Source organism: Nostoc sp., from assembly GCF_036917675.1.
GTDB lineage: Bacteria > Cyanobacteriota > Cyanobacteriia > Cyanobacteriales > Nostocaceae > Nostoc.
The window spans coordinates 1-57,671 of record NZ_JBALCT010000059.1 but is presented as its reverse complement, the minus strand read 5'-3'; the positions used below and the strand labels follow the sequence as shown (position 1 = coordinate 57,671).

At 43.1% G+C, this 57,671-nt stretch carries 52 protein-coding genes and 2 pseudogenes; 28 read left to right on the top strand and 26 right to left on the bottom strand.

The genetic code is table 11. The features are described from left to right. Positions 1–115: 115 nt before the first annotated feature. Positions 116–2,551, bottom strand: coding sequence for an NACHT domain-containing protein (locus V7K31_RS22355; protein ID WP_335096907.1), 2,436 nt, complete (start codon positions 2,549–2,551; stop codon positions 116–118). 181 nt (positions 2,552–2,732) lie between these two features. Then, the gene (locus V7K31_RS22350) at positions 2,733–2,891 is read right to left on the bottom strand and encodes a hypothetical protein (RefSeq protein ID WP_335029242.1); all 159 of its coding nucleotides are present in this window, start codon (positions 2,889–2,891) and stop codon (positions 2,733–2,735) included. A 140-nt stretch (positions 2,892–3,031) separates the two neighbouring features. Here V7K31_RS22350 and V7K31_RS22345 point away from each other — a divergent pair, with 140 nt between their 5' ends. Next, the gene (locus tag V7K31_RS22345; RefSeq protein WP_335096906.1) at positions 3,032–3,796 is read left to right on the top strand and encodes a thioesterase II family protein; all 765 of its coding nucleotides are present in this window, start codon (positions 3,032–3,034) and stop codon (positions 3,794–3,796) included. Positions 3,797–3,884: 88 nt separating this feature from the next. On the opposite strand, the gene V7K31_RS22340 is transcribed toward V7K31_RS22345, so the two are convergent. Continuing rightward, positions 3,885–4,289, bottom strand: a complete 405-nt coding sequence (locus V7K31_RS22340; RefSeq protein ID WP_335096905.1) for an ExbD/TolR family protein — start codon at positions 4,287–4,289, stop codon at positions 3,885–3,887. Then, positions 4,276–4,944, bottom strand: coding sequence for a MotA/TolQ/ExbB proton channel family protein (locus V7K31_RS22335; protein ID WP_335096903.1), 669 nt, complete (start codon positions 4,942–4,944; stop codon positions 4,276–4,278). The genes V7K31_RS22340 and V7K31_RS22335 overlap by 14 nt, the downstream gene beginning before the upstream one ends. A 350-nt stretch (positions 4,945–5,294) precedes the next feature. Between V7K31_RS22335 and V7K31_RS22330 the strand changes: the two genes are divergently transcribed. Next, entirely contained in the window at positions 5,295–6,719 is a 1,425-nt protein-coding gene (locus V7K31_RS22330; RefSeq protein ID WP_335096902.1) for an energy transducer TonB, read from the top strand. 193 nt (positions 6,720–6,912) lie between these two features. Here the strand turns inward: V7K31_RS22330 and V7K31_RS22325 are convergent, their stop codons facing one another. Then, on the bottom strand, positions 6,913–7,122 hold the full coding sequence (locus V7K31_RS22325) for a hypothetical protein (protein ID WP_335096900.1): 210 nt from the start codon (positions 7,120–7,122) through the stop codon (positions 6,913–6,915). Positions 7,123–7,308: 186 nt separating this feature from the next. Between V7K31_RS22325 and V7K31_RS22320 the strand changes: the two genes are divergently transcribed. Together V7K31_RS22320 and V7K31_RS22315 are read left to right on the top strand one after the other, a co-directional pair. Further along, complete coding sequence (locus tag V7K31_RS22320; RefSeq protein ID WP_335096899.1) at positions 7,309–7,554, top strand: hypothetical protein; 246 nt, start codon at positions 7,309–7,311, stop codon at positions 7,552–7,554. A 10-nt stretch (positions 7,555–7,564) separates the two neighbouring features. Then, positions 7,565–8,596 carry a hypothetical protein gene (locus V7K31_RS22315; protein WP_335096898.1) on the top strand — a complete coding sequence of 344 codons (1,032 nt, stop codon included), beginning with the start codon at positions 7,565–7,567 and terminating at the stop codon, positions 8,594–8,596. Positions 8,597–8,713: 117 nt separating this feature from the next. Here the strand turns inward: V7K31_RS22315 and ilvA are convergent, their stop codons facing one another. Then, entirely contained in the window at positions 8,714–10,225 is a 1,512-nt protein-coding gene (gene ilvA, locus V7K31_RS22310; protein WP_335096954.1) for a threonine ammonia-lyase, biosynthetic, read from the bottom strand. A gap of 396 nt (positions 10,226–10,621) precedes the next feature. On the opposite strand from ilvA, the gene V7K31_RS22305 reads away from it, so the two are divergent. The 3 genes and pseudogenes from V7K31_RS22305 (at position 10,622) to V7K31_RS22295 (ending at position 11,668) form a co-directional block, all read left to right on the top strand. After that, positions 10,622–10,939: an RNA recognition motif domain-containing protein gene (locus V7K31_RS22305; protein WP_335096897.1), complete on the top strand. Its 318-nt coding sequence runs from the start codon at positions 10,622–10,624 to the stop codon at positions 10,937–10,939. 41 nt (positions 10,940–10,980) lie between these two features. Beyond that, positions 10,981–11,088: pseudogene (locus V7K31_RS22300) on the top strand (30S ribosomal protein S21); the annotation flags it as partial. Positions 11,089–11,164: 76 nt separating this feature from the next. Next, positions 11,165–11,668, top strand: a complete 504-nt coding sequence (locus V7K31_RS22295; protein WP_335096896.1) for a hypothetical protein — start codon at positions 11,165–11,167, stop codon at positions 11,666–11,668. A gap of 543 nt (positions 11,669–12,211) precedes the next feature. On the opposite strand, the gene V7K31_RS22290 is transcribed toward V7K31_RS22295, so the two are convergent. The 3 genes from V7K31_RS22290 to V7K31_RS22280 all read right to left on the bottom strand — a co-directional run bounded on the left by V7K31_RS22290 (position 12,212) and on the right by V7K31_RS22280 (position 14,505). Beyond that, positions 12,212–12,907, bottom strand: coding sequence for a pentapeptide repeat-containing protein (locus V7K31_RS22290; protein ID WP_335096895.1), 696 nt, complete (start codon positions 12,905–12,907; stop codon positions 12,212–12,214). A 448-nt stretch (positions 12,908–13,355) separates the two neighbouring features. Continuing rightward, positions 13,356–13,538 carry a hypothetical protein gene (locus V7K31_RS22285; RefSeq protein WP_335096894.1) on the bottom strand — a complete coding sequence of 61 codons (183 nt, stop codon included), beginning with the start codon at positions 13,536–13,538 and terminating at the stop codon, positions 13,356–13,358. Positions 13,539–14,238: 700 nt separating this feature from the next. After that, positions 14,239–14,505, bottom strand: coding sequence for a Precorrin-3B methylase (locus tag V7K31_RS22280; protein WP_335096892.1), 267 nt, complete (start codon positions 14,503–14,505; stop codon positions 14,239–14,241). A 260-nt stretch (positions 14,506–14,765) separates the two neighbouring features. Between V7K31_RS22280 and hisD the strand changes: the two genes are divergently transcribed. Continuing rightward, positions 14,766–16,046, top strand: coding sequence for a histidinol dehydrogenase (gene hisD / locus V7K31_RS22275; RefSeq protein ID WP_335096891.1), 1,281 nt, complete (start codon positions 14,766–14,768; stop codon positions 16,044–16,046). 461 nt (positions 16,047–16,507) lie between these two features. Here the strand turns inward: hisD and V7K31_RS22270 are convergent. Continuing rightward, positions 16,508–16,798 (bottom strand): annotated as a pseudogene (locus V7K31_RS22270) (magnesium-protoporphyrin IX monomethyl ester (oxidative) cyclase); the annotation flags it as partial. Here V7K31_RS22270 and V7K31_RS22265 point away from each other — a divergent pair. Both V7K31_RS22265 and V7K31_RS22260 read left to right on the top strand, forming a co-directional pair. After that, on the top strand, positions 16,770–16,931 hold the full coding sequence (locus tag V7K31_RS22265) for a hypothetical protein (RefSeq protein WP_335096890.1): 162 nt from the start codon (positions 16,770–16,772) through the stop codon (positions 16,929–16,931). The pseudogene V7K31_RS22270 and the gene V7K31_RS22265 sit on opposite strands and share 29 nt — an antisense overlap. A gap of 208 nt (positions 16,932–17,139) precedes the next feature. Then, complete coding sequence (locus V7K31_RS22260; protein WP_335096889.1) at positions 17,140–18,351, top strand: type I restriction endonuclease; 1,212 nt, start codon at positions 17,140–17,142, stop codon at positions 18,349–18,351. Between the two features lie 101 nt (positions 18,352–18,452). On the opposite strand, the gene acsF is transcribed toward V7K31_RS22260, so the two are convergent. Next, positions 18,453–19,529, bottom strand: a complete 1,077-nt coding sequence (gene acsF / locus V7K31_RS22255) for a magnesium-protoporphyrin IX monomethyl ester (oxidative) cyclase (RefSeq protein WP_335096887.1) — start codon at positions 19,527–19,529, stop codon at positions 18,453–18,455. Between the two features lie 651 nt (positions 19,530–20,180). On the opposite strand from acsF, the gene V7K31_RS22250 reads away from it, so the two are divergent. The 3 genes from V7K31_RS22250 to V7K31_RS22240 all read left to right on the top strand — a co-directional run bounded on the left by V7K31_RS22250 (position 20,181) and on the right by V7K31_RS22240 (position 23,367). Beyond that, positions 20,181–21,884 (top strand): C2 family cysteine protease, encoded by a 1,704-nt coding sequence (locus V7K31_RS22250; RefSeq protein ID WP_335096886.1) that lies wholly within the window; start codon positions 20,181–20,183, stop codon positions 21,882–21,884. A gap of 93 nt (positions 21,885–21,977) precedes the next feature. Continuing rightward, on the top strand, positions 21,978–22,487 hold the full coding sequence (locus V7K31_RS22245) for a hypothetical protein (RefSeq protein WP_335096884.1): 510 nt from the start codon (positions 21,978–21,980) through the stop codon (positions 22,485–22,487). Between the two features lie 382 nt (positions 22,488–22,869). Next, positions 22,870–23,367, top strand: a complete 498-nt coding sequence (locus tag V7K31_RS22240; protein ID WP_335096882.1) for a TM2 domain-containing protein — start codon at positions 22,870–22,872, stop codon at positions 23,365–23,367. Between the two features lie 42 nt (positions 23,368–23,409). Here the strand turns inward: V7K31_RS22240 and V7K31_RS22235 are convergent, their stop codons facing one another. Beyond that, a complete protein-coding gene (locus V7K31_RS22235; RefSeq protein WP_335096881.1) occupies positions 23,410–24,102 on the bottom strand; it encodes a DUF2996 domain-containing protein in 693 nt (230 codons plus the stop codon). 242 nt (positions 24,103–24,344) lie between these two features. Next, complete coding sequence (locus V7K31_RS22230) at positions 24,345–25,487, bottom strand: BMP family ABC transporter substrate-binding protein (RefSeq protein WP_335096880.1); 1,143 nt, start codon at positions 25,485–25,487, stop codon at positions 24,345–24,347. Between the two features lie 252 nt (positions 25,488–25,739). On the opposite strand from V7K31_RS22230, the gene V7K31_RS22225 reads away from it, so the two are divergent. Then, positions 25,740–27,242, top strand: a complete 1,503-nt coding sequence (locus V7K31_RS22225) for an acyl--CoA ligase (protein WP_335096879.1) — start codon at positions 25,740–25,742, stop codon at positions 27,240–27,242. 49 nt (positions 27,243–27,291) lie between these two features. Here the strand turns inward: V7K31_RS22225 and V7K31_RS22220 are convergent, their stop codons facing one another. Both V7K31_RS22220 and V7K31_RS22215 read right to left on the bottom strand, forming a co-directional pair. After that, a complete protein-coding gene (locus V7K31_RS22220; RefSeq protein WP_335096878.1) occupies positions 27,292–28,083 on the bottom strand; it encodes a DUF3598 family protein in 792 nt (263 codons plus the stop codon). An 83-nt stretch (positions 28,084–28,166) separates the two neighbouring features. Then, complete coding sequence (locus tag V7K31_RS22215) at positions 28,167–28,304, bottom strand: hypothetical protein (protein ID WP_335096877.1); 138 nt, start codon at positions 28,302–28,304, stop codon at positions 28,167–28,169. Positions 28,305–28,554: 250 nt separating this feature from the next. On the opposite strand from V7K31_RS22215, the gene V7K31_RS22210 reads away from it, so the two are divergent. The 6 genes from V7K31_RS22210 (at position 28,555) to V7K31_RS22185 (ending at position 33,038) form a co-directional block, all read left to right on the top strand. Continuing rightward, the gene (locus V7K31_RS22210) at positions 28,555–28,890 is read left to right on the top strand and encodes a hypothetical protein (RefSeq protein WP_442941354.1); all 336 of its coding nucleotides are present in this window, start codon (positions 28,555–28,557) and stop codon (positions 28,888–28,890) included. A 130-nt stretch (positions 28,891–29,020) separates the two neighbouring features. Further along, positions 29,021–29,242 (top strand): type II toxin-antitoxin system HicB family antitoxin, encoded by a 222-nt coding sequence (locus tag V7K31_RS22205; RefSeq protein ID WP_335096875.1) that lies wholly within the window; start codon positions 29,021–29,023, stop codon positions 29,240–29,242. Further along, a complete protein-coding gene (locus V7K31_RS22200) occupies positions 29,232–29,336 on the top strand; it encodes a type II toxin-antitoxin system HicA family toxin (RefSeq protein ID WP_335096873.1) in 105 nt (34 codons plus the stop codon). Before V7K31_RS22205 ends, V7K31_RS22200 begins: the two co-directional genes overlap by 11 nt. Positions 29,337–29,526: 190 nt before the next feature. Continuing rightward, positions 29,527–30,819, top strand: coding sequence for a DNA methyltransferase (locus tag V7K31_RS22195; protein ID WP_335096871.1), 1,293 nt, complete (start codon positions 29,527–29,529; stop codon positions 30,817–30,819). A gap of 190 nt (positions 30,820–31,009) precedes the next feature. Next, entirely contained in the window at positions 31,010–32,749 is a 1,740-nt protein-coding gene (gene cobJ / locus V7K31_RS22190) for a precorrin-3B C(17)-methyltransferase (protein WP_335096870.1), read from the top strand. Positions 32,750–32,759: 10 nt separating this feature from the next. Beyond that, positions 32,760–33,038, top strand: a complete 279-nt coding sequence (locus V7K31_RS22185; protein WP_335096869.1) for a hypothetical protein — start codon at positions 32,760–32,762, stop codon at positions 33,036–33,038. A gap of 5 nt (positions 33,039–33,043) precedes the next feature. Here the strand turns inward: V7K31_RS22185 and V7K31_RS22180 are convergent, their stop codons facing one another. The 5 genes from V7K31_RS22180 to V7K31_RS22160 all read right to left on the bottom strand — a co-directional run bounded on the left by V7K31_RS22180 (position 33,044) and on the right by V7K31_RS22160 (position 39,606). Further along, positions 33,044–34,993 carry a beta strand repeat-containing protein gene (locus tag V7K31_RS22180; protein ID WP_335096868.1) on the bottom strand — a complete coding sequence of 650 codons (1,950 nt, stop codon included), beginning with the start codon at positions 34,991–34,993 and terminating at the stop codon, positions 33,044–33,046. A gap of 50 nt (positions 34,994–35,043) precedes the next feature. After that, positions 35,044–35,508, bottom strand: coding sequence for an integrin alpha (locus V7K31_RS22175; protein WP_335096866.1), 465 nt, complete (start codon positions 35,506–35,508; stop codon positions 35,044–35,046). 476 nt (positions 35,509–35,984) lie between these two features. Continuing rightward, positions 35,985–36,137, bottom strand: a complete 153-nt coding sequence (locus V7K31_RS22170; RefSeq protein ID WP_335096865.1) for a DUF565 domain-containing protein — start codon at positions 36,135–36,137, stop codon at positions 35,985–35,987. A 110-nt stretch (positions 36,138–36,247) separates the two neighbouring features. Then, positions 36,248–39,253, bottom strand: a complete 3,006-nt coding sequence (locus tag V7K31_RS22165; RefSeq protein ID WP_335096864.1) for a zinc-dependent metalloprotease — start codon at positions 39,251–39,253, stop codon at positions 36,248–36,250. 215 nt (positions 39,254–39,468) lie between these two features. Further along, positions 39,469–39,606, bottom strand: a complete 138-nt coding sequence (locus tag V7K31_RS22160) for a hypothetical protein (RefSeq protein ID WP_335096863.1) — start codon at positions 39,604–39,606, stop codon at positions 39,469–39,471. 591 nt (positions 39,607–40,197) lie between these two features. Between V7K31_RS22160 and V7K31_RS22155 the strand changes: the two genes are divergently transcribed. From V7K31_RS22155 to V7K31_RS22145, 3 genes are all read left to right on the top strand, one after another. After that, on the top strand, positions 40,198–41,967 hold the full coding sequence (locus V7K31_RS22155; RefSeq protein WP_335096862.1) for a pentapeptide repeat-containing protein: 1,770 nt from the start codon (positions 40,198–40,200) through the stop codon (positions 41,965–41,967). Positions 41,968–42,076: 109 nt separating this feature from the next. Further along, positions 42,077–43,147: an LOG family protein gene (locus tag V7K31_RS22150; protein ID WP_335096861.1), complete on the top strand. Its 1,071-nt coding sequence runs from the start codon at positions 42,077–42,079 to the stop codon at positions 43,145–43,147. A gap of 697 nt (positions 43,148–43,844) precedes the next feature. Further along, positions 43,845–44,816 (top strand): YegS/Rv2252/BmrU family lipid kinase, encoded by a 972-nt coding sequence (locus V7K31_RS22145; protein WP_335096860.1) that lies wholly within the window; start codon positions 43,845–43,847, stop codon positions 44,814–44,816. Here the strand turns inward: V7K31_RS22145 and V7K31_RS22140 are convergent. After that, on the bottom strand, positions 44,763–44,903 hold the full coding sequence (locus V7K31_RS22140) for a histidine kinase (protein WP_335096859.1): 141 nt from the start codon (positions 44,901–44,903) through the stop codon (positions 44,763–44,765). The two genes, V7K31_RS22145 and V7K31_RS22140, sit on opposite strands and share 54 nt — an antisense overlap. Positions 44,904–44,965: 62 nt before the next feature. On the opposite strand from V7K31_RS22140, the gene V7K31_RS22135 reads away from it, so the two are divergent. Continuing rightward, a complete protein-coding gene (locus tag V7K31_RS22135; protein WP_335096858.1) occupies positions 44,966–46,528 on the top strand; it encodes a metallophosphoesterase family protein in 1,563 nt (520 codons plus the stop codon). 58 nt (positions 46,529–46,586) lie between these two features. Further along, positions 46,587–47,642 (top strand): M28 family peptidase, encoded by a 1,056-nt coding sequence (locus V7K31_RS22130; protein ID WP_335096857.1) that lies wholly within the window; start codon positions 46,587–46,589, stop codon positions 47,640–47,642. A gap of 174 nt (positions 47,643–47,816) precedes the next feature. On the opposite strand, the gene V7K31_RS22125 is transcribed toward V7K31_RS22130, so the two are convergent. Continuing rightward, complete coding sequence (locus tag V7K31_RS22125; RefSeq protein WP_335096856.1) at positions 47,817–48,260, bottom strand: hypothetical protein; 444 nt, start codon at positions 48,258–48,260, stop codon at positions 47,817–47,819. Between the two features lie 510 nt (positions 48,261–48,770). Here V7K31_RS22125 and V7K31_RS22120 point away from each other — a divergent pair. The 3 genes from V7K31_RS22120 to V7K31_RS22110 all read left to right on the top strand — a co-directional run bounded on the left by V7K31_RS22120 (position 48,771) and on the right by V7K31_RS22110 (position 52,700). Continuing rightward, positions 48,771–50,417 carry an alpha/beta hydrolase gene (locus V7K31_RS22120; protein WP_335096855.1) on the top strand — a complete coding sequence of 549 codons (1,647 nt, stop codon included), beginning with the start codon at positions 48,771–48,773 and terminating at the stop codon, positions 50,415–50,417. Between the two features lie 619 nt (positions 50,418–51,036). Then, complete coding sequence (thrC, locus tag V7K31_RS22115; RefSeq protein ID WP_334943213.1) at positions 51,037–52,341, top strand: threonine synthase; 1,305 nt, start codon at positions 51,037–51,039, stop codon at positions 52,339–52,341. 83 nt (positions 52,342–52,424) lie between these two features. After that, positions 52,425–52,700, top strand: a complete 276-nt coding sequence (locus V7K31_RS22110) for a ubiquitin-like small modifier protein 1 (RefSeq protein WP_334943211.1) — start codon at positions 52,425–52,427, stop codon at positions 52,698–52,700. 629 nt (positions 52,701–53,329) lie between these two features. Here V7K31_RS22110 and V7K31_RS22105 read toward each other — a convergent pair. The 4 genes from V7K31_RS22105 to V7K31_RS22090 all read right to left on the bottom strand — a co-directional run. Next, positions 53,330–55,408 (bottom strand): glycoside hydrolase family 10 protein, encoded by a 2,079-nt coding sequence (locus V7K31_RS22105; protein ID WP_335096854.1) that lies wholly within the window; start codon positions 55,406–55,408, stop codon positions 53,330–53,332. A 317-nt stretch (positions 55,409–55,725) separates the two neighbouring features. Then, positions 55,726–56,289 carry an HdeD family acid-resistance protein gene (locus V7K31_RS22100; RefSeq protein ID WP_335096853.1) on the bottom strand — a complete coding sequence of 188 codons (564 nt, stop codon included), beginning with the start codon at positions 56,287–56,289 and terminating at the stop codon, positions 55,726–55,728. Positions 56,290–56,474: 185 nt separating this feature from the next. Beyond that, positions 56,475–57,026 carry an alpha/beta hydrolase gene (locus V7K31_RS22095; RefSeq protein WP_335096852.1) on the bottom strand — a complete coding sequence of 184 codons (552 nt, stop codon included), beginning with the start codon at positions 57,024–57,026 and terminating at the stop codon, positions 56,475–56,477. Between the two features lie 330 nt (positions 57,027–57,356). Continuing rightward, positions 57,357–57,671, bottom strand: a 315-nt coding sequence (locus V7K31_RS22090) for a hypothetical protein (RefSeq protein WP_335096851.1), incomplete at its 5' end; no start/stop codon positions are given.

The window sequence follows — 57,671 nt, the reverse complement described above, 5'->3', positions numbered from 1 at the left end:
GAGGTTTGGAGAGGGGTTTCTAGTATACTTTACGACTTTTCAAACATCCTCTTAGCCTGTTGTAATGAACTGATGGAGCGTTTATCTGGCTATCTTTTCATTTTCCTATTGTTGCTTAACTACCTGGAACCAACAACATCCGCGCCTCAATTGCTTCCCAGGTTTGGGGCGACACCCGCACTGCTGTTTGTTTGCACTGGATGATCAGGTGATTGGCGTAGAGATAATTTTCTAGTGCTTTTATTTCTTCCTCAGATAAATCGATCATTTCTAGGGTGAGATGGAAAGCTTTGAGTAAGGTTTGTTGCAGGTGTTTAGCAAATGCCAGACGTACTTCCCTTGGCTGTTTATCATCAGGAATTGTAGCTTTAAGTGCTTCTAGTTGGGCTATCAGCACAGTAAAGTTGAGGTTATTGAAGATTTCTGATTTTTTTAGTTGATCAGTATATTTGATGGCGATGGCGATGGCGATGGCGTTGGCGTAGGCGTAGGCGTTGGCGTTGGCGTTGGCGATGGCGTTGGCGATGGCGTTGGCGTTGGCGATGGCGTAGGCGTTGGCGATGGCGTTGGCGTAGGCGTTGGCGTTGGCGTAGGCGTTGGCGTTGGCGTTGGCGTAGGCGATGGCGATGGCGTTGGCGTTGGCGATGGCGTTGGCGATGGCGTTGGCGATGGCGTTGGCGTAGGCGTTGGCGTAGGCGTTGGCGATCGCAACTGCGCGTTTACCCACAGGCTTAAAATCCCCTGGCGATCCAACTGTTACCTGTTCTGCCCAGTTTAATAAAGCTTGTAACTTCGGGGTGTTAATATACTTTTGCGTTTCCTTTTCCATTAGCAACAGCAAATCATCTGCACCACCACGCATTAACCCAGCTACTAACAAAAACACCTCTTTCCAGCGTTTATCTGTCAGATGTTCAGTAACTAACTTATCAACTTGGCGATGATCATCAATATATTCTGCTGTTAAATATTCCTGTAGCGTTAAATGAGAGAACGAAAAGACATCCTCGGCGCGTTCTACTAAAATTCCTTGTTGAACAGCGATCGCATTCAGCACTGCTTCCCCATCGAAATGCTGAGGTGCATTCAGATTACTCGCTAAAAAAGTTTTAATTTGCTGAACAATATCGCGCTCTTGAAAGAATAGCCTGTCAGACTCAAAACCTGTATGAGCAATCTTTGATAGTAATATCTCTTCTAATTCTGTATGCAGTCCTTGATAAATCTCATCTCTGTGAATTCGCTTTTCTGATGCCCACTCTTCTAGCAATATCCGCAGTGCCTTCCGGTAAAGAACACTGCGATTATCTGGAAAACTTTGGGAACGATCATAAACTAAACACAGAAATGTCAGCAATAAAGGTGTGTGCGCCAACTCTTTTGCAGCTTCATGTTCTGGTTTTTGCAGTAATTCCCAGCATTTCTCGCCTGTCTTCGCCTGCTTGTCTACGTCTGAATGAAACCAGTTAGAAATAAATTGCTGAATTTGAGCATCGTCGAAATCTGCCATTGAGACATCGCTAAAGCGGCGAAAACCACTGCGATAAGCCGCCGTGCGACAGGACGCAATGAAACGATTTTGATCATACTTATCAACAAAATTTTGAATTTGACTAATTGCCTCAGTCAAGTTTTTTGTTGGTACTTCATCCAAACCATCCAGCAAAATTAGTAACTTACCTTTTTCTAAGGCTTTGGCTGTAAATTGATCTGGTGATGGAAAGCCGCAAGTACGAAACTCCTCAGCAATAAAGGTTTCAATATTGATGTTGCTGGATGCAAACCTTTTCAATTCAATAAAAACTGGAATGCAAGCGTGTTTAAACCCTCCTTTTTTACCTTTGAGCGCTTCTAGTCCCATCTTCCGCACAAATGTAGACTTTCCTGCACCCGGCCCACCAAGCACCATCAGATATTGTTTATCATTAGCAACTTTAATTCCTGCTTGTTTTTTACTATCGTGAGATTGAAAACTTCGATTTTTAGGTTGGCGATAGACTTCTTCTAAATTCTCAATAGATTCAAAACTACGGATAGCATCATCACCTAAAAACTGAACTGCTGTATAGATCGATTCCAGCTTGACAGGTTCACGCATTCCTAATACTTTGAGAATGCCATGCCGTTCTTCGTAGTTCTTTTCATATTGATTTGATGCAGCAAAAATTATTTCCTTGGTTTTTTCATCTAGGGTTGTACCAAATATTCCAAGAATCTTATCCCCACTTCCCCAAAGGGACTGGAACACTGGAACGGCTATACCACTGACACTTACTGTAGCTAAGAAAGGTTCTAGACCAGTCCCTTTTATTTCCCGTTTGACTCCTTCAAACGCCACAATCTCTTCCCAGTTGTCCAGCCCTACAGCCTTACAAATGGCTATAAAGGTGTCTTTGTTAACTGGTAGGCCGCGCCTAAATCTCTTTAAGGTCGCTTCTGAAGTGTCAGCAGCTTGGCACCAAGCTGCATTTGTCGCTGTCCAGCCCTTCTTAATTCGGGCTTCATTTACTCTTTCTAGCCCCTTTTCAGATGCTTTAAAAGAAACTGCCATATAAATTCTCTGCCAGGCTTACTTTTAATTAAGATCACTTTTAGCTCATCTTTCACTTGCTATTAGCTTATAAGTGAGCTATAAATATTCTAAGCGCAATTAGATCACTTCTGGATCAGTAACAATCAGTTGTTTCCCAGAGATGAGCCAAAACTGAGCTAGAATGTAAAACCTCTAAAAATTAAGGTTCAGAGGCGATTATGAGCTTATCCCATAACGATTCTTCTAAGCTACCTGCTGCTCCAGAAACAATCCAGCCCTTGAGCAATTCGACTAAAGCGCAGACAGTTAGGTGGAATTCTTTCAAAAGCAGAGTTGTGATATTATTAATGATTTTCACTTGCTTTTGTGCTGTAGTAGTTAACAGCCCCCACTTTCAAGGGACTGTCGATTTAAAAATTCAGCCAAGTGGCATTGAATTCCATATAGATAGGCGTTAAAACGTGCAATGGCTAATATGACTCAAATCTAAGCTCTATTATGACAACTACACCAAGCTTCAATTCCTGGGTTATCTGTCCCCAACCAAATCCTCAAGCCAACTTGCGTTTATTCTGCTTTCCCTACGCTGGTGGTAGCGCGGCAATTTTTCGCACATGGCCTAATAATCTACCTAGTAATGTCGAAGTCTGTGCTGTGGAATATCCGGGACGGGGAAGACAGATTCAATCAGCACCATTGACGCGATTAGAACCTCTTGTTGAAGCGATCGCTCCAGTTCTAATACCATATTTAGACAAACCATTCGCCTTTTTCGGTCACAGCATGGGCGGATTAGTTAGCTTCGAGTTAACCCGTTTACTTCGCTCTAAGTATAGTCTTGCTCCCTTTCACCTCTTCATCTCTGCTCGTCGCGCCCCGCAAATCCCGTTGACAAAAGCACCCCTCCACGTCTTATCAGACCCGGATTTACAAGACGAGCTACACAGTCTTAACGGTACACCCAAAGCAGTACTAGAAAACCCGGAACTGATGCAGATGTTCCTCCCGATTTTGCGGGCAGATTTTGCCGTTCTGGAAACTTATATTTACACTCAAAAACAGCCACTGAAGTGTCCTATTACTGTTTTTGGTGGTTTGCAAGACCAAGAAGTTAGTCATGAGGTTCTGCAAGCATGGCGAGAACAGACAATCGCTAGTTTCTCATTACATGAGTTCAACGGCGACCACTTTTTTATCCATTCACACCAAGAATTATTATTTAAACTTATATCTCAAGAATTACAAATGCGTAAGTGTAGCTGATAGTAGTGATTAGATAAGAAGGAGTTAGGAGTCAGAATATAGAATTTTCCTGACTCTCTGAACTTCTGATGCACAATATATCTACTTATTATCTTTGAGTTGCGATCGCTAACCTTGCCCCTTTTACCTGACGTACTTGATCCATGATCGCCACTACCTCACCGTGCAAGACTTTTTGATCAGCATTAATAATCACCAAGGCATCTGGGTTAGAACCAACTAAAGTTCGCACTTGCGGTGCTAAATCATTAATTGCTATTGGATTGCGGTTTAAGCTTACCTCACCTTTTTCATCTACCGTGATGGTAACTTTAGTGGGAATTTGCTGCTCTTTCGCCGTGGCTGCCTTCGGTAGATTTACAGGCAATCCTTCTGATCGTGTTAAAAACAGTGTTGACATGATGAAAAATGTCAAAAGGGCAAACATTACATCAATCAGAGGTACCACATTTATAAATGGTGCTAAATCTGGTTCATTATCATCTAGATCCATAGGTCTTCTCCTGTTTTCCGTAGTGCTCAAGTTGTTCATAGCGATCGAGGAACAGTATTTCTAGCTGTCCGCCGTACTCTTGAATCATTGCTATCTGCCTCTGGTATAGTCCCCGGAAGATGCTGGCTCCTAAAAGTACAAAGATAGCCACAACCAATCCGGAGGCGGTAGCAACTAAAGCTTCACTAATACCAGCAGTGACTACACCAGTTTTAGTACCTCCGACATCACCAATATTCAGTCCAGCAAATGAGCGAATTAATCCTAAAATTGTGCCGAGAAGTCCCAACAGAGGCGCTAAACCGATAATGGTGTCAAATACAGGTTGAAACCGCTTGAGCGTAGGGATTTCTGCTTGCGCCTCGCTTTTCAAAGCCAAACGAAATTTTTCTGGAGTCGGTCTTTCTAGCTGTAGTCCAGCCAGAAAAATGCGTGCTATGGGTAAATCTACATTTTTTTGCAGCTTATCCACAGCAGCAACGACATTATCAGCTCGATAAAGATTTAAAACCTCTCGCACTACCCGGTTTTGACGCTTACCAATCTGTAGCCAAAACTTCGCCCGCTCAATCATTAGTGCCCCTGCTAACACCGAAAACGCCAGCAGGGGCAACATGACCACACCACCTGCTTCAAACAAATTCTGAATTCCCATGTAGTGCCTCTAAACGTCATTAACAATACAAAATCAGACTACCAGAATCAACCTAAAAAATGAAACTTTTTCTCAATAGAGTTTAAGGTATAATGATAATTTTTTCAAATATCAACATCATTATTTTTATTTAATGTTTTTTGAGATTACATAAATTAATTTAATTAATAGATAACACAAAAATTCATTTTATCTAGAAATCGTCATAATCAACAGTATCTTTCAAAGATATTTTGATTATTAAGTCTGCTGTTCCGTAACGCTGCTCGAAATAATTTTAATTTTTTACTTGATATTTGCAACTATGCATTCTAAGATAACTAGGTTAGTGAGAATAGGTAGCAATAGCTATGAGCTTTTCCGGCACTACTGTCGAGCAACGTTCCAAAGAAGTTGAGGCTCTCAAGTCTTTTCTGACTTACAGTCTAATCGGTTCACTGGCGCTGCATATCGGCGTACTGTCCTCAGGCATAGGTAATTATTTGACGAGAGTGCCCACACCAGAGGAAGAACCAATAGAGGTGGCGATCGTTGATTCTCCGACTGCCGAACCAGAAAAACCACTTGAGAAAATTCCAGAAGAACCCAAAAAATCACCAGAAATTGTTCAAAAACAGTCTAGAGAAACTCCACCAGTACAAAAACCAGTACAAGAATTTATTGAAAGACCAAAAATTCAGCCAGTTGAACAACAACCAAAACAAACTACTCAAATTCAGCCAGTTGAACAACAACCAAAACAAACTACTCTAAACCCACAACCAACAAATAGGGAAATTGCTCCCAAGCCAGAAGCCTCTGTGAAAACTGTTGCACCTGTGAGCGGTGGTGGCGGTGGTGGCGGTAGTTCAGTCCTGACAGGTAACTCTGGTAGCTCTGGCTCTGGCGTTGCTTTAAGTACAGGTAGAGGTACAGGTATAGGCTCAGGAATTGGTTCTGGCTCAGGCAGTGGTACAGGTTCAGGAATTGGTTCTGGCTCAGGCAGTGGTATAGGCAATGGAGTAGGAAACCGCCCGACAGTAGCGACAGCGCCAATAGTGCCAACACCTCCAAAAATTAACAGTTCAGGTAATGGTAATGCTAATGGTCGTGCAGCCTGCCGCGAATGTAATGCCAAGTATCCAGAGGCAGCAAGACGGCGAGGAGTTGAAGGCAGAGTTGAAGTAGCTGTCGATACTGATGCACAAGGCAATGTGACAAATGTGCGGATTGCTCACTCCAGTGGAAACCGCGACTTGGATGAAGAAACCGCCAGACAAGCGCGTGACTGGAAATTAAAACCCGTAGAAGGAGGCAGACAAGGGGTATCGATCGCCACTGAATTTGCCATAAAAGGTTCACGGCGATCGCGCCAAGTTCAAGAACGGCAAGCACAAAGACAAGCAGAAGAGAAAACCCAGCAGGCAGCTGCTGCTAACTCCACACAAGAACATCCAGGACGTAGACGCAGAGATTTGACACCCTCATCTAATGAAGCTACAGCCACAAAACCAGCAATATCTGGATTGAGTAGACGGTTGGAACCTCAAAGACAGGAAAGTACTGCTACAAGCTCATCATCTGGAGCTAGGACAACTCCCACTCAAGGAAGTGCAAGAGAGTCCCTACCCCGCATCCAGCGTCAGCCAACGGTTACCGATTCATCACCAAAGCCACAAGTAACCACAAATCGGCGGCGGCGAGGAGAAAACACCAGCCAGGACAAGTTGCGGGAGTCTTTGCGCCGTTTACGCCCACAACCTCAATCACAACCTGCTGCTCCCAGTCAGCAGTGAGTCTGTCAAATTGAAATTGATGGGTTCGTAGTGAATGATTTATCGCTCAATTTTAAAGGCTAGAGCGGCTACGAATTTTCACAACCCATCAAAATTAATCACATGAACCACTAGTAGAGCGACAAAACTTACTGAAATCATATTTTGATTAGCGATCGCATACCGCCTCCTGAAAACAGAAGGCGGTTGTTCTTTATACAGAAATAGCGACCTTAAGCATCACCCCTCTACCATGAGGGGTTAGGAGTGCAGTAATTTTATGATCGGCAATTAGACACACTAGCGATCGCGCCCTTTGCCAATCAGTACAAGTGAATAATTCCCTACTTACCCATCTCCAATTTCTCTGATCGGGGCGATGAAAATCGCCTGCGGCTAAGAAATGGTAGTAGTGTTTGCTCATCACTAATTATATGCTGAGAGGATAATCAATAGCTAACTCTCAAGTCGCTCATCTGCACTTTATGCTAGGCGTCAAATTCACTGATTTGAATAAAACTTCTACATAAACACACACTGATGCAGTTTGATTTGCTTGAATAGCTATATTGATAGGACATTGATCCGACGGCAATTCATAATTCTGATTATGGCAAGTAAATCCATTGATGTTAGAGAATATACTGTCAGGGCGCACAAAAGACAGATTCATAGTCGTATTTTCCAGTTTGTCTGTAAAGAGTGTAACAATCTGACAAAGCGCGAGACTTTCGGACCTCGACCCTTATATTGTGAGACATGTCGCCCTCCCCAACCGCCTAAGAAATCCCAAACAACAACTCACAAAGCAAAACCCAGAGCAATGTCTTACAAAAGTGACGTCGATTTAAATTGATTGAACCCTTATGACTCAAAATGAACAATTAGAACCACCTCCGGGCATTTTTGTCTCACCACTGTTGGAATTACGAGACTATTATGCTTGCCTTACAGAAGAGTATGAACGCCTCTTTGTGCAGGCGCGAAAGCAGCTGGATCATGTAGAAGCGTTGTTGTCTAACTGGTCTTTTTCTGATGCCAACAAGCAGATATCAAGACTGACGGTGGCTGATGAAACCTCAAATCTTTCCCAAGAAGGCTTTCTGCGGTTTTTATCACCCCTTGATGACATTGACGAAATCAACTTGATGAAGTCTGTACAGTCAGAACGAAAAGACTTAGATCAGGTTGAGATAGATAATTCTTTTTCTGCTGCTGTTGATACAAAAGAGAGTCAACTTCTAACGACATCGCCAGATCCAAAGGTACCCACGGATAACAACGATAATTCAACTAAGGTGGCGGAAATCCCCATGCTACCTCAATATCAGCACGCCCTCTCGCGCATGGAAGCCATAAAACAGCTATTGCAAGAGCAAAGAGGCACTGTCTGTCATATTGATTTTATCGTGCGATCGCTTTATGGAGACTTAGATTCCAATCTATTCAAAGTAGTTAAAGGTAGGGTTCAATCTTCCCTCACCCAAGGCAAAGAAAGGAATTACTGGGTAACTATTCCCGATGAACCAGGTTGTTATACTCTGGATTTAAGTTTGGTAGTCCCAAGTAATGGCAATAATGCTTATCACAGCATCAAAAACAAAAAGAAGAAACCTTTCGTACCCCTGACAAAAACAGTACCAATGCTCAAAGACTTTGAGGGTCTATTCTTAATTGATGCCCTGACCTCTCTGTTAGAACAAAATCCAAGTAAAGTTTTCAGCGTCGCTGAAGTCATCGCCGGAATCTATGGAGAAATAGATTCTCAGCAAGTTAGAGAGATCAAAAATAAGGTACTGAATGAATTATCTAGAGGCTATCGGACAGGCAGATTCTCTAGGGTTCCTAACCAAATCGGCTTCTATACTTGGGACTCGAATCTGATATTGAAGCGCTAAATTGGCATTGGGCAATTCAATTTTGGATTTTGGATTTTAAATTTTCGATTAAATTTCAATCTAAAATCCAAAATCTAAAATCTAAAATTCTTGCTCCCCCCACTCCCCACTCCCCGCCTATCCCAAAAACAACTTGTATGCCGGATTCTTGTTTTCATCCCAATAGCGATAGCCCAGGTGATCGAGAAAAGCTTGCCACTCTTTCATCTCATGGGGAGGAACCTGGATACCGACAACGATTCGTCCGTAGTCTGCGCCGTTATTGCGGTAATGAAAAAGACTAATATTCCAGGCAGGATTCATGGAAGTAACAAATTTCATCAAAGCGCCGGGACGTTCGGGAAACTCAAAACGGTAGAGCAATTCATTGTGAGCCAGGGGAGAGTGCCCACCCACCATGTGTCGCAGATGTAATTTAGTTAGTTCGTCGTCTGTTAAATCAAGGGTTTCAAATCCTTGAGCTTGAAAGGTTTCTACCATCTTTGCAGCATCGGCACGGTTTTGAATTTGCACTCCTACAAAAATATGGGCTGTTTTTTCATCGGCAATGCGATAATTAAACTCAGTAAGATTACGGTTGCCAATACATTCACAAAACTGGCGAATACTTCCCCGTTGCTCAGGAATTGTAACTGCAAAAATCGCTTCGCGGCGTTCGCCGAACTCTGCCCGTTCTGCCACAAAGCGGAGGCGATCAAAATTCATGTTTGCACCGCAGGCGATCGCAATTAAGGTTTGTCCCTCGATTTGTTCCCGTTCTACGTAGGCTTTGGCAGCTGCGATCGCTAATGCACCGGCTGGTTCTAGAATGGATCGCGTATCTTCAAACACGTCTTTAATCGCAGCACAAGTAGCGTCTGTATCCACCAGAATGATTTCATCTACATACTGCTGACATAAACGGAAGGTTTCTTCACCTACTTCCCGCACTGCTACACCATCAGCAAATAACCCCACTTGGGACAAGCGCACCCGATGTCCGGCTTTCAGGGATTGAGACATCGCATCAGCATCTACTGGTTCAACGCCAATAATCTTGATTTCGGGACGCAACCGTTTCACATAAGCTCCAATTCCAGAAATTAATCCGCCCCCTCCAATTGCCACAAAAATCGCATGGATGGGTTGTTGATATTGCCGTAAAATTTCCATCCCGATGGTTCCCTGTCCAGCAATCACATGAGGATCATCAAAGGGATGAATAAAAGTCAATCCTTTTTCTACTTCTAATTCACGGGCATAGCTATAAGCATCATCATAGGTGTTTCCATGTAACACGACTGCTCCGCCTCTCATTCTCACCGCGTCTACCTTGACTTGGGGTGTAGTTATTGGCATGACGATAATCGCTTTAGTTCCCAAGCGTTGGGCTGCAAGGGCGACTCCCTGAGCATGGTTCCCCGCAGACGCTGCGATTACACCCTTTGCCAATATCTCTGCTGGCAGTTGCACCATCTTGTTATAAGCACCCCGCAGTTTAAAGGAAAATACTGACTGCATATCCTCACGTTTCAGCAGGAGTTGATTATTCAGCCGCGCAGATAAATTTGGGGCATACTCCAATGGTGTTTCCTGGGCAACATCATACACACGGGCAGTCAGGATTTGGATCAGGTAGTCGCAAAACATGGGCGTCAAGGTGTTAGCAAATGCTGGATGGAAATTAATTTTACGTTACAAGCGATCGCACTGGTTTTATTTAATTGCACTCTCTCAAAATTTGGAGTGAATAAAAATTAAAAATTACTAATACTATCTGAAGAGAAAATATCCAGTGATTGAATTTTTTGGTGACTTCAAATTTAATGCGATCGCTCGTAGATTGATTTTAAACGAGTTTTGCTAACTGTTCGAGTATTTCGATCAACAGATAAGTATAGTGTTGCTGATAAATATAACTTCTAAATTTATGTTAAGGTAGGTATGAAAGATTGAATTCGGCTGTGTAGTTTGTTTTTATATATACTTGTATTACAGACCTCTCCGGATGTAAATCTCTACACCCCCTGATTCTGGAGACATTCTATGTCAATTTACGTTGGTAATCTATCTTATGAGGTTAAAGAAGATGACCTCCGGCACGTCTTTGCAGAATACGGAACTGTCAAAAATGTTCAATTGCCTATCGACCGAGAAACAGATCGGTTGAGAGGTTTCGGCTTTGTAGAAATGGAATCAGATGCTCAAGAAGCAGCAGCAATTGAAGCCCTTAATAATGCTGACTGGATGGGTCGAAGCTTAAAAGTTAATAAAGCAAAGCCGAAGATAGGCGAAAGTTCCTCTGGTGGTAGACGAGGAAACTATAGTGGTAGTGGTGGTGGTGACTCCTCTCGCCGCTATTAACTTTAAGGTCTTGAGGGCAGACAAGGAGTCTGCCTTTTTTTGTTTTTCTAGATATCAGAAAGTATCGTCACTTTGAAACGCCCCTGCAAAAGTGCAAACGCAAAGCAATTGCCAAGCACAAACAGCGTCAGAGAAGTTTCCGCAATTGATTATAAGTCTCTCTTATGAAGTCATAGGTTAGCGTAGCTTACCGTAGGTATCGTTTTTATAATAGGTGTAGCAACCATGAACCCAGAAGTAAAACATATTGTTAGCGAACTAAGACATCAGTTCTACTCTAACTTTGCTGCTGCTATGAATATGCCGGTGATCATAACTGGTACATCTTATAGTAGTAATTCACCGATCGCATCTTGGATGGATCATAGGCAAAGACTAAACTATGTAAATGTATACGCTTATACAGCACCTGATGAATTTGTCCCATTTCGCCCGTTCATTCTTCGACTGGCTATTAACAAAAGTGCTGGTAGAGTCACAATGTTAAGAAAAGGACAAGTCTGCCGAGGTCTTAATTTGCTGTGGGATTTTGAGTTAACTGTACTACCAAAAGAAATCTTAGACTTTCTTCCCTGGATAGTTAACTTAGTTGAGGCTCATGACAAAGGTTCGCCTTTATTGCTACAATCACCACCTCATTCATTTGAATTAAAAGCGCCAGAGGTTGGGTTCTTTAATAACGCCTGGACTCAGAAAGCTTGGCTCCTTGCAAATCCGACAATATTCTAATCGTTGCTGCTGAAGCTGGTTTTAGCAACCGACTAAAAATCAATTTTGGATTTTAGATTTTAGATTTTAGATTGACTCATAGCAATCAAGTCACGGGCAAATCATTTAATTTTATATTTTGGATAATAGAATTATTCTCGCGTTTAAATTCGGGGGCTTCATATCATTTCACGAAAACCTTGATACACATAGATTTCTCGTAGGGGCATGGCATTGCCCATAGGTGTCAACTTAACGTGAAGGCCAGTCTATAACTAGCTTTTAGAGACTCTCTCGTTAAGAGTCTCCGACTGGGAATGCCTATGTGAGGCTCCGCCTCAAGACTTGCGGCAGAGCCGCAATTGATTTGTATTTCCAGCCTTCTTGCTGGAAACGAGGTTTTAAAAGGGTTTGCGCTTAAGTTGACACCAATGGTCATTGCCATGCCCTTACCAACGTATTTGTATCATTATTAAAATGAAATGGTATTAGACATATATTAAATTTACGATGTTTGAATCTTCAATTCCATTTTCCAAAATTTAAACATCGTAAATTCAGTGCTCATTGGAGAGCAAAAGCCAAGTCACTTTCAATTATCTTGGCACCTGTTAGATTAGCCCCACTCAAATTGCACAAGTGAAAATTTGCCCCTCTGAGGTCTGCTAGTGCTAAATTAGCTCCTGTTAAATCTGCATCAGTAAGGTTAACTTCACTTAAATTAGCACTACTTAGGTTAGCCGCCCTCATATCAGCTAGTTGCAGGTCTGCCTTGGTTAAGTTTGCCCTCATTAGGTATGCCTTACTCAGGTTAGTTCCACTTAAATTAGCTTCACTTAGGTCTGCTGCTGTTAAATCAGCTTTACTTAGATTGGCTTGACTTAAGTCTGCCCAACTCAACTTTGCATAACTTAGGTTAATTTCACTGAGTTTCGCTGATGCAAGTACTGCACACCTCAAATTAGCATTAATAAAATTTCTTTCTCCCATTGCATAACGGCGTAAAATTTCATCAGTTGCTACTCTGTCTAAAACCGCTTTTGATGCACCTTGATAACACCATGCAGCTTCTAATAGTTTGGTAGCAGTGTCAACAGCTACCTCATCACATTTAGCCATTATCACACCATTGCAGCCATCCCACTGACCGTTAAGCATAATAGCAATCTCACTAGCGGCAGCAATTGAGTCAAATAATAAAATAGATTCTTTACGCCGTTTTAACCAGCTATTCCAACCAGTCGAGATAATATTTTTCATTTCTATAAATTTTGGCGCGTTAAGTAATAATTACGGCTCTAACTTCAAGATATTAATAAACTCTGCTTACTCTACCTCTGCCTTCAATTATTTATTCAAGTAGGACTTAGGCAATAAGTCTCTGAAACTCTTATCTCTTATTCCTTTTTCAAGACTACCTCTTTTGTACGCCAGTTAATAATAACAGAGCGCTGCACAAACACCTAGAACACTGATGCAGCCGATTTACAGCGCGCATTGAAGAAGGCAGAAGGCAGTATTCAGACGGGGATTCAGACCCCACCTGAATACACGCCACTGAACAGGAGTTCAGTAGGGGCTTGATACCCTTACTCCCTTTAGTCGTGAGCAGAGGGAGAAGCCATTCCTTCTGCCTCCTGCCCTCTGCCTTTCTTGGTTACAAAGGAGTTACAATCGGGTTAAGTACAAAGTTTGCAAGAAGTAATTTCTAAGCAGCTGAGTCTGAGCGTTCTATTTGCTGCCGAATGGTATCAATAGAAGCATTAATGCCAGCAAGCTTGGACTCTAAATCATCTCGCATCCAAATCAAGAATTTTAATTTCCGCTCTAAGCTAGCTTTGTGCGAAATGGGTTCGCTTCCATAACAGGCATTACCCCAAAAAGGAAACATAGTTTACCTCTGTATTTAGCTTTTGTAACAGCGCAATATATTGCACTACTACACTACATTATGACTAATCACAATCAGATTGGTGTGTGTGACAACCGACCTAAATTGTACGTGCTTAACGAACTTTGCTCAAAGTTATCTATTGAACTGGCAGAGTTTCCCATACTGCCATCAACTCTTTCCATTTCTCTTTTAAGAAAAAGTTGAATTAAAGACAGAAAGATTCTGCCAATTTGGCATTACAAGTCTGTGAATTGCCGTTTAAATAAGATATCAAGAGAACGGGACAGCCCAAAGGTTATACGAGGAATGGTTTACCCTATGCCTCAGTAAATCCACAAATCGCCAGTTGTTGACACAACGCTGTAGAACATCTTCTCAGGCAACTTACAGCGCTCGGTCATCGCTTCGCTACAACTGGCTAGTAATGTACTAGAAAACACATAGCAATTGATAAACCAATCTACTGGTTCGATTAGGTAGACATTCCTGCTGGCATATTTCCTCTCTTCGAGACGCTACGCGAACGCTTGAATCAAGAGGATGAAGTGCGATGCCTACGGCGGTAAACTACGCACCTGATCAAATGGGAAACCTATTATATAATTGTGTTCCTCACCGCGATGAAATTATTGAATTTCCTCAAATCTAAAGCAGCTATTACAGCCTTAGCTATTGCAGTAAACATCACTGTGAAGGACTATTTTGATTTTCGTGCCGATTTGGGTGGTGTTCGGTGTACGCCAAAATACTTCTCACTGCGATAGCGCAGCCATACCCGCAACACTTGCGGAATTTGCTCTTTTTGTTCTTTGCTTAGTGTATTGTAAAGAGTTGATGCGCGATCGCGCTCGCCCCGACAGGCAGCGTTGTTGTGAGCATCCCAATAGCTGCGGGCTACCCGAATCCGCCGACAGACTTCTTTAATCAACGCTTCTGTTGTGAGTGGAGCGTCCTGGTTTCCCATACTCAGATGCGATAAATCTCTAATGCCATCCTAGCGAGTCAAACTCATTCTCACAATCGCAACCTAAACAAGTCAAACCCGCAAATCGCAGTCTCAGCCTTTTTTTCTAATTTTAGGACTTACGCACAAATGAAGGCAAAATCAAACCGACAAGGAAGAATGAGAGTTTGAGAAATATTTTGCCTAAGTTCTGAATTTTTTCAAGCTGTCGAACTCATGTTAAACTAATTAGCGATCTCATCGCTTGCAAGATACTGTCTATGCAGCTACTTCAAACTACCGACAAAGATTTTTCTAGTAGATTCAAAACCCTTGTCAGCGATCGCCGGGAAGCTACAGTTGATGTTAGTGGGACAGTACGTGAGATTCTAGCTGATGTCAAAGTGCGTGGTGATGCCGCAGTCAAGGACTATACTAGCCGCTTTGATCGCCACAATCCCCAGTCTTTGCATCTAAGCGAAACCTTTATTGCCGAACACGCTGCACAATGTCCTGCTGATGTCAAGGCGGCGCTGGAATTTGCTGCTGAGAGAATTGTGGCTTTCCATGAAAAACAACTACCACAAGATATTGGCTACACCGATGCAGCCGGGGTAAAACTGGGATTAAATTGGATATCGCTGTCTCAAGTGGGAATTTATGTACCTGGAGGACGTGCCAGCTATCCTAGTTCTTTACTGATGAACGCCCTACCTGCCAAAATTGTCGGCGTGGAACGAATCGTTATGACAGTACCGATGCCTGGCGGTGAGATTAATTCCGCCGTACTCGCAGCTGCTCAAGTTGCTGGTGTCACGGAAATTTATGGCATTGGTGGGGCGCAAGCGATCGCAGCATTAGCCTATGGTACACAAAGCATTGCCCCCGTAGATAAAATTGTCGGACCTGGTAATGCTTATGTTGCTGAGGCTAAACGTCAAGTATTTGGCACGGTTGGCATTGACAGCATCGCCGGGCCTTCAGAAATTCTGGTGGTAGCTGACAGCCAAAATAACCCAGATTGGATTGCCTGGGATTTGCTATCACAAGCAGAACACGATCCTAGCGCCCAGTCAATTTTGATTACTGATTCGGCAATTTTTGCTCATCAAGTGATAGCGGCGGTTGAGCAAATTCTCGCTAATCTGCCCACCAAAGAAGTCGCCAATGCCAGTTGGCAAAATTATGCAGCCGTGATTATTGTCAGCGATTTGACAGAAAGTATACCACTGCTAAATCAACTAGCTCCAGAACATGTGGAATTGTGCGTAGACAACCCACAATTGTTTGCCAATCAAATTAAGTGCGCTGGTAGCGTGTTTCTCGGACGTTATACCCCAGAAGCAGTTGGCGATTACGTAGGAGGCCCCAACCATGTACTACCTACTGCACGTTCTGCCCGATTTGCCTCTGGCTTGAGTGTCTACGACTTTCTCAAACGGATTACTTATTTGGAATGCAATCAACAAGCATTACAGACAATAGGCAAAGCAGCCGTGACGTTAGCAGAAGCAGAAGGTTTACCTGCCCATGCAGGTAGTATATCTGTGCGCCTGCAATAATAAGCTGAGATAATTTTGCAGTTCCTCGTTCCCAGTCAGCAATTCTAAATTTAAGAATGTGGCGGCACTAATAATTCGTGAATCTATTTCACTATTTTCATAAAGTTTATCCATAGCTTGAGTCAATGTTCTAATTTTTACTTTATCAGAATTAAGGCTGCCTCTTGGTGGTACATGATCATTAGTTAATCTCTCATGTTTACCACAGATATTACATTTTCCCGATTTAGAACCTCTTGTGCGAGCTTTATTCATATCAATAAATATTTAGTATTAATGGCACGGAGACTGGTATTCATCCTTTATAGTTCACTGGGGATTCCTTTTAGAGAGCTAAATTTAGAGTTGCTGCTAACCGCCTAGACCTATTGACGAGTAGTACCCCTTGTGGTAATTTTATGACAAAAAAAGTGGCTCTGCAATCAGCAGAACCACTAAAGCTTTCGCAAACCTGTTATAACTTAACGAACTGCCCCTTGAGCAGAAACAATATCAATCGGCTTCATCAGATACAGCCGCAATAACTGCCAGCCATTGGAGATGTAAAGCGGCAGTTTTTGGAAGAATTGCCGGAATTTGGGAGTGTTGGAATTAGCGATCGCACTCAGCTTCTCATTATTGCTTATACAAGTATCCAAGCGCTGATAAAACTCTGGATTCTCCACATCCAGCATGAGCGGGAACACCCTATCGGCGTTTTCGTTAGTCTTCTGAATAACATGGATGTCGTATTCTCGCGCATCCAGTCCAAGTCAAACCCAACAAAGTCTCAAAAATGTTGGGTTTCGTTCCTCAAACGCCACTTGCTTCTCCCAAGGGGAGACGCTGCGCGAACAAGTCGGGAAACCCGCGCAACACAGTGGCTCCCCAACCTACGCAGATTAACGCTTTTGGGGCTAACTGAACTGTATTGACTTATGAACAGGTCATGAGTGTTACAGACTGGTACTTATTTGGGAATACTTTTATAGGAGTGATAACGAAGGCGATCGCGGTAATACTTTCAATTTAAATCTACTATATCACCTTGCAATCACTTATATTTTACAAAAAATATGTATCAAAAATCATTAATTTACCAGGAGTAAGCAAGATGGGATTCACTGAAGATATTATCAAGCTGTCTGAACAAGTGCGTAAGCGATTTGACCAAGTTGTTGGCGAAGAAGCTACTAAGATGGCACTGATTGTTCCTTTTTTGACTGCTCTTGGCTATGATGTCCATGATCCTAGTGAAGTCATGCCGGAATATGTAGCAGACTTTGCTACTAGAAGAGCAGGACAGTTTGAAAAGGTAGATTACGCTTTAGCTATTAACGGTAGTAAAGTTATGCTCGTAGAGGCAAAAGCCCGTGGTCAAAAAGCTGAAGCACATGATGGGCAACTAAGCCGCTATTTTAATGGGCTTTTGACAACAAAAGTAGCTATCGTCACTAATGGCGTTGAGTACCGTTTCTTTACAGACTTGCGTGATAAAAATATCATGGACAAGGAGCCATTTTTTACTTTTAACATCCTCGAATATGATACTAAAGATATTGATAACCTCAAATTTTTTCACCGTGATAATTTTGAGGTTACAGCTATTACCAACCATGCTGAGGAAATGGTTTATGTAAAAGGCATGACTCAGCTTCTAGGAAATCTTTTACGTTCTCCTTCTGAAGAATTTGTTCGCTTCTTAGTGGCTGAACTCGGTACAGTTGCCCCAAGTTATGAAATTCAAGGTCGAATTACTGGTAAAGTTATTGATAAATTCAAACCAATTGTTAAAAAGTCGATTCAGGGAAGTTTAGTAGAGTTAATGACTCGCTCACTTAGCCAAGAAATAACTCAGCCTGTTGAACTTGAAGTAGAACAAGAGATTGAAGAAGAGGAAAAACAACAAGATTCTGAAGAATCAAAAGTAGTAACAACTGCTGAAGAAATCGCAGCTTTTGAAAAAATTAAAGCAATTACGCAAACTTCAATGAGTTTCAATTTTGAACTGCAATATAAAGATACTGCTTCATACTTTGGGATCAATCTTGGCAAAAGTACTTGGTGGTTTCTGCGGCTGTATCTATCTTCGCAGAAAAAAAGTTTTATTACTCGGCTAAGTGTAGATGAAGTAAAGTCTCTAGCTTCAAATTTTGAAGTGCATGAAGTAACAGCTTCTCTGGGGGATACCGCATCAAAAGTAATTATTTCTTCTGTCAGTGATTTTGATAAGCTTACATCACTGATTCTCAGATGTTACGAAGCAGAAGCATCCAAGCATCAAACATTCACCCCAGATGTAATCAGAATGGAAAAATCAGCTTAACTCAAGGTATCTACTGCAAAACTCTACGCCTACCAACTTTGACAAAAAAAGTGGCTCTGCAATCAGCAGAGCCACTAAAGCTTTCGCAAACCTGTTATAACTTAACGAACTGCCCCTTGAGCAGAGACAGTATCAATCGGCTTCATCAGGTACAGCCGCAATAACTGCCAGCCATTGGAGATGTAAAGCGGCAGTTTTTGGAAGAATTGCAGGAATTTGGGAGTGTTGGAGTTAGCAATCGCACTCAGCTTCTCATTATTGCTTATACAAGTATCCAAGCGCTGATAAAACTCTGGATTCTCCACATCCAGCATGAGCGGGAACACCCTACCGGCGTTTTCGTTAGTCTTCTGAATAACATGGATGTCGTATTCTCGCGCATCCAGTCCAAGGGTGGCATAAAAGTCCTTCCGTTGGATGTCATTAAGATACATTGTCGCAAACACAGATAACAAGAAGAACCGACTCCACAGCCGTGCTTTCCAATCATTCAATATTTGCGGCTGAGATTTCATGATCGCATCAAAGAAATCGCCGTGACGGTTTTCATCTTGACACCAGTTTTCAAAGAATCGGAAGATTGGATAAATCCGGTCTTCGGGATGTGCTTCTAAATGGCGATAAATGGTGATATAGCGCCAATAACCAATTTTCTCAGAAATATAAGTGGCGTAAAAGATGAATTTCGGTTTAAAGAAGGTATAATCGCGGCTCTTAGTTAAAAACCCTAAATCTAAGGAGAGGTTAAAGTCTGACATAGCTTTGTTCAAAAAGCCAGCGTGACGCGCTTCATCCCGTGACATCAGGTTAAAGCACTCTGCCAAGACGGGGCTTTTGCCTTTCAAGCGACGACCAAGTTCTTTATACAGCAAAAAGCCAGAAAACTCTGCCGTACATGAACGTTCTAGAAACTCAACGAACAATCGGCGAGTTTCTCCATCAATATGATCCCAGGATTGTTCAAACTCGGCATCCCGAACAAAGTGATGGCGGTTGTAGTCAGTGCGGAACTCTTCGAGAATGGCTCTTAACTCATCTTCGTTGACGGAGATATCCATCCGCGCCATTTCATCAAAATCGGTAGTATAAAACCGAGGTGTTAACAAGGTTTCTTTTGCCGGGACTTTAATCCCTGGCCGGATTTCTTCAAAGCCTGGTTTTTTGAGGGAATCTACCATGTCTTGATTGCTCTTTCGTCTTTATTTTGAATACACCCTTCGCGTTCGGCAGTTCTTCATGGGGGAAAACCCCTTTAAGCGACTGCCTCACCAAAAACCCAAGGGTAATGCTCTGGCAAGGCGCAACAGCCGACAATAATCCATTTGTATAAAGTTTAGTCTACCAAGGTGTGGGTTACAAATTATAAGCAAAACATTAAGAGTTGCAACATTGATTCAATGTTTGCGGAATCAAAAATCAGACAGGACTTATGCAACTGGCACAATGCGATCGCTCTTTGATAGTACATAAGTATTATTTAACTAGTGCGTAAGTCCTGCCAGAGGAAAATTCCAGTAGTGAAGAAGAATAGTTTCTGTACCTAAAGGGGCGCATGTCGCCCCTTTAGAATTTTTTCTTTAACTTACACAGAGTTACGAGGATCATCATGTATTACTTTAAGAATTAATTACGTACGTATATCTTTACAATATAAAGTTACGATATATACTAGCTTTACAGTATTTTCATCAAGGATTAAGTAGTATATAGGCATAAGTATTTGCGAGCTTAATTTTTCCGAGTCACAAATATTTGACTTTCAACCTTTGAAATTGCAAAGGCTGTCTGATTCGTTTTGCCAAAATACCTAGCTTTAAATGGAGTAATCTATGTTTTCTAGCCAAAATAATCTCATCAATACAGATAGTGTTCTCGGAAATAATTCAAATATCAATTTATCTAGCACCGAGAATAGCTATGGGTTGAATGTAAATCACAATAGCAATCATTCTTCAGGTTTAGGAACTTCCTCCCTGTACCAAGATGACATCAATGGCATCCGAGATATTTCCGGCACAAGTATTAGTTTAGTAATCACACTTTCTTCTGGTGATAGTCAACCAGACTTAATAGTTCAAAATGTCTCTGCACCAAGTACGACAACAGTTGATAGCACCATCCAACTTAACTATCAAGTCAAGAACCAAGGTAATGCTAGTGCAGATTCTAGCGACAGCAAGTTCTATCTCTCCAAAGATGCCACTCTCAGCAGTGATGATCTGTTTTTTAAATCTGATTCTGTTACCAAAATTGGTGCTGGTGGTGTTAGTTCTGAATCAGTCGCACTCACCATTGCTAATGGCACTGCTCCTGGGAAATATTATCTGCTTTCTCAAGCCGATGGTTATGGTTACGTAGCTGAAAGCAATGAAATCAATAATGTTTTTGCTAATGCTATTACAGTGCAAGGGACTAATGCTAATACAGTGCAAGGGACTAATGCTAATACAGTGCAAGGGACTAATAATGACTGGTATAGTCAAAATCTGAAAGACGCAGGATTGATTAGTTTAACTCGCTCTCTGGCAGCAGACGGGAATTTAAGTAGAAATGATATGATTTCTCTGTTCCATAAAGCTGAAGATCGTAGCGTAATTGATGCGACTGAATTGGTTGATCTTCGCACCATTGTTAGTAATTCCAGCCGCTTTACCATGCTAGATAATGTTCGTGTTCTCTCAGACGATGTAGTGAATGGGAATACAGCGAACCAATCGTGGACGGGAGGTAGCACAAGTAAGACAACACTAGGAAACCTTTTTGCTGGTAGTAGTACTGCACAAATGGAAAAATTGATTGGCAAGTGGTTCTTAGGAAGCGATCGCCCCACAGCATTCGACAATACCCCATATCAAGCAATCAGTGGGTCTTTATTCCAAAATGGTATTAGTGCAAATGATATTAAGCAAGGTGCTTTGGGAGATTGTTATTATCTGGCTACCCTATCTGCCATAGCTCAGAAAAAGCCTAACGACATCAAAAATATGTTTATTGACAATGGTGATAATACTTTCACCGTTCGTTTCTTTAATAGTGGTGTAGCCAACTACGTCACAGTTGATCGATATTTACCCACTAATGCTGGACAGTTAGTCTACGCTAGTCCAGGTAGTTCCTACAATAATTCTAACAATGAATTATGGGTAGCCTTGGCAGAAAAAGCCTATGCTCAATTGGGTGAGTTAGGTTGGAGTCGTCCTGGTTCTACCACGAATGCTTACCCTTCTATTGAGGGTGGCTGGATGGATTATGCAACTCGTCAAGTAACTGGCTTGGATGCCACTAGCCAACAAGTTAATAACATGACTAAAACTCAGCTAATTGATTTAGTCCGTTCCAACAAAGTATTAACTGCTGGGTTTATTAATGGTGCAAATTACGGCGTAGTTAACGATCATTCCTATAGCGTTACTAGTTACAATGCAGAAAATGGAACATTTAAACTCAGAAATCCTTGGGGACATCAAGACGCTAACGTAACATGGAATCAATTGCTCAATCTCAACGCATATTTTGCCTGGTCAAAGACTTAACTCTGATTAAGGGATGATATTTTCTCTAATTTTCGGTGGGGATGACTAGCTTCATCCTTCTCGGATTTTACTCAAGACCATTTTCTAGTAATTATGATGAAAATATCTTTGATAAGTTTTATTGCTTTACTGGTTGTAGCGGGGTCAACTAACGCTTGTGCTATTCCTGCCACCCATGCTCAAAGTCAAACTCATTCTGCATCTAAACATAGAACAGCTATGAAAAATAACAATAGTTTGATTAAAAAAGTAACCCTGATTGCTAGACAAGAAAATTTACCGCCTTTGGGTATTCCTCATAATCCAGAACGGAATATTGGTTTTGCTTCTGTCTTTATCCGCTTAGAGAATCCTGAAACTAACAGTGTCACTGTCAAAATTTCTCAAGTTGAAATCCATAATCTCTTAGATGGCAAATTACAAAATTTTCAGTCTCAGTATAAAGAAATTGAGTTAAAACCTCTAGAAAATTCTGAGGTTGTTGTGGAATTGACTAATAAAAGCGGCTATACAGGACATGATCGAGTCAAAGCAGTAGTTACCTATCATATAGAAAATCAAAGTAAGACTATAGAATCAGAAGCTATTGCAGTTAATCTTTAAAATGATTGATTTGGCTAAAACCAGTCAAAAATTCCCCTCCGCCCTCTGATAACGATTTGCATTTATAGCAATTTTCGCTTAAGTGAAATACAAAGAAAATTTGCCTACCTTTACAAGGAACTGAGAGCAGCTTATCTGGTCAGTTGAGATGGTAGCTGGATTTATGCCATGCTGTACTAGGATCTCAGTGATTTTCTGTAGTTGTTGCTACAATACATTCAGAGGTCTGATCATCAGTTGCTCATCTTTAAATTAACAATCTATGACTGGCACGATTACTTAAAACTTCTAATTACTCTCGCTATCCATGCTGATATCAAAGAAAACAGTATGGAAAAAATATCTTAGACAACAAGAGTAAATCCAAAGAGTTGAAAATAAGATGAATCTTGAAAACAATCAGCAGCAGAAAGACCGACTTCTTATTTCTTACATCTTGTGTGCAGTCGGATTTTTCGGGGTGGGAGGGCTGCACCGCTTGTATAATGGCAAGATCGGGACGGGTTTGTTGTGGCTGTGTACTTTTGGTTTGTTTTATGTAGGGCAGATCGTGGATCTGCTTCTCATCCCCAACATAGTTGACGAATACGAACGCAACCTGAGACTAAAAGCAGGTGTATCTCCCCTCGGTGTGCCTTTAAATCAAGCAGTGATTGCCTCTCAAGTCCACCGCCCAACTGGTAACGATCTCATGATTAAACTGATCGAAGCCGCGGAAAGCAAGGGTGGTATTTTAACTGTCACTCAAGGAGTGAAGTTCAGCGGAGCTAGCTTTGCTGAAGTCGAAGGTACTCTCAAGGAGATGTACAAATCAGGTTATGTGAAAATAGATAACGACCCCAATACTGGAGCCGTTACCTATCATTTCCACGAACTTTAAACAACTGTCATTAGTCATTTGTGAAAAACTAATGACTAATGACTAATTTATCCCTAGCCATTTTTGACCGTCTAAGCGCTGAACTAAGCCAAATACCAACAAATCGAGTGTAATTCTGCGCTCATCAATTAAGAATGACTCAAGAGTACTAGGTTTTTTGCCTTCATTACAGGAAAACCCCTTTTTCCCTTGAATATCTTCTTCGGGGAAATACAGGTTAAACTGACGCAAACCTATTTCTGACCAACTGCCGATAATTTGCCAGCATTCTTCGGCGGATTCAAAGCCAGTGATTGGCACCTTCTGCTTGGCAAAAGACACCTGTAAATCTTTCACGCCTTGTTGAGCGATCGCTTTTTGTAAAGCTGGTAAGTAGTCTTGCTCAATGAACTGTACAAATGGCTTATCTTCAACAGCTGGGGCTTTTTCCTTTTTGGCGGCTTTAGCTGCGGCTGCGGGTTTTTCTTCTGTTGCGGCGGCGGGTTTTTCGCCTACTGCGGATTTAGCTGCGGCGGCGGGTTTTTCTCGCTTGGGTGGTACAGCAGCTGGTTTAGCAGCATTGGGGTTATCTTCGGGGTTTGCGGCTTTCGGATCTGGCGCGTTGGCAGTAGGAATGTCTGTGGCTTCGGGTGAGTCTGTACTAGGAGCGTGTTCTTGGGCGACACTGGGAGCTTGTTTGTCAACAGTGCTGGGAGCTACTTCTCCCGCTTGATTGTGATTGGTTTGGTCTGCCATTGCTCAGGTCAATCCTTTAATCTAGCAATGTGAGCGATCGCTCACCTTGAAATATCGGGTATTTTTATTTTGACATACTAATGCAGCAGGGCAAAAATAACTGTCCAGTTAGAAATAACCCAAAAAAAGATAAATTATACTACTGCTTAACAATAAGCTGTTACGCTTTGAGTCTGCACGCCATCACCAGTCAGAAAGCTGACTGTAATTTTGTTTCTTAATTTTTAATTTTGAATTCCTTACTATGATTTCCCTTTGGGAATTGACCCTTCAATTCCCTCAACATACCAATCCATCGCCAGTTGTCCCCGATCATCTAACAGCTTACCCGTTGGCACTCGCACCACCCCTTTTTGGTCTTTCACCGGGCCATCAAAAGGATGTGCAGTACCCTGAATAAACTGATCACGCTTCGCATTCACCAGCTCTTGCACATCAGCCGGAATCGCCTGATTCATCGGGGAAATATCCACCATTCCTTGACCAATGCCATCCCAAACCTCTTGAGACTTCCAGGTATTACTCATCACAGCCAAAGCTGTATCTGTATAGAATTTGCCCCATTTGTTAATAGCTGATGTCAGGTGAGCTTTTTGACCAAACTTACTCATATCACTGTTGTAGCCAAAAGCATAAATCCCTTTTTCCTCAGCCAATTGAACCACAGCACCAGAGTTGGTATGCTGCGTTAGTATATCCGCACCTAAATTGACCAAAGCTTGAGCCGCTTCTCTTTCTTTAGCTGGATCGTACCAACTTTGTACCCAAAGTACCTTAACTTTTGCTTGGGGATTTGTTAGCCGCACTCCTTGAGTGAATGCACTGATTCCCCGAATTACTTCTGGAATTGGATATGCGCCAATAAAACCAACTACATTTGATTTTGTCATCTTGCCAGCAATCATGCCGGTTAAGTAACGCGGTTCTTCAAAGCGTCCTAGATAAGTGCCGACATTGGCAGTACGTTTGTATCCTGTACAGTGTTCAAAGACAACATCACCAAACTCCTTGGCAACTTTAATTGTTGGGTTCATGTACCCGCAGGAAGTTGTAAAAATCAACTTGTTACCATCTAATGCGAGTTGGCGAATTACCTTTTGGGCGTCAGCACCTTCGTTGACATTTTCGACAAATGTAGTTTTTACCTGATCTTGAAGATTGGCTTCCATATCTCTGCGGCCTAAATCATGGGCATAAGTCCAGCCAAAATCACCCACAAGACCGACATAAACAAATCCCACCTTGAGAGGTTCATTTACCGCCACAGGTGACGCTGAGGGAGACACCTCACCCGGCGATTTGGAATTTTTACCTTGAACACAACTAGTTAAAGCAAAACTAGATCCTGCTAAAGTGACATACTTTAGAAAATTCCGACGATCCATATTTTCTCGATGGGGTTTAGTTGCTGAAAAAGATTTTTCTGATTTCCAGTAGCGATAAACACACTATTGACTTAATTTTAGCTTTAGTTTTTTGCCGTCAACTTACTTACGAAAGGAAGCGAATAATGGTTGGATTGGGCATTGGGCATTGGGCATGGAGACAAGGAGGACAAGGAAAGAGTTTCTTTACCAATGCCCAATCCCTTTTACTAACAACTCCCACAAGGAGATGCGGTTTACTGGAGGTTTTTAATGAACTTATTTGAGCTTTTAGCAGGGGAAGACAATCATCTAGCCCTAGTTACACCTGGGGGGCGATCGCTAACCTATAAGCAATTGCGCGAGAATGTTGTGGGACTGGTATCGCAACTCAACAGCTTTGGATTGAAACCGGGCGATCGCATTGCCATTGCCATGACTAACGGTTCACCAATGGCTATTACCTTTTTGGCTGCCTCCCTATGTGGCACTGCTGCACCCTTGAATCCCAAATACAAACAAGAAGAATTTGCCTTCTACTACGAAGATACCCAAGCAAAAGCACTGATTACGTTGTCCGAGGGGACAGAAGCAGCGATCGCCGCCGTCACACCCGACATGATGCTGATTAATGCCAAGGTAAACACTGACGGTACATTAAGCTTTGAATTAGTCAAAACAGGCTCAGAACCAGCAGAATCCTCGAATCCTGCAACCCCCAACGCCGATGATCTGGCGATGATTCTTCACACTAGCGGCACCACCAGCCGTCCGAAACGTGTACCGATTCGTCATCGTAACTTAATCGCCTCAGCCAACAACATCATTGGTGCTTACTCACTCACCGCAGATGACACTACACTTTGCCTAATGCCTCTGTTCCACGTTCACGGATTGGTAGGCTGTTTGCTGGCAACTCTGGCATCGGGCGGCACACTAATTTGTCCCAATGGTTTTAATGCCTTGGAGTTTTGGAAACTGGTAGATACCTATAAACCCACCTGGTATTCCGCAGCGCCAACCATCCACCAGACAATTTTGGCACGCGCTAGCCGCAATACAGAAATTGTCAAAGCTAATCGCTTTCGTTTTATTCGCTCTAGTAGCGCTTCCTTGCCCCCGATTATCATTGAACAGCTAGAGGCAACTCTCAATGCTCCTGTGGTGGAATCTTACAGCATGACTGAAGCTTCTCACTTAATGACCACCAACCCCCTACCGCCAAAAGTCCGGAAACCAGGTACTGTAGGTTATGGCTTCGGTGTGGAAGTGGGCATTATGGACTCCGAAGGCAACCTATTATCTCTCTTAAGCTTGGGCGAGGTGGTGGTAAAAGCACCCAATGTCATCGATGGCTACGAAAACAACCCCCAAGCTAATGCCACAGCTTTTGTAAATGGTTGGTTCCGCACAGGAGATCAGGGCACACTGGATGCAGACGGCTACCTCCGCTTAACTGGACGCATTAAAGAATTGATTAACCGGGGTGGGGAAAAAATTTCTCCCTTAGAAGTGGATGATGTTTTGCTGCGCCATCCCGCCGTCGCTGAAGCCTTGGCGTTTGCCGTCCCCCACAAATCTTTAGGAGAAGATATCCACGCGGCTGTTGTCCTCAAGGCAGAAGCTGGTGAAAAAGAACTTTTAGCCCACTGTTCAACCATGCTCGCAGACTTCAAAGTTCCTAAGCAAATTCACATTTTGGATCAACTACCTCGTGGTGCTACCGGCAAACTTCAACGGTTGGCTATGGCGAAATTGCTGAATATAGGGCAGTAGGGAAATGAGCCTTTGAGATTGAAAGTTGAGTCTTGACCCTTGTTTGGTTTTATTGTTCTTGTAGCCTAAAAACTTCGGAAATCAACATGGCGAATGCTCCCAAATTATCATATTTAGCTGTCAGCCTTTTATACTCGTTTTTCGTAACCAGCTTACCAGATACTATCTCAAATTCTTCTCCAATCTTCACCTTTTGAGGTACATTGACAGCAATATCATCTGGCAAAGATATCGTCTTATTTTTTGGTTGTGTTGGCTCTAACACAAGCTCTTGATTTTCTGCTGAAGCGGATATTTGTAAATCACTATTCATATACTCTTTTTGTCCGCTCCACTTTCCAGACAACTTTTGTATTTCGGCTTTGGCTGGCCTATTGGCAAAGCTATTTAGATGCTCGCTAACGGTCGTAATTCTCTCTAAATCGCCACTCTCAGCATAGATAATAGCTACACTAGTTCGCCAATCTTGATATCGGAAAAATAACTCTGTAGCAAATTTTTTTCCAGCTTCCAGTTTTTTTGATACCCAGGCAGTTTTACCCTCACCAAAGGACACTGCGCTCATAGACAAAAATGTTGGGTAAATGACTCCATCAGGTTGACTACAAATTTGCTTTTCAATCTGCCAGTTTTTTTCTAATTCCGTTCCATCAGAGTAGCTGTATTTATTAGTTTGGGTAATCAATGTTTTCTCTTGATTAGCTTGAAATTTTCTGACAGCTTTAAATGAATTCAGAACTTCTTTATCTAGAGAATACACCGTCCATATTCCGTGCCAAGCACTACCTTCTGTCGTGATATATCCAAATAAATTTTCCCAGTTTTTATCTTGTGGATTCATCGTTTTTCTGATTGAGAAGTTGACAAAAGCTTTTTAGTATTCCTATTATACGATGGCTACAGGTGTTAGATATTCCTTCGCTCTCATTGGGGGTGTGGTGGACTGCGATCGCCCCTAATGTCGCCCCTAATGCTCTCCACACTGCTACCCCTGCCAAAATCGCCTAGAATGCCCGTCACTCCACCAATGGCTACCTTTTCCTTGACATCTATTTTGGGCATTGGTGCGATCGCAATGTTATAAGATAAGTAATTTTGCCAAAAGTAAGCGATACACTAAGATAAATTCCTTGAGGAAGCTTTGATGGCACGGCAAAACGCGGTTAAAAATGAAACGTCTGCACAGGAATTGCCGACAATTTCAGAGAAAGATACAGTGAAAATTGAAGATTCGCCTGCACAGGAATTGTCTACAAATTCAGAGAAAGATACAGTGAAAATTGAAGATTCGCCTGCACAGGAATTGCCGACAATTTCAGAGAAAGATACAGTTAAAATTGAAGATTCTCCCGAACCAGTGGAGGATGTCCAGGATATTGACGACATCTTGAACTCACTCAAAAGCTTACTGAGTAACCTAGAAAAGCTCCAAAAAGTCCGGCTGGAGGTGGGGGACATCAAACCGTTGATTGGGCGGATGCTTGATGGAGAACTGGTTGCTGGTGAAGAACTTGAGCAACTTAAGGCAGGTGTGAGCAGTCTTTCTCGTCTGGTTCGGGCTTATAATGACCATCAAGTAGCGTTGGCTAAAGCACAACCTGCGAGAAATTTGCTAGATCAAGTCCTCAAAGAGCGTAAAGCTAATTGAAACAAGAAGCGATCGCCTTTTTTGAGAAAATGCGATCGCACCCCTAATTACTCAAATGCTTAAACACACATCGGCTGATCGTGATATATCGCTGTAAACTGAAGGTGTAACTCAAACTTCAGTCCATCCAATGAAGTCTTTACAAGACTACACCACTGTTATCCGTCCCGATAACAATGGTACATTTGTCGCTTATGTACCAGCAATTTCCGGTTGTCACGCTTGGGGACAAACGCCAGATGAGGCGCGGGCTGAACTTGTCTATGTTTTTGAAATGATTCAGGAAGAATACGAAGAACAAGGACGTTCTCTATCCGAAGACGTTGAACTGGTAATTGCAAATGCCAGCTAAAGCCAGTGAATTAGAACGGGTGGCGGGGAAACTCGGTTTTGAGAAAGTGCGACACAAAGGTAGTCATGCTCGTTGGCAACATCCAGATGGATGAGCAATTACAATTCCTATTCATGGTAATGCTGAAATTGGTAAGTGGTTATTTTATGAAATTCTCAAGCAGTTGAGTATTACAGAAGAATATTTTAACCAGCTGCGATAAATACTGTGTACCAGTATTGCAAATCCGCATTTTACATATTTACTATCAAGCGATCGCTTAATAAACAATAATAAATATCTACATGAATCAACAATTAGAACTGCCATTTAATGAATTGTCTTCTTGCACTTCTAAATCCTTGGACAGTTCATCTACATTCATTAATAACATGAAATTGCCAGTTCATCGCTGGTTTAGATTTAGTGCAGGTTTCTCTGCACAATGGGTAGAAACTATAATTTCTCAAGCTAAAGAACGAGGAGAAATTACTGTATTAGATCCCTTCTCTGGTTCTGGTACAACCTTACTTGCATCTGAAAAGCTTGGAGTTGAATGCTTGGGAATTGAGGCTCATCCCTTTGCTGTGCGTATAGCAAGAGCTAAACTTTTATATCAAACTGACGCGGATGCCTATCTTGAACATATAGAAAAAGTTATAAAAATTGCCGAAAATGTTAAGCCCTGTTTAGAAACATACCCAAAACTGATTCATCAATGCTTTAGTATATCTTCACTTGAATCTCTAGATAGATTACGCCAATCTTGGGAAAAACTTGCTGATGATTCATCTGAATCTCAGTTAGTTGGGTTAACACTTGTATCAATTCTTCGTCATGTTTCTCATGCTGGAACTGCACCTTGGCAATACATTTTACCAAATAAAAAGAAACAATATTATTTAGATACAATGTCTGCTTTTAGACTAATGGCAGAGAGTATAGCTACAGATATGAGAATTGCCGGAAAAATGGCGGTTTCTGTTGCTACACTTATTCAATCTGATGCTCGGACTTGCCAGGGTGTACCTGATAATTTTGCCAACTTGGTAATCACATCACCACCGTATGCTAACAACTATGACTATGCGGATGCTACACGTCTAGAAATGTGTTTTATGAAAGAAATTTCCGGTTGGGGTGATTTACAAAGTGCGGTGAGGCAATACTTAATTCGCTCATGTTCGCAGCACGTAACCAATAAGAATGTAAATATCGATGAAGTTCTAGCATCTCATGAACTATATCCAATCAAAGCTAATATTATCGAAACCTGCCATAAATTGTCCCAAGAACGACATTTACATGGAGGTAAAAAGAATTATCATTTGATGATTGCCTGCTATTTTTTGGATATGGCTAAAGTTTGGATAGCACTTCGCAGAGTATGCAAAAGTCCTGGAAGAGTTTGCTTTATGATTGGTGATTCTGCTCCCTATGGTGTTTATATTCCGGTGATTGAATGGATGGGTTTATTAGCACAAGCAGCAGGGTTTGAATCTTTTAATTTTGAAAAAATTCGTGACCGAAATGTGAAGTGGAAAAATCGCAAGCATAGAGTTCCTCTTTGCGAAGGTTGTTTGTGGGTTTACGGATAGGGTAATCACAACACAAATTATTTTTTGATAAAGGTCAATGGATTTATACATAATAATTTGGAGCAAGAGAGTGGTTTGCTAGGTTGCTTTATGTTGAGAAAATAAATTGGCAGGATAGGGAACAACTCAAGAAGCGATCGCCTTTTTCCAAAAAGTCTAAAAAATCTCAAATTTTGCAAGATATCTACTTATGATCATGAACGTTGCACCCGCCATTGTAGTACTAGGTCAAAATAGCGTCACAGTAGCACGCAAAATAATCAGCGTCCTACCAGGGGCGACGCTATACGGTCTAGCGGGACGCACATCTGGAGTTGATGTCAGCTTTACTAATTTTGGCGAGACGTTGCGCGAGTTATTTGTCCAGAAAACGCCGCTAATTGGCATTTGTGCCGCCGGAATTTTAATTAGGACGCTAGCTCCCCTACTCTCAGACAAACAACAGGAACCACCAGTGCTAGCTGTCGCTGAAGATGGTAGTGCTGTTGTCCCCCTCTTGGGCGGACTTGGTGGGGTAAACGATTTGGCACGCCGCATTGCCGAAGCCCTTGATGTCAAACCGGCAATTACGACCACAGGCGACTTACGTTTAGGCACAACGTTGTTGTCTCCTCCCCCCGGATACCATTTAGCAAACCCAGACGATGCGAAGAAATTTATCTCAGATTTGCTAGCCGGGGCAGAAGTCAAACTTGAAGGCATAGCACCTTGGTTGAGCGATAGTAAACTGCCTATAAATCCAAAAGGAGATTTGACCATCCAAGTTACGGAACGTTTGGTGACTCCTACAGCCAACTGCCTTGTCTACCACCCCGCAACGATCGCGATCGCAATTAGTGACATCATTGATGATCCAGTAACTTTAGTACAGCAGCTACTAGCTGATGCCAAACTAGAAAGAACATCAGTCGCCGGGATATTTGCACCCATTACCGCCGCAGCCAATCCAGCAATCCATGCCGTAGCTAGCGCCTTGGGAGTGCCTACCCGCTTTTTTACCCCAAATCAGCTAGAAAGTCTGTTATCAAAAGGTTATAGCCCCGCCCAAGCCGCAGCGATAGCCGCTACAGGCACATTCCCCATTACTCCCGCATCTGCCCAGATTGCGATCGCCATTGCCCCTCAACCAATTGACCTCAACATCACAGGTCAGCCACGCGGACGGTTAGCGATTATTGGCACAGGCCCAGGTGGATTACAATGGATGTCAAAAGAAGTGAAGGAGATACTCAGGTCGGCAACTGACCTAGTGGGTTACAAAACTTATTTAGATTTAGTTGGTTCTCTGGCTGATGGCAAACAACGGCATGAGTCCGACAACCGCGAAGAAGAAGCACGGGCAAAAGTGGCTCTTGATTTGGCAGCATCTGGGCGATATGTAGCTGTAGTTTCATCTGGCGACCCCGGTATATATGCAATGGCAACAGCAGTTTTTGAAGTATGCGATCGCTATGCCAAACCTGAATGGGATAGTATCGACATTCATGTGGCACCAGGCATCTCAGCCATGCAAGCAGCCGCCGCCGCCATTGGTGCGCCCCTTGGACATGACTTCTGTGCTATTTCCCTCTCTGACATCTTGAAACCTTGGTCTGCGATCGCACAACGAATTACTGCTGCTGCTGAGGCTGATTTTGTCATTGCTTTCTACAATCCTGTTTCCAAAGAGCGTACCTGGCAACTAGCAGAAGCCAGAAATATTTTGCTGCGACATAGAACACCCGATACACCAGTAGTATTGGCACGGAATCTTGGCAGACCAGGACAGACGGTGAAAGCGATCGCACTTGATGAATTAGCACCAGCCAACGCTGATATGCGGACAATTATTCTCGTTGGTTCCACAAAAACCCGAACCATCAAGCGCCGCGATGGTAATATCTGGGTTTATACGCCGCGTCGGTATACCGAACAGCAGGTATATATTTAGGACTTACGCATTGACAAGGATTCGTTTCAAAGCTCCCGCCAAGACCTTTGCTGCTCCCGCCAAGACCTTTGCTGCTCCCGCCAAGGCGTTTGCTGTTTCTGCCAAGACGTTTGCTGTTTCTGCCAAGACGTTTGCTGTTTCTGCCAAGACGTTTGCTGTTTTCGCCAAGACGTTTGCTGTTTCCGCCAAGGCGTTTGCTGTTTCCGCCAAGACGTTTGTTATTTCCGCCAAGACGTTTGCTGTTTCCGCCAAGGCGTTTGCTATTTCAGCTTGGAACTCGGTATTTTAGACAAACTACGCTTGCAGCACAAAATCAGATGCGGTGAGAGTCGGCGCACTAGTTAGAGTTGCAAATAGACCACCGCTACCAAAACCCGCCGCATCGCCGTTTTCGTTGTAGAACAATTGCCCACTCACACCGTCGTAGACAATTTTCGCTGTGCTAGTCTCTGGTGAATTCGTGACTTCAAAATCACTCTTATTACTAAAACCTGTTCCGGCACCAGAGGTAATTGCACTAAAAGTAGTCTTATCTAGTACAATCTTGTCACCTTGGCAACAGTTGAAGTCCCTAATGGTATCTACACCAACAGCAGTCAGGTCAAAAGCAGCATCGGTGTTGTAAAGGAATCTGTCAGCACCTATACCACCAACGAGAATATCATTGCCGACACCACCCACAAGAGTATCATTACCTTCTCCACCGATGAGAATATCATCGCCACTACCGCCCCGCAACAGGTCATTGCCACTTAAGCCATTAATGATGTCATTACCCCCTTGACCATTAATCACATCATTAGATTTGTCAAAACCGGCAATATTATTGTTTAAGTCATTCAGGAAAGTGATAGTGTTTTTGTTGAAAATGCGGGTTTGAGTCGAATTGGCATTAATCACATCAAAGCTGTCGGCAATGCTGGTTTGTCCATCAAATAGGATATTGCCAATCGCTGATTGTAAAAAAGTTGCTGATAGGTTATCCAGGTTTTCTAAGAGGAAGTTTTGCAGAGTTACTTTGGTGGATGCCACATTTTCAAAAGTGACTTCTAAGTTGTTACCATTTTCAGTGAGTTGCAGATTTTGGGCAGTCAAGCCGTTACCTGTAAATTGCAGTGTATCAACATTGTTAATTACTGCTGCTTTGAGAGTCACAGCCTCTAATGGATTTGAGCCTTTACCTACGCCAGCAAAATCGGTGATAATGTCATTGCCATCGCTTGGACGAATAATAAACTTATCTTGACCACCGTTGCCTGTCAGGGTGTCGTTACCAGCTTTGCCGTCGATTATGTTGTTTCCACTTGTACCTACAAGAGTATCTGTACCAGCAGTCCCCGTCAGGTTAATGGTGCTGCCCCTACCGATATTTTTCCCCCCAAATACCACGTAGCTCTGCCCCGACGGGGACGAGTCGCCGTTGAGGTAGACATTAGGTGCCCCGATAATCAGGTCAGCGATGCCGTCACCGTTGACATCTCCGGCACTGCTGACAGAAAAACCTGAACCGGAACCCACGATGCCGTTGATGGCGAAGCCATTAGCGCCGTTGAGGCTAGAAAGGTTGAGTGTGGGGCTAAAGCCTGTGCTCTTGCCAAATACCACGTAGCTCTGCCCTGAATCATAACCGTTGGGGGAGGCATTTGGTGTCCCGATAATCAGGTCAGTGATGCCATCATCGTTGACATCTCCGGCACTGCTGACAGAAATGCCTGAGTTGTCACCTGACTTGATGCCGTTGATGGCGAAGCCGTTAGCGCCGTTGAGGCTAGAAAGGTTGAAAGTCCGGCTAAAACCTGTGCTCTTGCCAAATACCACGTAGCTCTGCCCTGAACCATCGCCGTTGGGGTCGGCACCAGATGCACCGATAATCAGGTCAGCGATGCCGTCAGCGTTGACATCTCCGGCACTGCTGACAGAATCACCTGAATAGTCAAACGCCTTAATGCCGTTGATAGCGAAGCCGTTAGCGCCGTTGAGGCTAGAAAGGTTGAGTGTGGGGCTAAAGCCTGTGCTCTTACCAAATACTACGTAGCTCCGCCCTGAATCATAACCGTTGGGAGAGGCACCAGATGCCCCGATAATCAGGTCAGCAATGCCATCGTCGTTGACATCTCCGGCATCGCGGGTGACAGAATCACCTGAACTGTCACCCGCGATGCCGTTGATGGCGAAGCCGTTTGCGCCGTTGAGGTCTGAGAGATTGAGAGTGGGGCTAAAGCCTGTGCTCTTGCCAAATACCACGTAGCTCCGCCCAGAATAACCATTCGGGTCGGAACCATATCCCCCGATAATCAGGTCAGCGATGCCATACCATTGACATCTCCGGCACTGCTGACAGAATGACTTGAACTCTCACCCGCGATGCCGTTGATAGTGAAGCCGTTAGCGCCGTTGAGGCTAGAAAGGTTGAAAGTGGGGCTAAAGCCTGTTCTCTTGCCAAATACCACGTAGCTCCGCCCTGACTGGAAGCCGTTGGGAGAGGCACCGTATGCCCCAATAATCAGGTCAGTGATGCCATCATCGTTGACATCTCCGGCACTGCTGACAGAATCACCTGAACCGTCACCCGCGATGCCGTTGATAGTGAAGCCGTTAGCGCCGTTGATGTCCAAAAGGTTGAGAGTGGGGCTAAAGCCTGTGCTCTTGCCAAATACCACGTAGCTCCGCCCTGAAGCATTGCCATTGGGGGAGGCATGGGATGCCCCAATAATTAGGTCAGCGATGCCGTCTGAGTTGACATCTCCGGCACTGCTCACAGGCAAGCCTGAACCGTCACCCGCGATGCCGTTGATAGTGAAACCGTTACTGCCGTTGAGGTCAGAGAGATTTAATGATGAATAAACCATGATTTTCTCCTGTGTTTGTAGTGATTGAGTAAGTAGGTAGGCGTAATTAAATATAAGATCAAACCTCACCCTCAATCCCTCTCCGTGAGTTCGGAGAGGGAAGCCGGAGGCAAAGTGAGGTTTTATATTTAATTTGACCCACTTACTTATTCGTCAGCCTTGCTCAATGGAATTCGCAGCTAGACAAACTCGAATTGCCTACGCAAACTCACAAAAAATTCCCGTTTTCAAACCTGTTTCCCGTTTGTAATTCGTAATGACGCTCGAAGACTCGCTACCGCAACGCTTACGAAATAAATATTTATTTTTTTTTCCATGCTTAAAAGCAGGGGCTTGGAACCTTCTGTGCTGAGTCTTTTATTACTTTTTTACTCAGCACTCGTTACTCAGCACTGTTTCGGTGAGTCTATTAAGAGCGATCGCCTTTCCAAAAAGCTGCGACTATAAAATATCCGGTTGGTAATTTCCGTCAACAATACTAAAAAACCAGCTATCAGAATGTCGAATACACCCTGTTGACCAGATGAGAATTTACGCATTGACAGAGAAAAATAAATATGTATCGCGGAAAAACCATATTTCTCGTAGGGGTAAAGCGCATTGTGCTTTACCCCTACCCCACGGTTAATTTATCGGTATATTAATCTTTCTAATTCGCTTGCAACGGAGCGTTTAAGACTTTCTCAATGCGATCGCGTGTTTCTAATAAGTGCGCTTTCGTGTATTCATCATCGGAATTAACCTGCTTGAGTTGTTCATCCAATTGTTTTAGTTTATACCACGCCATCGTGCGAGCATCTTCTGGAACATATTCTTTCCGTAACACCATAGCCGTCAAAATGTTCAGGTATTCACGCTGCAACCCTCGCCGCAAACTAGAAATCTTCGTTAATTTACCTTTTGGTTTAATTACTTCTGTCCAGATATCTGACTGCAAAGTGTCAAATAATTCTGGAAGAGTCAGTGCTTTTCCGGGCTTTGTTTTGAGTTCAATATCCTTAAGGCGAGAGAGGCGATCGCCTGAGAGTAAATCCCGCAACACAGAACTTTGTATGAGTAGCACCAAGTCATGAATTGGATAATCCAAACGGCCAACTTGCGGATAACTACCCCAATGTCGCCAACGGGAAGGTGCTAATTTATTCAGTAGCTCTGGTGAAAAACTCAGGGCATCTTCTGCAAACACATACTTTTGCAGCGTTTGTAAAGCTTGGCGTTGTTGTTCAACTGGTACTGGTTCAAATGGTAATCGGTGTTGGACAAGTTTATTAGAAGCTATGTCGCTAGGGTGAATGCGATAGAAAGACTGTCCCCCGATGTATTTTGTGGTGTAATAGATTTGCTGGAAATAGTTACCCAATACTGTGCCAAAACGTTCGCTCACATCGGTGTAACTATCACCAGCCAGGGGGTAACGCTTATCCAGACGTTTCCACATCACCCGCGAATTATTCAACTGCCACTGAGAATAAAGCAGGACATTGCTGCTGTTATCCCAAGCATTGGCTGTGGGGTCAAGGTCATACACATCTTCATCTGTGGAATAACTCAACTCTGGCTTGTAGGATTGTGCAGCAATTTCTTCCAAAATTGGCTTTTCTGCTATGGGAGTTGATGTCTGAATTGGCATGTAGCCGTACTTAATCGCCCATTCATCATAAGGCCCCACCATGCTGGGAAAATAATCTCCCTGCTTTGTACCTTGAGGAGCAATATTTGGGGGAATGTAGTCCATCACGGAACTTGTCAGACCTTTAGTTTTGGTAATTTCCGTATTATTCATCTCCTGTGGTGCTAGCAGTGTACTACCACGGAAGTTATGGCGTAAACCAAGAGTATGTCCAACTTCGTGAGCGATGATTAAACGTATATATTGATTGATATATTTTTTCATCTGATCAGGAGTGGCCATGCTATCAGGTAGCAGTGACATCGCCAATGAACCAAAGGCAAACTGGTTAGCAGCTTCCATCCCATAGCATAAATCATACTCGCCTGCCATTTTCGATAAACGACTCAACAACAGGGGTTGTTCTTGCATCTGTTGAGGGACACCATTGTTTTTCGCATCTAAACCATTGGCGCAAAGTAGACGATTTTGCATCAAAGCTGATAAAGTAGTGCGATTTTGTGTTTGGCTGGGTTGGACGATTTTGCGATAATCATTCTTGAGTGCCCGAATAAAACTGGCATCTACGAGAATGTCTGCATCCAAAATTTCCCCAGTCAATGGGTTAACGCGAGATGGCCCCATTGCAAAATAACCATCGACTGTGTTAATCCAGCGAATCGTGTTGTAACGAATATCTGCTGGGTCCCATGTCGCGTCATCGGGCATTTGGCGGACTTCAATTGCATCTTTGAATCCAGCTTTCAGAAAGGCTTTGTTCCACATCAGGACGCCTTCTTTCATCGGCTCGCGGTACTCTAAGGGCACAGCGTTATCAATCCAGAAGACAATCGGTTTTTTGGGGGGAGAAATTACTGCTTTTGAGTCTTGTTTTTCCAAATGCCAGCGATTGATGTAGCGGACAAAAGAATCGCCGCCATCGTCTTTGGATAAATCTTGGTAGGCGGTGATAAAATAGCCGATGCGATCGTCAGCAAGGCGCGGTCGATAATCTTGATTGGGTAGTTGGGAGAGACTGTAATGGACACGCAGGGTAAAGCCACGCTTGTCAGCTAGCGACGCAAAGTTTGGTATTTCACTCTCGTGGCCAGCGCCACCAGAGAAATTCAAAACTGACTCAATTTCTAAGTTTTGGGGAAAAGCTTTAGCAGTACCAAAATAGGATTGGTCAGTCGTTCCTGGTACTCCTAAATTTACAGATAATCCAGCCAAGTCTGTCAGCAACAAATCGCCTAAGTCGATGAGAATAGTTTTGCGTTGTGGATGAATGCTTTTAATGGAAATGGTGTAGAGAACAGAGTCACTAAAAGACCGAGCTAGCGATCGCACCTGGGGATCTCCCTCACGAGTGCGAAAATTCACATTGCGAATCACAAAGTTTAGTTTATCATCCACCCGTTGGAAATAAAACAAAAAATCTTGCAAAGGCATACCACTGTAAATACCCCGTTCGCCAATGCCCGATTCCAAGGTTGTTGTAGCTAGGTAATTTTTATTAAGTTGCTCTGGCTTAATTTCTAGATAAATTTTATTCTTTTCTTTATTACGATAAAGGGTGAACAATCCCCCTAACTTTTGGGTGTCTTTGATTACTTCGTCAAACGGCTGTAAAACATCCTTTGCTGGCGGTTTAGCACTAGAATTAGGCTTTGAATTCGGTTTTTGTGGTGATTTTATAGCTAGCAAAAATGGTTGCTGTCCTGCTTTTTTCAGGTCTTTTATTACCCAAATAAACGGTTGAGCCTGTGCGTATTTATTTTGATTAATTACCCAAACTTGCCCTGACGGTAGCCTCTGTTTCGGGGGAATATTTATACCCTTTGCCGATAACGCTGAGATTTTAGTTGAAGAAGTTTCTGTCGTTAACTGACTAGAGGATTTTTGTCTACTTCTGTTCGTAACCACGGCTTCTACAACCCGTACAGCCTGATGGGTGGTTGACAAATCTGGATCAACTCTGTTAATAGATGGTGACTTGGCGCTAGCCGTTGCTATTCCTAAAAACAAACTATGTAACAAAATCATATAAAAGGTTAATCTATTCTTCATCCCATCTATACCCGATAATTATCCCGTAGTTAATTTTTAACTTTTACAAAGCTATATAGCCTGCTTTTTGCCGATTCTCTTAGCTGTTTTAGATTAAACAGCAAACTTTAGACTTCAATTTTAGTTGCCATTTTCAGCTTTATCGGAAATTAAAGGGTTTAAGACCAAACACACGTAGCTCGGAGTCGGAGTCACTCCGCCTCCCGCAGTCGCCACAACTTTGCCGAGGCATTCCGTTGGGCGGGTAATGCCCGACTTCCCTGCAATATAAGTAAGGTACACGCAGCGTCTTTGACAGGAGAAGGAACTGCCGTGAGGAAAATACGCAAGGCGCTGCTCTTTTGATGTAACTCTCTTAAATTTTGGTTTTACTATCGGATTTTTCCTAACAATTGCGTCTCCAACAAATAGCAAGTATTATTCTTACATTCAGACTCATAAATTTCTGTAAAAAAAAGCATAATAAATTAGCCAAAACCGGAAAATTACTTGATTTTGGAAACAATTTTTAAGCTAACACTTTATTTAGATCACCAGAATAAACTTGAAGCTAAGTAGGTAGGCGTAATTAAATATAAGATCAAACCTCACCCTCAATCCCTCTCCGTGAGTTCGGAGAGGGAAGCCGGAGGCAGGGTGAGGTTTTATATTTAATTTGACCCACTTACTTACTACAGATTAGTGAGAAGTCGCCCTCGACAACGCCGTTGGTATAGCCCACACAACTCTTGGAGACGCTCTTGCTAGCAAGAGTACGACAAAGCTCTGTTACCGTCGCAGACATCACCAACAGATGATGTTTTTCGTGTAGTATTTATTGATACTATTAATTTTTGGCAGTGAGAAGCAAACTAGCATAGAAAAATTTTTAATTTCAGAATTATCAAAACAATAATTAAAATGTAACAACGGACACAAAAATGTCAACATATTTATCTCAAGTCTGGCTGCTGCTGAGAAGTTATGCCAGAGGTACAAGGTTACAAGAGATGCCAAAGACGACATCGCCAGAAACCGAAGCAGTTTTACCTCCAGGAAAAAGTATTAAAGAACCAAACAAAAGTGTTAAATTTGCTCAAGATAATTTGCCAGAAGATTTATGCTCTTTAAGACTGCAAGAGAGCTTAGAAAAATGGACAATATCAAAGAGCGGTTTGACTTCTAAGATCGACGATCGCACATTGGGCATTTTACCCTCTGGATTTTATTTTAGAGTGTGCGATCGCCAGATGCATGAAGAGATTTACGATTTACTGGGCAATGGGGCCCTCAAACCAGAAATAGTCAACCAACTAATGGAATTGGTTGTGACTTGTAAAAAAGTTCACCTAGAACAGCTTTTCTGGCGGCTAGAAGATTTTTATCGTCGCTGGTGTCAGGGAGAATTTATCGATGGGACACCAGATGAAAACCTACCTCAGCAAACAAAGTTAAAGCTAGCAGCACAAAATATTGCTCTTGGGCTGAGACAGGTAGACATATATACAGGGCTGAACGTACTGATTTTACTGTTAGAGTTACACCGCTACGCCCAAGAGCGAGATGAACTCAAACAAAAAATCACCTTCTATCCATCTTCTCAACCAGACACAGATAATTTTTTCACATCCCAACTGCTGCGGATCATCAACTATAGCGATGCCTTAGAAATTGGCAACTTTAGCAGTATAGTCGGGCAATTCCTCAAAGGCGGCAACTTTCGGGGTGCATACCTGGGCGATGCCAACCTCACCGGGGCAGACTTTAGCGGTGCCGACCTCAGCCGTGCATACCTCGGCGATGCCAACTTAACTGGCGTAAACTTTAGCGATGCTAACCTTAGCAGTGCCAACCTCGGCGATGCCAACCTTAGCGGTGCCAACCTTAGCGGTGCCAACCTTAGCGGTGCTGACCTCAGCAGCACCAACCTCATCGGTGCTAACCTTAGCTGTGCCAACCTTAGCCGCGCCGACCTCAACCGCGCCGACCTTAGTAGTGCCGACCTCAACCGCGCCGACCTTACCAGTGCCGACCTCAACCGCGCCGATCTCAGCAACACCAACCTTAGCCATGCTGACCTTAACAACGCCATCCTTTTCGGTGCGAATCTAAGTGAAGCCAACCTCCGCAGCGTCAGCCTTAACCATGCCGATCTCTGCCGCGCCGACCTCAGTGGTGCTGATTTGAGTCACGCCATTCTCAATGGTACTAATCTCAGTGACACAATTCTTTTCAGTACCAACCTCAGTGATGCTATCCTCATCGCCGCCGACCTCAGCTACGCCAAACTTAACGGCGCCAAGCTTAACAATGCCAGACTTAACGGCGCAATGTTCTTAGGTGCCGACCTCAGCGGCGTAGACCTGAGTCGGGTGATTCTCAACGAAGCCGACCTCAGTGGGGTGATTCTTAGCGAAGCCGATCTCAGTGGTGCCGACATCACCGACGCTATCCTGTTCGGTACAGACCTCAGCTATGCCAACCTTAACAGTGCTAACCTCAGTGGCAGTAACCTCAGTGGTGCTATCTTCAATGGCGCGGATCTCAGTCACAGTAATCTCAGCTATGCCATTTTGGGTGGTGCTGACCTCAGCGATGCCAATATGGAAAAAATGACTTGGGGTAAAAAGCAGCAGTGGGAAGATGTGCGGGGATTAGAGACAGCAGTTAATGTGCCGGAGGGGTTGAAAGAAGAACTGGGACTGCATTGAGATCAGAAACAGTTCTGAGTTTGCTAACTCTACATCAGAGGGTTATATCCTGCTTGCTAGAGTGTGAGTCGTTCACGTAAAATATAGTGCCATTGTTGCAGCAGTTCTCATGACCTCATCTGCGTCGTTTGACACATTAGAGTCTTTACAGGCGGATATCGCGGAATTGATCGCTCGTTTACCGACATTAAAAAATCGGCAATTTATTCAGCAAGCACTTGCTACTATTATTCGTCTAGCTGATACCGAAATTGAGCGTCTCGATTGGAAAATCTTGTCGGCTGCATTAGCAGATATGGAGCGCGGTTTCCAGCTTTTTTATGATTATCGACACGTTCGGAAAGTCACCATCTTCGGTTCTGCTCGTCTAGCTACAGATACACCAGAATACCAAATGGCCGTTGAGTTTGCTCGCGCTGTTTCTCAATTAGGATTTATGGTGATGACGGGCGGTGGCGGTGGAATTATGCAGGCGGGTCACGAAGGTGCTGGGCGAGAAAATTCCTTTGGATTAAACATTCAGTTACCCTTTGAACAGCAAGCAAACCCGTTTATAGAGGGTGATCCTAAGCTAATTAACTTCAAATATTTCTTTACCCGCAAGCTGTTTCTCCTCAAAGAAAGTGATGCTGTAGCCTTGTTTCCGGGAGGTTTTGGCACTCAAGATGAAGCTTTTGAATGTATGACATTAACCCAAAATGGTAAATTTGGCCCAGTACCTCTAGTTTTAATCGATCGCCCTGGTGGTGATTACTGGCGGTCTTGGAGCGAATATATTGATAAGCAATTAGTGCAAAATGGTCTTGTAAGTCCTGAAGACCCCAGCCTTTACACGGTGACAGACAACTTGGATGTGGCTTGCAACGCTATCACCCGTTTTTACCAGGTTTATCATTCCTGTCGATATGTAGGCAATAAGTTAGTCATCCGCCTGAAGACAGATATATCAGACGCTCTTGTAGAGAAACTCAATGTTGATTTCAGCGACATTATTATTCAAGGAAGGATTGAAAAAAGTCAGGCATTACCTCAAGAAGCACAAGATGAAACTGTTGAACTACCCCGCCTGATTTTGTACTTCAATCAACGCGACTTGGGGCGCTTGTATCAGATGATTGCCATAATTAACCAGATGTGTACTCCTTCACCAGAGGATGCAGCACATCCAGAAAGAAAGTAGATATAAAAAAGGGAAGGGGGAGAATTTTGAATTACTTTCCTTTCCTTGCATCAAGGTTATAAAATGTAAGAATTCAGGAGTCAGAATTCAGAACTCAGAATAGTTAAAGAATCAGACAAAAATTTAATGAATGAATATCCAAATCATACTAAACTCATTATCGATTCTGACTTCTGACTCCTGGGTGGTGAATTCTTACTATAAAATAATACGCTTGGTATAAGGCTTAGAAATAAGAATTAAATAACATACAATTTATGTCCTTGGCTTACCTCACCCTCAATCCCTCTCCTTATAAAGGAGAGGGAAGCTAGAGAATAAAGGAGAGGGATCGTGAGACAGGATGAAGTTTTGCATTTTATTTAATCCACGTTCCTTAACTCTTTGTCTTTTTAAACTAAGCGCATCTCGCCTAAATTAGGCGTTGTGCCTGCTATTGTCATGCTAGGGGCATCTAAACTGCTGAGAGTTAGCATACTTGCCAAAACTAGTAATAATTGACGCATGGTAAAATTTTTATTGTTTAAGTATTGGACAAAAAATACCAAAATAGGCGTCAGCATTAGGATGTTCCGAGGCCGAAGACTTCTAAACTTCTGACAAAAGCTAAACCAGCCGTTAGAAGGAAGTCAAAATTTTCCAAGAATGCTAAAAAGAATTTAGTATTTTAGTGATCTAAGTTTAGCTTTTATATTTTATGAATCGTTCCGCCTGCCTCATTTTCAATCCAGTTGCTGGTCAGGGTGATCCAGACCTAGAACTGGCAGAAATTCGGGGAATATTAGAGCCAGATATTGACCTAGATATTTATCTGACAACTGAAGAAATCGATGCTGACGATCTGGCATATGCAGCAGTAGCAAGGGGGGTAGATGTAATCATTGCTTCGGGGGGAGATGGCACTCTCTCGGCGGCGGCGGCGGCTGTAGTGGGTACTGAGATTCCATTTGGGATCATTTCTAGAGGAACAGCAAACGCTTTTGCCACAGCTTTAGGAATCCCTGACACGATCGCATCGGCATGTCAGACAATTTTACAGGGAGGAATCCGCAGTGTAGATGTAGCCTATTGCAATGATCGACCAATGGTACTCTTAGCAGGTATTGGCTTTGAAGCTGAAACTGTAGAATTGGCAGACCGGGACGCGAAGAATCGCTTTGGGATGATGGCCTACGTTTTGGCAGGAATCCAGCAATTAAGAAGCTTAAAAATTTTTGATGTTGAAATTGAAACTGAAGACAAGATAATTAAAACTAGTGCCTGTGCAGTAACAGTCGCAAATGCCGCGCCTCCCACTTCCGTTTTGGCTCAGGGGCCAGCAGGTCTGATTTATGATGATGGGTTACTAGATTTAACGATTGTAGCTCCAGCTAACAAGGCAGGAGCGATCGCTGCGACATTTCATCTATTTCAAACGGCTTCTACAGGTAACGCCGTAGAACGGGATGATATTGGCTTCCTGCGAGCCAAACAATTTAAAATTACGACTAACCCACCGCAAAAGGTTGTTCTAGATGGTGAAATAGTGGGCACAACACCAGTAGAAATTAAGTGTGTTCCAGCAGGCTTGAGAATTTTTGTGCCATTAGTAGAAGAAGTTGAGCCTACCGAAAAACTAGAGGGACTCCCTAATTTGACTATTGAGATGAAAGACACAATAGAGGAGTGAGGGCATTGGGCATTGGGCATTGGGCATTGGGCATTCATTGGGCATTGGGCATTGGGCATTGGGCATTGGGCATGGGGCATGGGGCATTATTGGTTATTTCCCCCCCAGCTCCCTGCTCCCTGCAATTCAAGATTCAGGAGTAGGTTGCATTGAAACTTGTATCTGATCCAGCGATCGCTGACAAAATTCGTAAAATGAATCAGAGGGTACGGTGGCAAGATCCGTTAATTGTGGAACGGGACATCGACCAAACTCGGCTGGTGTTGGCGGATGGTCAAACAGACAATTGTGAGTTCTCATTTTTAGTTGTCGGTGATAGTGGTTCCGGCAAGCACCGGGGACACAATCCCCAGCGACAGGTGGCTGAACTCATGCTGCCTCATCACAACGAATCCCGTTTTATGCTGCATACCGGGGATGTGATCTATTTAGTGGGGTCGAGTGAATACTACCACCAGAACTTCATCCAGCCTTACCGAGAGTTTATCTTGGGCGGAGAACATCCCAAAAAGATTGCCTATGACCAGATGGTTTTTAAGCTGCCCATTCTACCAGTACCGGGAAATCACGATTACTATAACTTGCCGATTTTATTGAGCTTGGCGTCCCTAACAACATTACCCATTCGTCGCCTGTTGCGATCGCGGTTAGACTTAGATGTGGGTTTGCATGGCTCAGGAACTGGTGACGCTTACGCACGGGCATTTCTGGACTATCTGAAGGCGTTTCAGCTTCCAGGAGAGTTAAATCATCATTTAGATCACTACTACACAGCCAAGACAGATACAGGTCGTTGTCTTTCCTATGAACCTGGGCATTTCACCCGCCTTCCCAATCGCTACTACACTTTTCGCTATGGCGGGATTGATTTCTTTGCCTTGGACTCTAATACATTTAACGATCCACCACCCCTGCCTAAAACAAAAGAAGGTGATGCCGATCGCAAAGTCTTAGAAAAACAGCGTGAAGATTTAGAGCAAGAAAAGCTGGAAATTATTGAAACCTCAGCCAAGCTTCGTCCCGAAAACCCCAGCGAAGCCGATCAATTAGACGACTTCCACGCCAAGCTATCACAAATTGAAGAAATTATTGTTGATATTGATAAGCAACTAGCCACTAATAAAACACTGCTGACTGATATTGAACAACTGGAATGGCTTAAGCAAAGATTAATTGAATCTTGGAATAATTCTGAAGTTCGAGGAAGGGTGATTTATTTCCATCATCCTCCCTATGTAACTGAAGCGACAAAGTGGCAACAAGCCCAAACTCTGATCATTCGCGATCGCCTCCGTGGTGTGTTGGATGCGGTAGCTAAACAAATAGGTTCCCTAAATGAGGGGCGTCCTTTGGTCGATTTGGTATTAAACGGTCACGCGCACTGCTTGGAACACCTTGAGACAATGGATACCGGACACGCTGATTCGCATATCCACTGGATTGTTTGTGGCGGTAGCGGGTTTAGTTTGCGACGCCAGCGAATTGAGGGAGCAGATTTGATGGAGACTTTTGGAAATGAAAATAGATTAGTGGCGCGATCGCATCTCTTCATTGGTCGCAACGGTCAAGGTTTTCAGAAACGACGACCTTATTCAGGTTTACGTATTGACGTTAAAGGCGATGGACAGCCTAAGTTTATTGTCCGTCCCTTGGTTGCCGAATGGCATCAACGGCAATGGCATAATCGTGAACTTGAGCCGATAATCATCTAGAGCATCGATTCAGTAATCTGAGAGGCTCAGTAGTGGTTGTCAAAATTTTGGCAAGAGCATGAAAAAATGGATTTGGCTGATGCTGTTGGTGTTGGTGGCAGTTGCGGTGGTGGGTAGTCAGGGTAGCACGTTTTTTGAACAGCGTTCGTCACCAGCAATTGTTCAGAGCATTCCAGTGGAAACACCCGAACCACAGGCAGAGTTAAAAAAAGTTAACATTGCCCCGCAAGTGTCTACTGACAAGCTGTTAAACCATATCCAAAAATTAAATTTTCAGCGCTATACAACAACAGAGCGATCGCTGACTCGCACTTATATCACAACTGAACTGAGAAAATTAGGCTGGAAGCCCAAATTGGAAAAGTTCTCTGACGGTGTGAATATTTTTGCCGAACGCCGAGGAACTAACAAAGCCGCTAAAGCAATTCTCGTCGGAGCGCATTACGACACTGTTCTCTTATCCCCTGGTGCCGATGATAATGCCAGTGGTGTAGCTGTGGTGCTGGAAGTAGCCCGGTTGCTCGGTTCTCGTCCCACACCACGGACATTACAGCTAGCTTTTTTTGACAAGGAGGAAGCAGGACTTTTGGGTAGTCGGGCTTTCGTTAGTAAGACAACACGCTTGCAAAACTTGGGCGGAGCGATCGTTATGGATATGGTGGGTTATGCTTGTTACGCTCCTGGGTGTCAAAAATACCCTACCGGATTGCCTGTTACACCACCTAGCGACAAGGGCGACTTTTTGGCAGTAGTCGGTGATACAGAACATTTGCCTTTGCTGAATGCCTTTCAAAACTCACAAATGCTCCCTTCAACCGCCTTGAATAAACAAGAATCAAATCTGCCACCAGTCCTAACAGTACCAATTCCTTTTAAAGGTTTACTGACACCAGACACCCTACGCAGCGACCATGCACCATTTTGGTATCAAGGTGTGGGTGCTGTGCTGGTCACAGATACCGCAAATTTACGTACTCCCCACTATCATAAACCTAGCGATGTTCCAGCGACTATCGAGCGATCGTTTTTCACAGGATCAGCACAGATTGTGGTCAATACTACTACTGCCTTGTTAGAGAAAAACGAGGTTTTGAAAACTCAACCACCAAGCTGACGGAATAATTCGTAATTCGTAATTCGTAATTAAAGAACAAATCACTAATTCGGCGTGGTGGTAAGTAAGTGGGTCAAATTAAATATAAAACCTCACCCTGCCTCCGGCTTCCCTCTCCGATACTTTGGAGAGGGATTGAGGGTGAGGTTTGATCTTATATTTAATTACGCCTACCTACTTACTAATCTTTGGTTCAGGGAAAGTCAACGTCCAATTCTGTTTATCATTGACCTGAAAGTACAAACCTTGGAGAATGAGCCGCAGAGTTTTTCGAGTTCTAATAGGCTTCTTTACCAGATAAGTTCCTGCTTCAGCAAAGATATCATCAAAGTTTTTTTTATAACCAAATTGTTTTGAACAGTAACTGCCAGCACCTTGAACTGTTAACACAAAAAATGGAGCTTGTTTGTATTCATCAGGAATCATAAAAATTCCATATACATGGTGACGACCACGCCAGGGCTGAACAATAACCTTAGTAGCATATACTTGGAATTTTGGAGTTTTTGATGCGAGAAAAGTCTCGAAATTGCAATCAGAATCATTCACAGGCCACCACAGTGTAATAATACTCAGGGAGAGCAGCAAAATTAAAATATAGCGGAGTCTGCGACGCATAAAGCCAAGAAAAATTGTTGAAGCGGCTGGTAGAATTTGATGAGTAATGATAGTGCAGCTACAGCAGTAACACTATCTAGCTGCAACACGTTCTAAAGGGCAAAGACAAAACATTAAGCAGTCGGTTAAACTTTCCTGTCAAAAAAAATTGCAGTCAAGATATCAGGCTACAAAAAGTGCAGATTGTAGATGCGTAGTTTACCGCCGCAGGCATCGCTTATCCTGTTCTAGAGCTTCGTTACAGTATTAAACCTAGCTGAGAAACAATCAGGCTTTTGTGGCTGTTAACACTGATTTATGCTCAATTTTTTAGCTGTAATGAATTCTACAATTCGTTGTTTTTGTTATGCTTTGTTCCCATCAGCAGATGTTTTGAGGAGATCAGAGCGTAGGCGTAGACATCGCCATCAAGTTCAGGAAAAAATCTCCTTTGATTTCTAGGCAATTAATCGGTAGTCAAATACACAAATATCCGTTATATTCCCGTAAATAACAGTTGGTATAAAAGTTATGGGAAGCCGTTGGGGAAGTCTTAATACAGTTGCGGGTATCTTTAGCGCGATTGCACTTACACTGATCGCGCCAAATACTTCGGCCATTGCGGCTGACACAGTTGTTGTGCGTTTGGGTTTATTTACAGAATCTATCTCTCTTGCCGAGTTGCAAAAGGGTGCAAAAACTGGGGAATTGTCTGGGAGTTTGAAGTCTTACACTAAAGGATTATCTGAAGAACAACGCCGCTTCTTCTTGGGGGCGCTGGGCATGAATGTACCAATAAATGTTGTCACCGTTAATAAGTTAGTTAATACTCAAATTGGTACAAGCATTCTCAATGACTTCGCTACGGCCTTAGCCCGAAAGGACAAAGCTGGGGTACAAGCACTGAGAGCAGGATTGGTATTAGGCTCTACTGCACCGCCGGGTCTTTCTATATTGAGTTTTATCGCCGCTTACCCGAGTAAACACTTAGAAATTGATTTGCCACAGGCTTTTATAGTTGCAGGGAGCTTGAATACAGCTTTTTGGCGTACCCAGCAATTTATGCTAACCATCGCTCCCGATCTCGACCCCAAAACACCGCAAATTGCTTTCCCTTTTGATCCCAGCCAACCAGGAAACGCTCAAGTAAAAATACTCAACTTAAGCCTGAATGACGAAAAGCGTGATCGGCAAATTCCAGTTGATATTTATTGGTCAACTGCTGCAACTCTCGACAAACCCGTAATTGTCCTTTCTCACGGCTTCGCATCAGTCCGCACGGACTTGCGTTATTTAGCAGAACATTTAGCATCCCACGGTTATGTAGTAGCAGCTTTAGAGCATCCCGGTAGTAATCAGGCAAATACTAACTCAGCATTACAAGGCAAAACCAGAGTTATGAAGCCTCATGAGTTTTTGGATCGCCCTCAAGATATTAGTTTTGTCCTGGACGAATTAGAAAAGCTCAACCAAACGCCTAATCATCCGCTACAAGGGAAACTTGCAACCAGGAACGCGATGGTCATTGGCCATTCTTTTGGTGGTGGTACAGCTTTAGAAATTGCTGGAGCCGAGTTACAACTCGAACATCTCAAACAACGCTGTAAAAAGAACTTGACTAGCTTCAGTGAGGGAGAAGTTATGCAGTGCATCGCTCAAGAACTACCAGAAAATAGCTATCAACTACGGGATAGTAGAATCAAAGAGGCGATCGCTCTCAATCCGACAACTTCTCTAATGTTTGGCGAAACTGGGTTAACTAAGGTGCAAATTCCTACCCTAGTGTTAGCAAGTTCCGCAGATAAAACCACCCCAGCTTTAACTGAACAGATTATCGGATTTGACAAAATCCCATCCCCAAAATGGCTAGTTGGTATAGTTGGGGGTACTCATCTGAGTGTAAAAGACCCCAGTACCACTTTGGATCAGACAGGACAACCAAATACACCGATTAGTGGCGGTGAAGTTGTGGGTGAACAAGCAGCAGATGTTCGCAAGTATGTTAAAGCTATAGCTTTGGCTTTTGCTGCACAGATGACTCCAGAAGCTAAAAACTACGCTATCTTTCTGACATCAGATTATGCCCAGTTTGCTTCGACTGCGGCATTTCCATTTCGCCTAATTACGCAGATTCCTCCTGATGCTAGGGCTGTGGTGAAAGAATTTGTTGAAAAATAAGCGTCCTAACGCACCCTACATATACTTAGATTTTTTCAAGAACAATTTACGATTCCTATATAGGACTCCTATTTGATTTTTGAACAAAATTTAGGTATGTAGGGTGTGTTAGAACGAAGTTCGTAACGCACCATTATCAAGGGTGTCGTACTCTCCGTGCTAACACACCCTACGTATCTGTATCTTTTCAGAAATCAAACCGGATTCTTATATTATTTCTTAGTGTTAAAACTGAGTACTTGAAGCTATTGCCTTGTTTTAACGTGAGTCTCCCAATACGGTTCGGTTAACGTGTTTGTCTCTCGAAGATCCCCCCAACCCCCCGATAAATTGGGGGGCTTTTTCTAATCTTTACCCCCTTAAAAAGGGGGTCGCCGCAGGCGGGGGGATCTTATCCGAACCGTATTGGCGAGTCTCCAAGGGAGGCGCACGTTGTTTTATTCAGAGAAAATAAAAGTATAAATACTAGATGTAGGTATTACTGATATTAAAGTTTACAATAATCATTTCTCTCAATACTAAACATACCCGATAAAAATTGTCGGGTATGTTTGACGGGTATTTTTGCTCGTGTTAGTATTCAGTCAACAGCGACAGACAAACTTATTAAAGCTAGTTTATGACTCAGGCAATCACAACCCAAACCAAAGCCAGCACTGCCTACTTTCAAGCCTTGAAATGTAAGGAATGTGGTGCAGAATATGAACTCAAAGCCACTAATGTTTGTGAGTTATGTTTTGGTCCGTTAGAAGTCAAGTATGACTACAACGCCCTACGTCTGACTGTCACTCGTGAAACAATTCAAGCCGGTCCCAATTCAATTTGGCGCTACCGTCCCTTTTTACCTGTTGCAACTGACAATGTTATAGATGTGGGAACTGGTATGACTCCCTTGGTTCGTTCCCACCGTCTTGCCCGTCGCCTGGGTCTAAATAAGCTTTATATAAAAAATGATGCCGTTAATATGCCCACCCTTAGCTTTAAGGATCGGGTAGTGTCAGTTGCCCTCTCTAGAGCGCGGGAGTTGGGTTTCACTACTGTTTCTTGCGCTAGCACTGGTAACTTAGCAAATTCTACAGCTGCGATCGCAGCTCATGCCGGTTTAGACTGCTGTGTGTTCATCCCCGCAGATTTAGAAGCCGGTAAAATTATCGGTAGCTTGATTTATAGTCCCACCCTGATGGCCGTAAAGGGCAACTACGATCAAGTAAATCGTCTCTGTTCGGAAGTTGCTAATACATACGGCTGGGGTTTTGTCAATATTAATCTGCGTCCTTATTACTCTGAAGGTTCTAAGACGCTAGGCTTTGAAGTTGCGGAACAACTAGGCTGGGAACTACCTGACCATATCGTTGCTCCTTTGGCTTCGGGTTCACTATTTACCAAAATTTACAAAGGTTTTCAAGAATTTGTCGAAGTTGGTTTGGTAGAAGGCAAGAGTGTTCGTTTCAGTGGCGCTCAAGCTGAAGGTTGTTCACCCATCGCCCAAGCCTTCAAAGAAGGACGCGACTTTATTAAGCCAGTGAAACCGAATACAATTGCGAAATCGCTGGCGATCGGCAACCCAGCAGACGGCATTTATGCTGTAGAGTTAGCCCAGAAAACTGGTGGTAACATTGAGTCAGTCAATGATGCAGAAATTATTGATGGCATCAAGCTGCTGGCAGAAACTGAAGGTATCTTCACAGAAACGGCTGGTGGTACAACCGTTGCCGTGCTGAAAAAATTGGTAGAAGCTGGCAAAATTGATCCAGATGAAACTACCGTGATTTACATCACTGGCAATGGTCTGAAAACCCAAGAAGCAATCCAAGGCTACGTTGGCGAACCTTTGACAATTGATGCTAAACTAGATAGTTTTGAACGGGCCTTAGAGCGATCGCGTACTCTCGAACGCTTGGAATGGCAACAAGTCCTCGTTTAGTTATTTGTCATCAGTCATTTGTCCTTTGTTCTTACAAAAGACAAATGCAAATCCCCACTTTTCCCTCCTAAATTGCTACTTATATGGCTGTAAAAGTTTTAGTTCCTACGACTCTTCAGAGTTTTACTAATAATCAACCTATTCTAGAATCCAACGGTAGCACCATTGCTGAATTGTTGGAATCCTTAGAACAAAGCTTTCCTGGTATTAAATCCCGGTTGTGCGATGAAGAAGGCAAGTTACGTCGGTTTGTAAATTTTTACGTCGATAGCGAAGATATCCGCCATTTAGATGGTATTAATACACCTCTGAAAGATGGCGATGAAGTAAGTATTGTGCCAGCTGTCGCCGGTGGTTAGGAATAAGAATTAAATAACATACAATTTATGTCCCTGGCTTACCTCACTCTCAATCCCTTTCCGATATATTGGAGAGGGATCGTGAGACAGGGTGGAGTTTTGCGTTTTACCTTAATAGAGAAAATACCAAATAAAGTAGAATCCTGACTAGACAAACCTTTGCAAGATTGCTTTTAGCCAGGGGATGAAAGCTAACTGTCTGATAAATCAGACATTTCTGGGGAGCATGTCAACTTTGTTAGAACAAAAGAACTAACACAGGCTCTAAAGCTGGGCGTTAAGATAAGCACAGGATGCTTGAGGACTTGAGAGACATTCGATTCATCCCATTGTGCGCCAGAGATTTTTAATCGCCCATCTATCTGTTGGTTTGATAATAATCGCTACGTTCCTTGGGGTGGACGAGAATACATATACACGAGCAATTTCCAGATTCTATTTGCAAACTAAACTGGTAGTTGGCAAATTTTGGTGAAGATGGAGAGAAATGGCATGAGCGGATTGTCAAAAGGTCAACTCTAAAGCTCATGCCAGCAAGAATAGTTATCTCAGTACCCATAGCTACAGGTGTACTGTTTTAACCCAGATGAGTTACAGAGATATCTAGAAGTGAGAAATCCGGGTTTGATTCAACTCACTGTAATAACTGTTCCCACGCTCTCATTCGCCAATCTATCTACCGCACATACGGCATAGGTTCCCGCTAGTTGGACAGTAGCGAAGGTTGTGCCAGCAGACAAAATTCGCCCAATTGTCCAAGTATCACCACTCTGACGATAAAGTGTCCAAGAACGAACTGGCTGATTATCTCCGGGCTGCCAACTCAGTTTGCGATTATTAACTTGTAGTCCAATGGGTGGAGGGAGTGGTGTTGTATCGTGCCAAGACAAAGTTGGCGGTAGCGCAGGTTTGTTATAAAGCAAACTTTGGAATTTATCAGCAATCCCCTGACTATTTTCCCTCAAAACACTGAGATTAAAGAAGATATTCCCTAGTGACAACTGTCCAGCTTGGCTACGACTAATTTTCACCTGCTTTTCAATCTCATCACTCTCCCGACTCTTGTTGCTAGGTTCTGTGAGATTGTTCCCAGCATAAACGTGTCTTTGCTTTGTATTTACCTGTGTCCACCACTTTAGCAACGCCGAATAACTTTGTTGGGTTTGATCTGTACGCCAGTAAAGTTGAGGAGCAATATAATCAATCCAGCCTTGTTCTAACCATTTCTTCGAGTCAGCATACAGCACGTTGTAAGCATCCAACCCAGTAATACCAGCAGGTTGTCCGGGGCGATAAATCCCAAAGGGACTAATACCAAATTTAACGTCGGGTTTGGTTGTTTTAATTCCCTGCCAAAGGCGCTGTACCATTTTGTTAACATTGTCGCGTCGCCAGTCGCCAAGGCTGAGTGTACCACCAACTGCTTTATATGCAGCATAAGTTTTCTCATCGGGGAAAGACTGTCCCTCGATGGGATATGGATAGAAATAATCATCTAAGTGAATGCCATCAACATCGTAGCGCTTCACTACGTCGATAATTACGTTGTAAGCTCTGTCCTGAACTATTTTCAGTCCTGGGTCCATCCAGCGTTGAGTTTTCCACAAATAAACGCTTTCTGGATTGGTAGCTGCTATGTGGGGACGGACACTTTTGGCTGGGTCGGTGGAAGTGCTGGCGCGGTAGGGGTTAAACCAAGCATGAAGTTCAATATTGCGCTTGTGACATTCTGCGATCGCAAACGCTAAAGGATCATAAAATGGTTCTGGTGCTTCACCCTGAGTTCCTGTAATCCAAGCACTCCAAGGCTCTAATTTGGATTCATATAAAGCGTCTCCCTCCGGTCGCACCTGAAACATCAGGGCATTGAAGTTAAGCGCTTGTAATTTAGTAATAATCTCGCTGAGTTCAGCTTTTTGTTGGGCAACAGAAAGCCCCGCTTTGGAAGGCCAATCACCATTCCACACAGATACTACCCATACTCCCCGGAACTCCCGGCTATGATTTACCCTAACACTACCGACAGGTGTGGGTGTGGGTGTGGGTGTGGGTGTTGGTGTTGGTATGGGCGTGGGTGTTGGTGTTGCTATCGGTATTGGCGGCTGCACGAGGTAACTAGAAGCAATTTTTTCTGCCTGACCTAAATACACCAAAGCTTGATAAATAATCACTGCCACATCTGCACGGGTGGCGGCGAGATTGGGATTGAGTAATTTCACATTTGGGAAACTAACTATCAATCCAGCCCTAGTAGCAATAGCTATGTGATTTCTACCATACCCAGGAATCTGAATAGAATCTTGATAAATTTGTGGGAGTACTGAGAGGAGATCAGGTTTAACCTTAGTGGCAATTTCTAAACCTGCTACCAAGGAAACTAAGACTTCTACTCTAGTAATGCGGTTAGCAGAACGGAAGGTATTATCACCAAATCCGCTAATAAATGCTTTTTCGTAAGCTGCTTGAATCGCCGCTACTGCCCAATAATTAGTGGGTACATCAACAAAGGGGACATACTGTCGCTTCTGGGAAACTGTGGGAAATGCCTTAGCAATTATGGCGGCAAACTCAGCGCGGGTGAGTGAGTTATCGGGGCGATAAGTCTCATTCGGCAATCCACTGATAATACCACGTTGGGCTAAGGCTGTAATAAATAAACGTGCCCAATGGTTTTTAACATCCGAGAAGGGAGGAGTAATAGATACCATTGATGAAAAGCAGCTAGCTGGCCTTAATTTTGATTTCCTTAGTGTAATTTAGCAATATATATTCACAGCGATCGCTACTGCAATGTCTTGTAAACTTTCACTCTCGAAGTTTGGGCATGGGGCATTGGGCATTGGGCATTGGGCATGGGGCATGGGGCACTAATAATTGCTATTTCCTATTCCCCATCTACTAAGGAACGTGGATTAAATAAAATGCAAAACTTCATCCTGTCTCCAGCTTCCCTCTCCAATATATCGGAGAGGGATTGAGGGTGAGGTAACCCTGGGACATAATATATGTTATTTAATTCTTATTCCTAAGCAGTTTGGTCAGAAGGATTCAAGGTAGAACGCGCGTTCAATGAGAACATGACGCGTGAAACGCCAGTGAAAATAATGCTGATACCAACTAGTGTCCCAAGCAACCAGGGCGCATTGAAAGGCCACTGAAACCAAATCATTGCACCTAAGACCAGGGTAATAATGCCATCACTTAGTATCCACGTCCAGTTCTGTTGCGGACGTAACTGGAATGCCAGAATTAACTCAAAAGTGCCTTCAGTCAGTAAAAAAGTGCCAAGCAGCAGAGTCAGTGTGAGAACACCCGTATAAGGGTAAACAAACAGCATTATACCAGTTGCAATATAGAGTCCGCTCAAGAGAAGTTTCCAAATAAAACCGCCGCGATCGCGGGTTTGAGTGGCATAAACTAGTTTTGTAAATCCGGCGAAAATCAAAATTGCTGCAATCCAAGTTTCGGCGAATAAGGTAGTGAAATTAGGCGCTGCGATCGCAATAACACCCAAAATACTCAGGAGAACACCAGTTATCAGCGACCCATTAACATTCTTCTTAATATCTCTAGAAACATCGGTTGTCATAAAAATCTTTTCCCTATTCTTAAACTCAACTCTACATTTAGATTAGAGAATTTCTAAGTAACAAGGTATGAACCCTAAGATAGACTCATCAGTATTGACTTAATCCTGCTCATGGCTTAAATTTATGACTATTGAGACACTAAACCAATCATCTGATCATAACTGTATTGTCTCTAACCTAGCCCTCATAAGAGTTCTGCAAGATTGCTTAGGCGTTGATAAACAGCGATGAGGCGATCGCCTTCAAGTTCAACAGAAGTATTTGGATAATTCTGAATCGCTCCAAGCAGTGTAACTTCACCTTTTTGTTTAATCGATGCACTTAAAGCGCTTCGCAAAGCCTGCTGATCTAATTGTCCTACGGGAGGGTGAACTACTTCACCAATTTGATCAACCAAAATCGGCCCTGCCCAGCTAGACAGTAAATTATTTAAAAAGGCGGGATCAGCTTTTATGGGGGCTTTCAGTGCCTTACGAGCTAGTGCGGGGTCTTGTTGGGCTGCCTGCAAATAAGCTCTTAATGTCGGGGTAGTCTTACCAGTTTCTGTAAACTGGCTTAATTCTTGAACAGATATTTGCCCCTGAAAAGTACCATACTTTAAAACAACTTGCTCGGCAGCATTGGCATTAGTACTTGAGAATAGAACAATAGTGCTTACGCCTAAAGCTACTGTTTGAGTGAGTAACTTAGTAAATTTCCGATTGTTTAATCGATTGAAAAGTTGAGAAATCAGCATTTTGTCTAACTTTATAATGGTGCAAAACGTACATAGGCGTTTTTGCCTATGTCTTAGGAATGTGAATTACCAAATATGGTTTTTAACCTCACCCCGCCTTTGACTTTTGTCAAAGTCTCCCCTCTCCTTAGTAACCTGGATTAAATAAGATGCAAAACTTCATCCTATCTCTAGCTTCCCTCTCCTTTATAAGGAGAGGGATTGAGGGTGAGGTAAGCCAAGGACATAATTTGTATGTTATTTAATTCTTATTCCTTAGTAAGGCTACGGTGTACATACAAGTCTTTGGTGACGCAATTTACGGTTAATTATCATAGCTACTGACATACCTCACCCTGGTTTTACTACGTAAAACCAGTCCCTCTCCTTAGTAAGGAGAGGGATTAAAGATAGGACTCTTTGAGGTTTTAGTGGATTTTTGGATAATCGGATAACTTGTGTGTACACCGTAGCCTTGCTTGTGGGGGGTTGGGGGTGGGGTTCTTCGCTAGACAACAAATCGTTGAGAACGGACTTGTGTTCTGAACCAAAAGACTTGTGTTCTGAACCGAAAGACTTGTGTTGTGAACCAAAAGACTTGTGTTGTGAACCAAAAGACTTGTGTTGTGAACCAAAAGACTTGTGTTGTGAACCAAAAGACTTGTG

What these genes read in the sequence shown, in the direction of transcription:
- V7K31_RS22260 (WP_335096889.1), top strand. Translation starts at nt 17,140, where the DNA reads ATGGGATTCACTGAAGATATTATCAAGCTGTCTGAACAAGTGCGTAAG.
- V7K31_RS22120 (WP_335096855.1), top strand. Translation starts at nt 48,771, where the DNA reads ATGGGAAGCCGTTGGGGAAGTCTTAATACAGTTGCGGGTATCTTTAGC.
- ilvA (WP_335096954.1), bottom strand. Translation starts at nt 10,225, where the DNA reads ATGTTTTGCGACTACCTGATCCAAATCCTGACTGCCCGTGTGTATGAT.
- V7K31_RS22215 (WP_335096877.1), bottom strand. Translation starts at nt 28,304, where the DNA reads ATGCCCAAAATAGATGTCAAGGAAAAGGTAGCCATTGGTGGAGTGACG.
- acsF (WP_335096887.1), bottom strand. Translation starts at nt 19,529, where the DNA reads ATGGTAGATTCCCTCAAAAAACCAGGCTTTGAAGAAATCCGGCCAGGG.
- V7K31_RS22325 (WP_335096900.1), bottom strand. Translation starts at nt 7,122, where the DNA reads ATGAGCAAACACTACTACCATTTCTTAGCCGCAGGCGATTTTCATCGC.
- thrC (WP_334943213.1), top strand. Translation starts at nt 51,037, where the DNA reads ATGACTCAGGCAATCACAACCCAAACCAAAGCCAGCACTGCCTACTTT.
- V7K31_RS22355 (WP_335096907.1), bottom strand. Translation starts at nt 2,551, where the DNA reads ATGGCAGTTTCTTTTAAAGCATCTGAAAAGGGGCTAGAAAGAGTAAAT.
- V7K31_RS22130 (WP_335096857.1), top strand. Translation starts at nt 46,587, where the DNA reads ATGAAAAAATGGATTTGGCTGATGCTGTTGGTGTTGGTGGCAGTTGCG.
- V7K31_RS22330 (WP_335096902.1), top strand. Translation starts at nt 5,295, where the DNA reads ATGAGCTTTTCCGGCACTACTGTCGAGCAACGTTCCAAAGAAGTTGAG.
- V7K31_RS22200 (WP_335096873.1), top strand. Translation starts at nt 29,232, where the DNA reads ATGCCAGCTAAAGCCAGTGAATTAGAACGGGTGGCGGGGAAACTCGGT.
- V7K31_RS22170 (WP_335096865.1), bottom strand. Translation starts at nt 36,137, where the DNA reads ATGCGTAAATTCTCATCTGGTCAACAGGGTGTATTCGACATTCTGATA.
- V7K31_RS22240 (WP_335096882.1), top strand. Translation starts at nt 22,870, where the DNA reads ATGAATCTTGAAAACAATCAGCAGCAGAAAGACCGACTTCTTATTTCT.
- V7K31_RS22295 (WP_335096896.1), top strand. Translation starts at nt 11,165, where the DNA reads ATGAACCCAGAAGTAAAACATATTGTTAGCGAACTAAGACATCAGTTC.
- V7K31_RS22335 (WP_335096903.1), bottom strand. Translation starts at nt 4,944, where the DNA reads ATGGGAATTCAGAATTTGTTTGAAGCAGGTGGTGTGGTCATGTTGCCC.
- V7K31_RS22145 (WP_335096860.1), top strand. Translation starts at nt 43,845, where the DNA reads ATGAATCGTTCCGCCTGCCTCATTTTCAATCCAGTTGCTGGTCAGGGT.
- hisD (WP_335096891.1), top strand. Translation starts at nt 14,766, where the DNA reads ATGCAGCTACTTCAAACTACCGACAAAGATTTTTCTAGTAGATTCAAA.
- V7K31_RS22225 (WP_335096879.1), top strand. Translation starts at nt 25,740, where the DNA reads ATGAACTTATTTGAGCTTTTAGCAGGGGAAGACAATCATCTAGCCCTA.
- V7K31_RS22290 (WP_335096895.1), bottom strand. Translation starts at nt 12,907, where the DNA reads ATGAAAAATATTATCTCGACTGGTTGGAATAGCTGGTTAAAACGGCGT.
- V7K31_RS22235 (WP_335096881.1), bottom strand. Translation starts at nt 24,102, where the DNA reads ATGGCAGACCAAACCAATCACAATCAAGCGGGAGAAGTAGCTCCCAGC.
- V7K31_RS22195 (WP_335096871.1), top strand. Translation starts at nt 29,527, where the DNA reads ATGAATCAACAATTAGAACTGCCATTTAATGAATTGTCTTCTTGCACT.
- V7K31_RS22140 (WP_335096859.1), bottom strand. Translation starts at nt 44,903, where the DNA reads ATGCCCCATGCCCCATGCCCAATGCCCAATGCCCAATGCCCAATGCCC.
- V7K31_RS22095 (WP_335096852.1), bottom strand. Translation starts at nt 57,026, where the DNA reads ATGCTGATTTCTCAACTTTTCAATCGATTAAACAATCGGAAATTTACT.
- V7K31_RS22230 (WP_335096880.1), bottom strand. Translation starts at nt 25,487, where the DNA reads ATGGATCGTCGGAATTTTCTAAAGTATGTCACTTTAGCAGGATCTAGT.
- V7K31_RS22280 (WP_335096892.1), bottom strand. Translation starts at nt 14,505, where the DNA reads ATGGGAAACCAGGACGCTCCACTCACAACAGAAGCGTTGATTAAAGAA.
- V7K31_RS22265 (WP_335096890.1), top strand. Translation starts at nt 16,770, where the DNA reads ATGTCGTATTCTCGCGCATCCAGTCCAAGTCAAACCCAACAAAGTCTC.
- V7K31_RS22320 (WP_335096899.1), top strand. Translation starts at nt 7,309, where the DNA reads ATGGCAAGTAAATCCATTGATGTTAGAGAATATACTGTCAGGGCGCAC.
- V7K31_RS22155 (WP_335096862.1), top strand. Translation starts at nt 40,198, where the DNA reads ATGTCAACATATTTATCTCAAGTCTGGCTGCTGCTGAGAAGTTATGCC.
- V7K31_RS22100 (WP_335096853.1), bottom strand. Translation starts at nt 56,289, where the DNA reads ATGACAACCGATGTTTCTAGAGATATTAAGAAGAATGTTAATGGGTCG.
- V7K31_RS22250 (WP_335096886.1), top strand. Translation starts at nt 20,181, where the DNA reads ATGTTTTCTAGCCAAAATAATCTCATCAATACAGATAGTGTTCTCGGA.
- V7K31_RS22245 (WP_335096884.1), top strand. Translation starts at nt 21,978, where the DNA reads ATGATGAAAATATCTTTGATAAGTTTTATTGCTTTACTGGTTGTAGCG.
- V7K31_RS22340 (WP_335096905.1), bottom strand. Translation starts at nt 4,289, where the DNA reads ATGGATCTAGATGATAATGAACCAGATTTAGCACCATTTATAAATGTG.
- V7K31_RS22285 (WP_335096894.1), bottom strand. Translation starts at nt 13,538, where the DNA reads ATGTTTCCTTTTTGGGGTAATGCCTGTTATGGAAGCGAACCCATTTCG.
- V7K31_RS22315 (WP_335096898.1), top strand. Translation starts at nt 7,565, where the DNA reads ATGACTCAAAATGAACAATTAGAACCACCTCCGGGCATTTTTGTCTCA.
- V7K31_RS22305 (WP_335096897.1), top strand. Translation starts at nt 10,622, where the DNA reads ATGTCAATTTACGTTGGTAATCTATCTTATGAGGTTAAAGAAGATGAC.
- V7K31_RS22105 (WP_335096854.1), bottom strand. Translation starts at nt 55,408, where the DNA reads ATGGTATCTATTACTCCTCCCTTCTCGGATGTTAAAAACCATTGGGCA.
- cobJ (WP_335096870.1), top strand. Translation starts at nt 31,010, where the DNA reads ATGATCATGAACGTTGCACCCGCCATTGTAGTACTAGGTCAAAATAGC.
- V7K31_RS22220 (WP_335096878.1), bottom strand. Translation starts at nt 28,083, where the DNA reads ATGAATCCACAAGATAAAAACTGGGAAAATTTATTTGGATATATCACG.
- V7K31_RS22165 (WP_335096864.1), bottom strand. Translation starts at nt 39,253, where the DNA reads ATGATTTTGTTACATAGTTTGTTTTTAGGAATAGCAACGGCTAGCGCC.
- V7K31_RS22110 (WP_334943211.1), top strand. Translation starts at nt 52,425, where the DNA reads ATGGCTGTAAAAGTTTTAGTTCCTACGACTCTTCAGAGTTTTACTAAT.
- V7K31_RS22150 (WP_335096861.1), top strand. Translation starts at nt 42,077, where the DNA reads ATGACCTCATCTGCGTCGTTTGACACATTAGAGTCTTTACAGGCGGAT.
- V7K31_RS22125 (WP_335096856.1), bottom strand. Translation starts at nt 48,260, where the DNA reads ATGCGTCGCAGACTCCGCTATATTTTAATTTTGCTGCTCTCCCTGAGT.
- V7K31_RS22345 (WP_335096906.1), top strand. Translation starts at nt 3,032, where the DNA reads ATGACAACTACACCAAGCTTCAATTCCTGGGTTATCTGTCCCCAACCA.
- V7K31_RS22205 (WP_335096875.1), top strand. Translation starts at nt 29,021, where the DNA reads ATGAAGTCTTTACAAGACTACACCACTGTTATCCGTCCCGATAACAAT.